The organism is Streptomyces sp. NPDC003379 (genome assembly GCF_053589195.1).
Genome location: NZ_JBSFRK010000030.1, coordinates 56,366 through 99,619, shown reverse-complemented (window position 1 = coordinate 99,619; position 43,254 = coordinate 56,366). Strand labels below are relative to the sequence as shown.

At 72.1% G+C, this 43,254-nt stretch carries 33 protein-coding genes and 2 pseudogenes (1 of these 35 running past the window's edge); 15 read left to right on the top strand and 20 right to left on the bottom strand.

What is annotated here, in order from left to right:
• Window positions 1-115 precede the first annotated feature (115 nt).
• The 3 genes from ACWDVB_RS26970 to ACWDVB_RS26960 all read right to left on the bottom strand — a co-directional run bounded on the left by ACWDVB_RS26970 (window position 116) and on the right by ACWDVB_RS26960 (window position 3,873).
• Window positions 116-994 carry a phospholipid scramblase-related protein gene (locus ACWDVB_RS26970; RefSeq protein ID WP_451517203.1) on the bottom strand — a complete coding sequence of 293 codons (879 nt, stop codon included), beginning with the start codon at window positions 992-994 and terminating at the stop codon, window positions 116-118.
• Window positions 995-1,004: 10 nt separating this feature from the next.
• Window positions 1,005-1,718 (bottom strand): class I tRNA ligase family protein, encoded by a 714-nt coding sequence (locus ACWDVB_RS26965; protein WP_451517204.1) that lies wholly within the window; start codon window positions 1,716-1,718, stop codon window positions 1,005-1,007.
• Between the two features lie 97 nt (window positions 1,719-1,815).
• A complete protein-coding gene (locus ACWDVB_RS26960; protein WP_451517205.1) occupies window positions 1,816-3,873 on the bottom strand; it encodes a phosphocholine-specific phospholipase C in 2,058 nt (685 codons plus the stop codon).
• Window positions 3,874-4,120: 247 nt separating this feature from the next.
• On the opposite strand from ACWDVB_RS26960, the gene ACWDVB_RS26955 reads away from it, so the two are divergent.
• The 3 genes from ACWDVB_RS26955 (at window position 4,121) to ACWDVB_RS26945 (ending at window position 7,092) form a co-directional block, all read left to right on the top strand.
• Complete coding sequence (locus tag ACWDVB_RS26955; protein ID WP_451517206.1) at window positions 4,121-5,326, top strand: serine hydrolase domain-containing protein; 1,206 nt, start codon at window positions 4,121-4,123, stop codon at window positions 5,324-5,326.
• 161 nt (window positions 5,327-5,487) lie between these two features.
• A complete protein-coding gene (locus ACWDVB_RS26950; RefSeq protein WP_451517207.1) occupies window positions 5,488-6,411 on the top strand; it encodes an NADP-dependent oxidoreductase in 924 nt (307 codons plus the stop codon).
• Window positions 6,412-6,591: 180 nt separating this feature from the next.
• Window positions 6,592-7,092: an FBP domain-containing protein gene (locus ACWDVB_RS26945; RefSeq protein ID WP_451517208.1), complete on the top strand. Its 501-nt coding sequence runs from the start codon at window positions 6,592-6,594 to the stop codon at window positions 7,090-7,092.
• Window positions 7,093-7,186: 94 nt separating this feature from the next.
• Here ACWDVB_RS26945 and ACWDVB_RS26940 read toward each other — a convergent pair whose 3' ends face one another.
• Both ACWDVB_RS26940 and ACWDVB_RS26935 read right to left on the bottom strand, forming a co-directional pair.
• Window positions 7,187-7,576 (bottom strand): (2Fe-2S) ferredoxin domain-containing protein, encoded by a 390-nt coding sequence (locus ACWDVB_RS26940; protein WP_451517209.1) that lies wholly within the window; start codon window positions 7,574-7,576, stop codon window positions 7,187-7,189.
• Between the two features lie 7 nt (window positions 7,577-7,583).
• Complete coding sequence (locus tag ACWDVB_RS26935; protein WP_451517210.1) at window positions 7,584-8,954, bottom strand: 6-phospho-beta-glucosidase; 1,371 nt, start codon at window positions 8,952-8,954, stop codon at window positions 7,584-7,586.
• Window positions 8,955-9,050: 96 nt separating this feature from the next.
• Between ACWDVB_RS26935 and ACWDVB_RS26930 the strand changes: the two genes are divergently transcribed.
• The gene (locus ACWDVB_RS26930) at window positions 9,051-9,947 is read left to right on the top strand and encodes a hypothetical protein (RefSeq protein WP_451517211.1); all 897 of its coding nucleotides are present in this window, start codon (window positions 9,051-9,053) and stop codon (window positions 9,945-9,947) included.
• A 71-nt stretch (window positions 9,948-10,018) separates the two neighbouring features.
• A complete protein-coding gene (locus ACWDVB_RS26925; RefSeq protein ID WP_451517212.1) occupies window positions 10,019-11,317 on the top strand; it encodes an MFS transporter in 1,299 nt (432 codons plus the stop codon).
• Window positions 11,318-11,339: 22 nt separating this feature from the next.
• Here the strand turns inward: ACWDVB_RS26925 and ACWDVB_RS26920 are convergent, their stop codons facing one another.
• From ACWDVB_RS26920 to ACWDVB_RS26890, 7 genes are all read right to left on the bottom strand, one after another.
• Window positions 11,340-11,852, bottom strand: coding sequence for a thioesterase family protein (locus ACWDVB_RS26920; protein WP_451517213.1), 513 nt, complete (start codon window positions 11,850-11,852; stop codon window positions 11,340-11,342).
• Complete coding sequence (locus tag ACWDVB_RS26915) at window positions 11,849-12,805, bottom strand: 3-hydroxyacyl-CoA dehydrogenase NAD-binding domain-containing protein (protein WP_451517214.1); 957 nt, start codon at window positions 12,803-12,805, stop codon at window positions 11,849-11,851. The genes ACWDVB_RS26920 and ACWDVB_RS26915 overlap by 4 nt, the downstream gene beginning before the upstream one ends.
• Window positions 12,806-12,864: 59 nt before the next feature.
• Complete coding sequence (locus tag ACWDVB_RS26910) at window positions 12,865-13,758, bottom strand: 3-keto-5-aminohexanoate cleavage protein (protein WP_451517215.1); 894 nt, start codon at window positions 13,756-13,758, stop codon at window positions 12,865-12,867.
• Between the two features lie 42 nt (window positions 13,759-13,800).
• Complete coding sequence (locus tag ACWDVB_RS26905; protein WP_451517216.1) at window positions 13,801-14,661, bottom strand: TetR family transcriptional regulator C-terminal domain-containing protein; 861 nt, start codon at window positions 14,659-14,661, stop codon at window positions 13,801-13,803.
• A gap of 106 nt (window positions 14,662-14,767) precedes the next feature.
• Window positions 14,768-15,619: a metallophosphoesterase family protein gene (locus ACWDVB_RS26900; protein WP_451517217.1), complete on the bottom strand. Its 852-nt coding sequence runs from the start codon at window positions 15,617-15,619 to the stop codon at window positions 14,768-14,770.
• A gap of 39 nt (window positions 15,620-15,658) precedes the next feature.
• The gene (qcrB, locus tag ACWDVB_RS26895; RefSeq protein WP_451517218.1) at window positions 15,659-17,305 is read right to left on the bottom strand and encodes a cytochrome bc1 complex cytochrome b subunit; all 1,647 of its coding nucleotides are present in this window, start codon (window positions 17,303-17,305) and stop codon (window positions 15,659-15,661) included.
• 93 nt (window positions 17,306-17,398) lie between these two features.
• A complete protein-coding gene (locus ACWDVB_RS26890; protein ID WP_451517219.1) occupies window positions 17,399-18,076 on the bottom strand; it encodes a maleylpyruvate isomerase family mycothiol-dependent enzyme in 678 nt (225 codons plus the stop codon).
• 70 nt (window positions 18,077-18,146) lie between these two features.
• Between ACWDVB_RS26890 and ACWDVB_RS26885 the strand changes: the two genes are divergently transcribed.
• Window positions 18,147-19,055 carry a LysR family transcriptional regulator gene (locus ACWDVB_RS26885; RefSeq protein ID WP_451517220.1) on the top strand — a complete coding sequence of 303 codons (909 nt, stop codon included), beginning with the start codon at window positions 18,147-18,149 and terminating at the stop codon, window positions 19,053-19,055.
• Window positions 19,056-19,063: 8 nt separating this feature from the next.
• Here the strand turns inward: ACWDVB_RS26885 and ACWDVB_RS26880 are convergent, their stop codons facing one another.
• Complete coding sequence (locus ACWDVB_RS26880; protein WP_451517221.1) at window positions 19,064-20,968, bottom strand: helix-turn-helix domain-containing protein; 1,905 nt, start codon at window positions 20,966-20,968, stop codon at window positions 19,064-19,066.
• A gap of 296 nt (window positions 20,969-21,264) precedes the next feature.
• Window positions 21,265-22,668 carry an MFS transporter gene (locus ACWDVB_RS26875; protein ID WP_451517222.1) on the bottom strand — a complete coding sequence of 468 codons (1,404 nt, stop codon included), beginning with the start codon at window positions 22,666-22,668 and terminating at the stop codon, window positions 21,265-21,267.
• Between the two features lie 240 nt (window positions 22,669-22,908).
• On the opposite strand from ACWDVB_RS26875, the gene ACWDVB_RS26870 reads away from it, so the two are divergent.
• Window positions 22,909-24,549: a GMC oxidoreductase gene (locus ACWDVB_RS26870; protein WP_451517223.1), complete on the top strand. Its 1,641-nt coding sequence runs from the start codon at window positions 22,909-22,911 to the stop codon at window positions 24,547-24,549.
• Window positions 24,550-24,552: 3 nt separating this feature from the next.
• Here ACWDVB_RS26870 and ACWDVB_RS26865 read toward each other — a convergent pair.
• Together ACWDVB_RS26865 and ACWDVB_RS26860 are read right to left on the bottom strand one after the other, a co-directional pair.
• A pseudogene (locus ACWDVB_RS26865) lies at window positions 24,553-24,795 on the bottom strand (carboxymuconolactone decarboxylase family protein); the annotation flags it as partial.
• A gap of 4 nt (window positions 24,796-24,799) precedes the next feature.
• Window positions 24,800-25,186 (bottom strand): annotated as a pseudogene (locus ACWDVB_RS26860) (dihydrodipicolinate reductase); the annotation flags it as partial.
• Between the two features lie 115 nt (window positions 25,187-25,301).
• Here ACWDVB_RS26860 and ACWDVB_RS26855 point away from each other — a divergent pair.
• A complete protein-coding gene (locus ACWDVB_RS26855) occupies window positions 25,302-28,076 on the top strand; it encodes a helix-turn-helix transcriptional regulator (protein WP_451517224.1) in 2,775 nt (924 codons plus the stop codon).
• Window positions 28,077-28,502: 426 nt separating this feature from the next.
• On the opposite strand, the gene ACWDVB_RS26850 is transcribed toward ACWDVB_RS26855, so the two are convergent.
• Window positions 28,503-29,246, bottom strand: coding sequence for a 3-hydroxybutyrate dehydrogenase (locus ACWDVB_RS26850; protein ID WP_451517276.1), 744 nt, complete (start codon window positions 29,244-29,246; stop codon window positions 28,503-28,505).
• A 292-nt stretch (window positions 29,247-29,538) separates the two neighbouring features.
• Between ACWDVB_RS26850 and ACWDVB_RS26845 the strand changes: the two genes are divergently transcribed.
• The 6 genes from ACWDVB_RS26845 (at window position 29,539) to ACWDVB_RS26820 (ending at window position 37,095) form a co-directional block, all read left to right on the top strand.
• The gene (locus ACWDVB_RS26845) at window positions 29,539-30,282 is read left to right on the top strand and encodes a Clp protease N-terminal domain-containing protein (RefSeq protein ID WP_451517225.1); all 744 of its coding nucleotides are present in this window, start codon (window positions 29,539-29,541) and stop codon (window positions 30,280-30,282) included.
• Between the two features lie 128 nt (window positions 30,283-30,410).
• Complete coding sequence (locus ACWDVB_RS26840; RefSeq protein ID WP_451517226.1) at window positions 30,411-31,616, top strand: radical SAM protein; 1,206 nt, start codon at window positions 30,411-30,413, stop codon at window positions 31,614-31,616.
• A gap of 6 nt (window positions 31,617-31,622) precedes the next feature.
• Window positions 31,623-33,782, top strand: a complete 2,160-nt coding sequence (locus ACWDVB_RS26835) for a DegT/DnrJ/EryC1/StrS family aminotransferase (RefSeq protein WP_451517227.1) — start codon at window positions 31,623-31,625, stop codon at window positions 33,780-33,782.
• Window positions 33,779-34,975 (top strand): hypothetical protein, encoded by a 1,197-nt coding sequence (locus tag ACWDVB_RS26830; protein WP_451517228.1) that lies wholly within the window; start codon window positions 33,779-33,781, stop codon window positions 34,973-34,975. Before ACWDVB_RS26835 ends, ACWDVB_RS26830 begins: the two co-directional genes overlap by 4 nt.
• 8 nt (window positions 34,976-34,983) lie before the next feature.
• The gene (locus tag ACWDVB_RS26825) at window positions 34,984-36,138 is read left to right on the top strand and encodes a hypothetical protein (RefSeq protein ID WP_451517229.1); all 1,155 of its coding nucleotides are present in this window, start codon (window positions 34,984-34,986) and stop codon (window positions 36,136-36,138) included.
• A gap of 21 nt (window positions 36,139-36,159) precedes the next feature.
• The gene (locus ACWDVB_RS26820; RefSeq protein ID WP_451517230.1) at window positions 36,160-37,095 is read left to right on the top strand and encodes a phytanoyl-CoA dioxygenase family protein; all 936 of its coding nucleotides are present in this window, start codon (window positions 36,160-36,162) and stop codon (window positions 37,093-37,095) included.
• A gap of 20 nt (window positions 37,096-37,115) precedes the next feature.
• Here the strand turns inward: ACWDVB_RS26820 and ACWDVB_RS26815 are convergent, their stop codons facing one another.
• Window positions 37,116-38,069, bottom strand: a complete 954-nt coding sequence (locus ACWDVB_RS26815) for a Gfo/Idh/MocA family protein (RefSeq protein WP_451517231.1) — start codon at window positions 38,067-38,069, stop codon at window positions 37,116-37,118.
• A 34-nt stretch (window positions 38,070-38,103) separates the two neighbouring features.
• Entirely contained in the window at window positions 38,104-39,105 is a 1,002-nt protein-coding gene (locus ACWDVB_RS26810; RefSeq protein WP_451517232.1) for a zinc-dependent alcohol dehydrogenase, read from the bottom strand.
• A gap of 284 nt (window positions 39,106-39,389) precedes the next feature.
• Here ACWDVB_RS26810 and ACWDVB_RS26805 point away from each other — a divergent pair, with 284 nt between their 5' ends.
• Complete coding sequence (locus ACWDVB_RS26805) at window positions 39,390-40,901, top strand: glycoside hydrolase family 3 protein (protein ID WP_451517233.1); 1,512 nt, start codon at window positions 39,390-39,392, stop codon at window positions 40,899-40,901.
• Window positions 40,902-40,932: 31 nt separating this feature from the next.
• Here the strand turns inward: ACWDVB_RS26805 and ACWDVB_RS26800 are convergent, their stop codons facing one another.
• On the bottom strand, window positions 40,933-43,254 hold the 3' portion of the coding sequence (locus tag ACWDVB_RS26800; RefSeq protein WP_451517234.1) for a collagenase. It continues 36 nt past the right edge of the window; the window shows 2,322 of its 2,358 coding nt (coding positions 37-2,358); its start codon lies off the right edge, out of view; its stop codon occupies window positions 40,933-40,935.

Sequence of the window (43,254 nt, the reverse complement as noted above, 5' to 3'; positions counted from 1 at the left end):
CAAGTGCGTTTGTGTGTGAAATGTCCGAATTCGGGGGGATGTTCGGGTACCCCGAAGCCCGTGGAGGGCGTAATGTTCAGGGGCGTCATGCCGTTGTCGTACGGAACGGGCCCGGTCACCCGAAGCCGCGGGAGTCCTGCTTGAGGGCCGTGTCGACCGTCAGGGCCGTCGCCACGACGAGGCTCAGGAGCGGCTCGGGCAGCTGGTAGTGGATCTGGAGGACGTAGTTGTCCGCGGTGGTGAACATGGTCTTGGCGAGACCTTCCCAGGTCTTCGTGATCCGGGCGACCTCGTTGTCCGCGTGGTCGACGATCGAGAAGTTCCAGGCGCGCCAGTTCTCCGCCTTGATCGCGCCGACCTGCTGGCCGTTCACCACCATCGCGAAATTGATCTTGCCGATCATGTTCTGCTGGACGATCTCACCGACCGGCGAGCCGTCCGCGCGCTCGACGATCACCCGCGACTTCATGAACTTCCGCGGGCGGGTCAGCATCATCTGCGGCTGGCCGTACGCGTCGCGGATCTCCAGCTTGTGCGTCATGAACTGGTCGATGCTGGCGACGAAGCGCGCGACCTTCTTCAGGGCGGTCTGGCCGACCTGCACGACCGTGCCGAGCGTGTTGCCCGCCTGGTCCATGACGCTGTACTCGTTCGTCAGCTCGATGAGCTTGGCCTTCTGGTTCACCACCAGGACCGGCTCGGTGAACAGCGTGCCGCCGCCCTGAGCGGACGGCGTGACGCCGGCCTGCTGCTGGACCTGGCGCTGCACCTTGGCCGGGTCGGCCATCGGGGGCGCCACCGGCGCGGCCTGCGGGTACGCCTGCGGCTGGCCGAACTGACCCTGCGGGGCCTGCGGGGCCTGCGGCTGCTGCGGGACCTGCTGGGCCGGGCCGGTCTGCTGGGTCCACTGGGAGCCGTCCCACCAGCGGAGCTGCTGGGGGTCGCCCTGGGGGTCCGGATACCAGCCTGCAGGAGTGTTCGAATGCGTTGTCACCGGGGTGACCCTACCTTCCGGGCGGGGCGCGAAGAACCCCCCTCGGAACGCCACGTCCATCCGGCCAGGCGGCGCTGTGCACCGAGCCGCTCCGCCACCACGACCAGAGCTCCTCCGTGACGAACAGCAGGACCGCGCACGGTATGGGCGGTGGCGCCCGCCGGCTTCGCGTACGCGGCGCCGACCGCGTGTCGAGCCGCAGTTCACGCCACCACATGACGTCGGGCGTGGCGAGGCGGTGCGCTAGGACGGGGACCTCGACGCCGATGAGCGGGGTGCGGACCGTCTCGATCAGGACGGCGCGGTCGTCGGTCCCATGGAAGGAGAGCCGGTGGTACGCGGCGGGCCGCTCCCGGTCCTCCGCTCGGCCTGGGCGACCGCCGTGCGGAACGTGACGTCCCACAGCCGGGATATGGGCAGTTGGCGCTTTTCCGGCTTCTCCGGCGGTGTGAAGGCGGGGTCGTACGGCAGGGCGGGGTCGCAGCGGACACCGAAGTGGTTCTGGACGCGCGTCGGTGTGCGTGTACGAGGAGACGTGGCCGACGTGGAGCGACCCGCTGACCATGGGCGGCGGGGTGTCGATGGAGAAGACCTCGTCCCGCGTCTTCGAGCGGTCGAACGCGAATACGCCCGACTCGTCCCAGCGCCGCGACTTTTTCTCTTCGAGCCCGTCGAGGGCGGGCTTGGCGGGGGCCCCGGAGGGGCGCGGGGAGGAGTTCGTCATGCTCCTGGATGCCATCCGCGGCGGTGCACGACGGCCTCTTCTTATTGGCGCCTCTCCCCAGTGCTGCTCCGGAGTGGCCCCGGGGCCCCGCCGACCCTCAGCCGGTGATGATCGCCGGGTCGCTGACACCCGCCGCGCCGGTCTCCACGTGGCCCGCGAGCCGCCGCAGGAAGCCCGCGTCCGCGTCGGACCTCACGGTGAGGTCGTACCAGCGCCTGGTCGCCCGCAGATCGACGGTGTGCCGCACACTGGCGCCCGCCTTGATCTTGAAGGTCTGGGGCGTGCCGCCGTAGGCGTTGGTCAGCGTGAGGTTCACGTCCGCGCTGCCCGCGTTCTTCAGCGTCAGTTCGAGGTTGCCCGTCGTCCGGTCATGGCGGGCGGTGACCTCGGGGCCCGCCTTCTTGCCGGGGCCCTTGAAGGTGCGCAGGAAGCCGTTGGGGCCGAACACGGAGAGGTCGTACGCGCCCCCGGAGTACGCCGAGTTCCAGGTGTCGGAGACGGTCTTGCCGGCCTCCGTGGTGTACGTCCAGGGGCCGTCGGTGCGGTTGGCGGAGCGGACGTGGAAGCAGACGCCCGCCTTGTCGCCGCCGCCGAAGGTCAGCGTGAACTTCCCGGCGGCCGGGTCCGCGCCGCCGTCGACCAGCGGGGCGTACGGCAGGGCGCGGGCGGGCCGGGAGCCCGGCTCCTGCCGGGGCAGCTTCGGGTTCGAGGGCGCCTTCGGCACGTAGTCGGGGTGGCGCTTGTCGTCCGGCGGCTCGTAGGCGGCGGTGTCGGGCAGCCGCGCCGGGTCGGTGTCCTTGCCGCTGAAGTCGAACGCGGAGGTCAGGTCGCCGCAGATCGCACGGCGCCACGGCGAGATGTTGGGCTCGCGCACGCCGAAGCGCCGCTCCATGAACCGGATGATCGACGTGTGGTCGAAGACCTCGGAGTTCACGAAGCCTCCGGTGCTCCACGGCGAGACGACGATCATCGGGACGCGCTGGCCGAGGCCGTAGTGCCCGGCCGCGTAGGAGGCGTTGCCCGGGAAGTAGTCGAGCGCCGTGTCGACGGTGGACTTGCCCTGGGCCGCGTCCTTCGGCACGTACGGCGGGACGATGTGGTCGAAGTAGCCGTCGTTCTCGTCGTAGGTGACGAACAGCGCCGTCTTGGCCCACACCTCGGGGTTGGAGGTGAGCGCGTCGAGGGCCTGGGCGATGTACCAGGCGCCGAAGTTCACCGGCCAGTTCGGGTGCTCGGTGAAGGCCTCGGGGCAGGCGATGTAGGAGACCTGCGGGAGCTTGTCCGCCTTGACGTCGGCCTTGAGGATGTCGAAGTAGCCGTCGCCCGCCTTGGCGTTGGTGCCGGTGCGGGCCTTGTCGTAGAGCGGGTCGCCGGGCTTGGCGTTGCGGAACTTGTTGAAGTAGAGGAGGGAGTTGTCGCCGTAGTTGCCTCGGTAGGCGTCGTCGATCCACCCCCAGTGCCCCGCCGCGTCCAGGCCGTCGCCGATGTCCTGGTACACCTTCCAGGAGACGCCCGCCTGCTCCAGGCGCTCGGCGTACGTCGTCCAGTCGTACCCCGCCTCCTGGTTGCCGAGGACCGGCCCGCCGCCCTTGCCGTCGTTGCCGACGTGACCGGTGAGCATGTAGTAGCGGTTGGGGTCGGTGGCCCCGATGAACGAGCAGTGGTAATCGTCACAGATGGTGAACGCGTCGGCGAGCGCGTAGTGGAACGGGATGTCGTCCCGCTTGAGGTACGCCATCGTCCGCTCGGACTTCGCGGGGATCCACTGGTCGTACTTGCCGTTGTTGAATGCCTTGTGGCCGCCGGCCCAGTCGTGGTCGAGGCCCGCGATGAACTGCATGCCGAGGTCCTCGGCGGCGGGGTGGAAGGGCAGGACCTCCTTGCCGCCGCTGGGCTGGTTCCAGACGGGCTTGCCGTTCGGCAGCGTCACCGGGCGCGGGTCACCGAAGCCGCGTACGCCCTTCATCGTCCCGAAATAGTGGTCGAAGGAACGGTTCTCCTGCATCAAGACCACGACGTGCTCGACGTCCTGAATGGTGCCGGTGCTGCGCCTCGCGGGCAGGGAGGCGGCGCGGGCGATGCTCTGGTTGAGCATCGCGTAGGCCACGGTGCCGCCGGCGGCCTGTAGGAAACGGCGCCGATTGAGTTCAGGCATGAATATTTCGACCTCGTGTTGTGTGGGGGACGCGAGCGGGTGAAGTGTGCCAAGGGGAGCAAGCGATACGGAAGGGCCCGTGTCCGGTGGATGAAGAGAAGTCCAACCTCTGGCGAGCGGGACACAAGGCGCTGTGATTGACGGTCCTGTCTTGGGGTAGGCGGTCTCGTCACGGGGGTAGGTGCCGTGGGCAACCATGCGGCACGATGGGGCGCCGCCGATCCGTCTCACCTCCCAGGGAGAGTCCATGACTGTGCGCGTCCACGGCACCTGTGCGCCCGGATTCGAGGGTGTACGCGAGGAGTTCGAGCGGAATTTCACCGAGCGCGGCGACCTGGGGGCGGCCGTCGCGGCCACGGTCGACGGTACGTTCGTCGTGGATCTGTGGGCCGGTGACGCCGACCGGAGCGGCACGCGTCCCTGGGAGCGGGACACGCTGGTGAACGTGTACTCCACGACCAAGGGGATGACGGCGCTCTGCGCCCATCTGCTGGTGGACCGCGGCGAACTGGACCTGGACGCGCCGGTCGCGCGGTACTGGCCCGGGTTCGCCCGGGCGGGCAAGGCGGACATCCCGGTGCGCTGGCTGCTGAGCCACCGCAGCGGGCTGATCGCGCCCGGCGAACCCATGGGGCCGGGCGCGGTGTACGACTGGGAGAAGGTCACCGAGGCGCTGGCGGCCACCGCGCCGTGGTGGCGGCCGGGCTCCGCGCAGGGTTATCACGCGGTGACGTTCGGCTTCCTGGTCGGTGAGGTGGTGCGGCGGGTCACCGGCGTCTCGCTCGGCACCTTCCTGCGCTCGGAGGTGACCGGGCCGCTGGGCGCCGACGTCTTCATCGGTACGCCGGAGAGCGAGCACGGGCGGTGCGCGGACATGGCACCGCCCGTGAGCGCGGCCGACGGGACGTCCTCGGGCCGCGGCGTGTTCGCCGAGGCTCCCGAGCCCCCGGTCGGCGGGCTCGACGACCATCCGATGGCGCCGGTCACGCTGGCCTTCTCCTACCTGCCGCTGCGCGACGTGAACGGTGCGGCCTACCGCGGCGCGGAGATCCCCGCGGCCAACGGCCACGCCACCGCGCGCGGACTCGCCACGGTGTACGGCGAGTTGGCGGGCGGCAGGCTGCTCGCCGCCGACACGGTGGAGCGGCTGCGCACGCCGCAGGGCGGCGCCGACGAGCCGGACCTGGTGCTGCGGGTGGGCACGCCGCTCGCCGAGAGGTGGTCGTGGGGCCTCGGCTACATGCCCAACCGGTACGGGCAGGCGGGGCCCAACCCGCGGGCGTTCGGGCACGGGGGCATGGGCGGGTCGTACGCCTTCGCCGATCCGGAGAACCGTGTCTCGTACGCGTACACGATGAACCGCATGGGCGCCGGCACGTCCGGCGAGGATCTGCGCAGCGTCCACCTGGTCGGTGCGCTCTACGCGGCACTGGGGTCGCGCGGGCGCGGGTGATGCCGGGTCCGATGGGGGCCGGCGCGGGAATTGGACCACCCTGGCAGCCTCTTTTCCTCGTCCCCTCGCTCAGGGAATAGCCGAGTGATCTTGGTGGTCGTCCTCTACGGAAACCGAGACCGGAACCGAGCGGTACGGACCTGAGCGAGGGAGCGAGCCGGATGCCCATGGCGTACGTATTCACCGAACACGGCGGTCCCGAGGTGGAGGCCTTCGTCGACCTGCCGATACCGGAGCCCGGCCCGGGGCAACTCCTCGTCGCGGTGCGCGCGGCGGGCGTGAACCCGGTCGACTGGAAGCTGCGGGCGGGCAAGCGCAGGCCCGGGCAGGGGCCGCTGGTGGGGCCGGAGGTCCTGGGCAGCGAGGTCGCCGGGGTCGTGGAGCGCGTCGGGCCCGGGGTGGAGGGGTTCGCGGTCGGGGACGCGGTGTTCGGCAATCCGGTCACCGGCGGGTACGCGCGGTTCACGCTGGCCCCGGCCGACATCGCCGCGCACAAGCCGGACGCCCTCTCCTTCACGGACGCCGCCGCGCTGCCGGTCGCGGCCGCCACCGCGTACGACGGGCTGCGGCAGCTGGATCTGCCCGCCGGGGCGACTCTGCTGATCACCGGCGCCGGGGGCGGTGTCGGGGTGGCCGCGGCGCAGATCGCGCGCCACTTCGGGCTGCGCGTGGTGGGCACGGCAGGCGCGGGCAAGAAGGAGTTCGTCGAGTCGCTCGGCGCGGTGCATGTGGCGCGAGGTCCACGGCTGGCCGAGCGCGTGCGGGAGGCGGCGCCGGGCGGTCGTATCGACGCGGTCTTCGACCTGGTCGGCGGCGCGGACCTGGCGGAGGTCGCGGGGCTCCTGACCGACCGCGGCGGACTCATCACGGCAGCCGCCAAGGAGACCGTCGCGGAACTGGGCGGCGCCGCGGTCGCGCGCGCCCGGACGGCGGCGGTCCTGAACGAGGTGGCCCTGCTGGCCGTGTCCGGCGTCCTGCGCCCACACGTGACGGCCACCTACCCTCTGGCCCGCGCCGACGAGGCGCTGCGCGCGGTGGAGGACGGCCATGCGCGGGGCAAGATCGTGATCGAGGTGGAGGCGTGAGGGGCGGTAGCGGGCGTGTGCGGCTGAGCCGGCGGGCGGGGCGGCGTCGGGCATCCGGCCGCTGCGGCGCACGACCGGGTTCCGTGCCGCGCGAGTGCCTGTCCGCCCACCCGGCCGCCTCAGAGGCACCGGGGAAAAAAGAGAGGACGATTCCGTTTGCCCGTTGGTACCTTCCGGATCATGGAATCCGTCAGTGAGAAACAGATCCGCGCCTCCTTCGTGAACTGCTCGAAGGGTGAGGCGACCCGGCTCACGCTGCCGGCGGGCTTCGCGGAGACCGTCTGGTCGGACCTGGACTTCCTGGGCTGGCGCGACCCCAAGGCCCCCGAGCGCGGCTACGTGGTGACGTGGCGGGACGGCAAGCCCGTCGGTATCGCGCTGCGCGCCTCGACCGGGCCGCGCAAGAGCCTGCTCAAGTCCAGCATCTGCTCGGTCTGCGTGACCCCGCAGTCCGGCTCCGGCATCACGCTGCTCGTGGCGCCCAAGGCGGGAGCGGCGGGCCGCCAGGGCAACACGGTCGGCCTGTACATCTGCGCGGACCTGGCGTGCTCCCTCTATGTGCGCGGGAAGAAGACGACGGTGTTCGCCCGCCGCCTGGAGGAGAGCCTCGCGCCGGAGGAGCAGAACGCCAGGACCCTGCGGAATCTGCACGGCTTCCTGGACCAGGTCCTCGCCGGTTAGGGGGTGTCTCTTCGATCTTCGAGGATCAGCCCGCCGCGGGCCCTCGAAGACCGAAGAGACACCCCCTAGGTCAGGGCTCCCGCACAGACAGGTCCTACAGGGCGCGGGGGTCCACCAGTTGCAGCGCCAGCGTCGGTGACGGCTCGGCCAGGCCGGGGCCGCCCGCCTGCGCCCAGGCGAGTATCCCCTCCAGCGACTCGTCGTCCGTGACGAAGCCGACCCAGGCCGCCCGGCCGCCCCGCCTGCGCCCCTCGTTCGAGGGCTGGACGACGACGATGTTGGCCTGGCCGCACGGCCCGAGGCAGTCGCTCGTGCGCACCGCGAACCGGCCCCGCGACGCCGCCGCCGCGGACCGCAGCCGCTCCAGCTGCCAGTCGTGGTCGATGCCGGGGTTCTTGCGGGCGTCGCCGCAGCAGCAGCCCCGGCACACGACGAGCGTGCAGGGGCGGCGGGCTGCGGCACCGATGGAGACGACGGGACTCATCCCGTGATCATGTCAGCTCGGTCCCGCCCGGCTCCCCGCGGCCCAGGTACGCGAGCCCGGGGTGCGCCCGGCGGTAGCCGTCCACCAGGCGCCGCGCGACCGTCACCGAGTCGACCAGCGGATGCAGCGCGAACGCCTTGACCGCGGTGGCGAGCGACCCGCTCTCCGCCGCGGCGAGCACCTCGCGCTCGACCGCCTTGACGGAGCACACCAGGCCGGTGGCGTGGCCCGGCAGCGGGTCCACCGTCATGGGATGGGCGCCGTTGGCGTCGACGGAGCACGGCACCTCGATGACGGCGTCCGCGTCCAGGGCGGCCAGGGTCGTGCCGTTGCGCACATTGAGGATCAGCGTCGCCCGTTCGTCCCGCGCGATGGCCCGCATCAGCGCGAGGGCGACCTTCTCGTACCCGCCGGACTCCAGGTCCTCCTCGGCCCGCTCCCCCACGCCCGCCGCTTCCCGGTTCTCCGCCATGTACGCCGCCTCGCGCTCGGCGAGGGTGTCGTCCCACGCCTTGAGGGCGGGGGTGCCTGGGTGCTGCACTTCGGCGTAGAAGCGGGCCTGTTGGTCGTGGAGGAAGGCGCCGCGGGTCCGCTCGGCCTGCTGGTAGGCGCGTACGGTGTCGCGGTTGAAGTAGTAGTAGTGCAGGTATTCGTTGGGGATCGCGCCGAGCGACTGGAGCCAGTCGGCGCCGAAGAGCCTGCCCTGTTCGAAGGAGACGAGGAGTCCGGGGTCGGCGAGCAGGCGCGGCAGTTCGTCGCGGCCCGCGATGCGCAGGCCGCGCAGCCAGCCGAGGTGGTTGAGGCCCACGTAGTCGATGAAAGCCTCGTCGGGGTCGGCGCCGAGCACGTGCGCGACCCTGCGGCCAAGGCCGACGGGCGAGTCGCAGATGCCGATGACGCGGTCGCCGAGGTGGCGCGACATCGCCTCGGTGACCAGGCCCGCGGGGTTGGTGAAGTTGATGACCCAGGCGTCCGGGGCGAGCCGGGCGACGCGCCGTGCGATGTCCACGGCGACGGGCACGGTGCGCAGTCCGTACGCGATGCCGCCCGCGCCCACCGTCTCCTGCCCGAGGACGCCCTCGGCCAGCGCGACGCGCTCGTCGGCGGCTCGCCCCTCGAGGCCGCCGACGCGGATCGCGGAGAACACGAAGTCGGCGCCGCGCAGAGCCTCGTCGAGGTCGGTGGTGGTGGTCACGGCGGGCGCGTCGGCGACGCCCGTGGCCTGCTCCGCGAGGACGCGCGCGATGGCGCCGAGCCGTGCCGCGTCCAGGTCGTGCAGGACGACGTCGGTGACGCGGCCCTCGGCGCGGTCGCCGAGGAGGGCCCGGTACACGAGCGGAACGCGGAACCCGCCCCCGCCGAGAATTGCCAGCTTCACGTCTACAACCGCCTTCTGTCGGAGCGTTACCACTGGGGCTCACGTTACGTACGATGACGCGGCAGCGTTCCGACCCCCCACGGAGGTAGCCCCCCAATGACCCTTTGGACCGCACCGGCGACGACCCTTCGGCGGGCGTCGACCGCCCTGTTCGGCGCCGTCACCCTGGCGGTGGCGACGACGGGCGGCGCCGCATCGGCCGCGCCCGCCTCGCCCGCCTCGCCCGGCGGCTGGCAGGAGTCAGACACCTCGTACGTCAACTCCCTCACCGGCAGCCAGGGTCTCGCGAGCCGCGCGGACGGCAGCCTCCTCCACCGGGGGCTCGGCTCGATACCGCTGGGCCTGCGTGTCAAGGGCTGGGGGCACGTGGGCGACCCCGACATCGCGGACGGGCACACCTTCGACGCCTACCAGGGCGGTGACAGCGCCAAGTCGAAGATGTTCGCGGTGACCACGCCCGGCGGGCAGCGCCACCTCTACGAGCATCGGCTCGACGCGGGCGAGAAGCTCAACAACTCCTTCGCCGCCGTCTCGCCCGACACGCGCTGGCTCGTCTCCGGCGAGTGGGGCGACCAGAAGCGCCTCCAGGTCTTCCCCGCACCGCTGCTCAACCCCTCGACGCCATCGACCGGTGGGGCGCTCCCCCAGGCCGGGCAGATCACGCTCGACAAGCCCGTACGCGACATCCAGGGCTGTGACTTCGTCTCCGCCACACGGCTGGTGTGCGCCTCCAACGACGCGTCCAAGGAGCTGTTCCCCGAGGACCGGCCCGTCCTCCAGGTCGACCTGGACCGCGCGCTCGACGGGCGGCCCGTGACCGGCCGCGTCTCCTCCCTCTTCGCCTCGCCGCGGCGCAGCGTCTGCTCCGGCTCGTTCGAGACGGAGGGCGTGGACTACGACGCGGCGCGCCGGACGCTGCGCGTCGAGGTGGTGCCGCCCGCGCCGTGCCTGGTGACGACGGCGGTGTACGCGTACAAGCCGACGACGGGCTGAGAGCCGGGGCGCGCTGTCCGTCTGACGGACGGCACGTGTGGGGCGCCGCTCCACAGGGGAAGGCCGTGATCATGACACAGCACGTCCAGCAGGTGACCGACGACTCCCCCGCCCACGAGCGGCGCCCGATACGGCAGTTGCTCGCCGCGTCGGTCGGCAACGCCGTGGAGTGGTACGACTGGTACGCGTACACCTTCCTCGCCACGTACATCGCCGGCCAGGTCTTCCCCAAGGGCTCGGGGAACTCCCTGGTGCCGCTGCTCTCCACGTTCGCCGTCTTCGCCGTCGGCTTCTTCATGCGGCCCGTGGGCGGCCTGCTGATGGGCGCCGTCGCCGACCGGCGCGGCAGGCGCGCCGCGCTGACCGTCACGATTCTGTTGATGGGCGGCAGCAGTCTGCTGGTCGGCCTGACCCCGACGTACGCGTCCGTGGGCGTGCTCGCGCCGGTGGTGCTCGTCGCGGCGCGGCTGCTGCAAGGTCTGTCGGTGGGCGGCGAGTTCGCCGCGTCGACGACGTTCCTCGTGGAGTCGGCGGGTCCGGGGCGGCGCGGCCTGTTCTCCAGCTTCCAGTACGTCTCCACGAGCGCGGGCCAGCTGGCCGCGTCGGGCATCGCGGCCCTGCTGGTCGCCACGCTCTCCGACGGGCAGATGGACGGCTGGGGCTGGCGGCTGCCCTTCCTGCTCGGGGCGGTGCTCAGCCTGGTCGGCTTCTGGATCAGGCAGGGCGCGTACGAGACACACCGGGCGCCCGTCGAGCAGGGCGAGCGGCCCGGACTCTTCGACGCGCTGCGCCACCACCCGCGCCAGTCGCTGCTGATCTGCGGCATCACGGCGGGCGGCACCATCGCCTACTACACGTGGACGTCGTACCTGCCGACGTACGCCGAGCTGAACACCGACATCGGCAAGAGCCAGGCGCTGCTCGCGGGCACGCTCTCGCTCGCGTTCTTCGCCCTGCTCCAGCCGGTGGGCGGGCTGCTCTCCGACCGCGTCGGGCGCAGGCCGCTGCTGCTCTTCTTCGGCATCGGGTTCGCCGTCCTGAGCGTGCCGCTGCTGAAGTCGCTCTCCGGGTCGTTCGTCTCGCTGCTGCTCGTGAGTTGCGCGGGGATGGTGCTGCTCACCGGGTTCACGTCGATCTCGGCGGCCGTGAATGCGGAGGTGTTCCCGGCTCGGGTGCGGGCCGCCGGGATCGGCTTCCCGTACTCGCTGACCGTGGCGGTGTTCGGCGGCACGGCCCCGTACGTGGGAACCCTGTTCAAGGAGATCGGCTCTCCGGGGCTGTTTCCCTGGTACGTGGCCGTGCTGTGCCTTTTGTCGTCGGTGGTCTATTTGCGGTTGCCGGAGACGGCGCACAAAGGGCTTGAGCGGTAGGTGTACTGCCTGGTGCGGGCCGTCAGTGGCTGGTCGCGCGGTTCCCCGCGTCCCTGTCGGGGCGCACCTCGGCGATCGAACGGCCGGCCCACTGTGGTGCCTGTTCCGTCAGGGCCGTCAGGTGCTCCCGGATGTCGTCCGGGAAGGGCGCCGCGCGGCCCGCGTTCTGGTCCACGTGGATCGCGAGCAGCTCCGTGGTGGCCACCGGGGCCGCGTCCGGGGCAGGTTCGGCCCCGGCGTCCCCGACGACGTACATCTCGTGCGTGAAGCGCGCCTTCTTGGCGTCGGCGCCCAGCAGGCGGGTGCGGACGGCGAGATGGGCGCCTTCGGGGACGTCGTTCAGGTACCGGATGTGCGCCTCGACCGTGTAGAGGGAGCAGCCGGTGGACTCGCGGTACCCCGCGTGCAGGCCCGTCTCGATCATCATGGCGTCGGTGGCGTAGCCGAAGACGAGGACGTAGAAGGCCTCGCTCATATGGCCGTTGTAGTCGATCCACTCGGGGCGGACGGTCCGGTACAGGAGGGGCAGGGTCACTTGTCGTCCTTCCGCTGCCGGGGCAGACGGCCCGTTGCCCGCAGTACGTCGATGACGCCCTGGTCACGCTCGGCGACGAGGTCCGCGATGGTGCGCCCGGCCGCCTCCTCGTCGCATCCGGCGACCACGGCGTCGTACAGCCTCTTGTCGAGTTCTGGGGCTTCCAGGCGCGTCCACGGGGACTTCAGGGACGGGCCGAAGTGGTCGAGCATGTGCGCCATGCCGCCCTCGCCGCCCGCGAGCGCGAAGGTGAGCATGGGGCCCATGAACGCCCAGCGCAGGCCCGGTCCTTCGGTGATGGAGTCGTCGATCTCCTGGACGGTGGCCTCGCCGTTGGCGACCATGTGCAGGGCCTCGCGCCACAGGGCTTCCTGGAGGCGGTTGGCGATGAAGCCGGGGATCGTGATCACGGACTTGCCCGCGGTCTCGTAGAAGCGGGACGCCCAGGCGACGGCCTCGGGGTCGGTCCGCTCGCCGCCGACGACCTCGACGAGCGGGATGAGGTACGGCGGGTTGAAGGGGTGCCCGACGACGAGGCGGCCGGGGGTCGTGGCCTCGGTCTGCATGTCGGTCATCGGGTAGCCGGAGGTGGAGGAGGCGATGACGACCCCGGCGGGCGCCGCGGCGTCCAGCCGGGCGAGCAGGTCGCGCTTGAGCTCCAGCTTCTCGGGGGCGCTCTCCTGCACGAACTGGGCGTCGGCGACGGCCTCTTCGAGGGTCGCGGTGACGGTCAGGCGGTCCTGGGACGCGCCCTCGGCGAGCCCCAGCTGGGCGAGCGCGGGCCAGGCGGCCCCCACGAGACGGCGCAGCCGCTGATCGGCGTCGGGGGCGGGGTCCCAGGCGGTGACGTCATAGCCACGGGCCAGAAAATGGGCGACCCAGCCGCCACCGATCACTCCGGCGCCGACACAGGCGACGTGGCGCACTTCTTCAGGGGTGGTGGTCGTGGTCATGCGGGGGGTTCCTTTCTCACTGCGGCGGGGCGGCGCCCTGCGCACAGTCCGGTGAAGCGCTAGACGCGGGCCTTGAGACCGAGCTTCTGCCGGGCCTCGTCCGGCGTGGCGACGCGCGACCCGAGCGACTCGGTGATCTGCACAGCACGCTCCACAAGCTGCGCGTTCGTCGCCTTGTCGCCCTTGCCGAGATAGAGGTTGTCCTCCAGACCGACGCGGACCTGACCGCCGAGCAGGATGGACTGGGCGACCCACGGCATCTGCATGCGGCCGAGCGCGAAGCTGGCCCACTGGGCGCCTTCGGGAAGCATGTTGACCATGGACTGCAGGACGCCCGGGTCGGCGGGGGCGCCCCACGGGACGCCCATGCAGAGCTGGAAGACGGTGGGGTTGTCGAGCAGCCCCTCGGCTAGGAGCTGCTTGGCGAACCACAGCTGGCCGGTGTCGAAGATCTCCAGCTCGGGGCGGACCCCCAGCTCCTGGATGCGCTTGGCGCCCTGACGGAGCATGTCGGGGGTGGAGATGTAGAGGTTGCTGCCGTCGCCGAAGTTGAGCGAGCCGCAGTCGAGCGTGCAGATGTCGGGGAGCAGGTCCTCGACGTGCGGGAGGCGGTCGAGGCCGCTGACGAGGTCGGTGCCCGGCAGGTGCTTGAGCGGCTCGTCCGGGTCGATGACGAGGTCGCCGCCCATGCCCGCGGTGAGGTTGATGACGACGTCGGTACCGGTCTCCTTGATGCGCTCGACGACCTCGCGGTACAGGCGCGGGTCGCGGGAGGGGTCGCCGCTCTCCGGGTCGCGGACGTGGATGTGCACGACGGCGGCGCCCGCCTCGGCGGCCTCCACGGCGGACGTGGCTATCTGCTCGGGCGTGACGGGCACGTGCGGGCTCTTGCGGACGGTGTCGCCGGCGCCGGTCAGGGCGCAGGTGATGATGACGTTGTCGTTCACGGGCATGCGGAACTCTCCCTCGGGGGGGTCGTCAGGGGATACGAGAAGTCAGTGCGCGGTCAGCGTGGCGTCGACGTGGGCGGTGAGGGCCTCGTGCATGTCGTCGGGGCTCGTGCCGGGGCCGTCGGGTGGGGAGGCGAGGACCTGTGTGGCGAGGCCGTCGATCAGGGCGGTCAGGCGCAGCGCCGCCGCCTCGGGGTCGGCGGGGCGGAAGACGCCGTCGGCGACGCCGCGCCGGATGACGTCGGCGACGGTGGTGCGCCACTGCCGGTAGTAGTCGGTGTGCAGGCGGCCCACGGCGGTGGAGCGGGCGGCCTCCGCCCACAGGTCGAGCCAGACGCCCCACTGCCGGCGCTGCCCCGCGGTGCGCGGGATCTGGAGCTCGATGAGCTGGCGCAGCTCGTCGGCGGTGTCGGCCGCGTCCGCGACGCGCGCGGCCCGGCGGGCGGTGTCCTCGTCCATGCACCAGCGCACGGCGGCTTCGAGGAGGTCGTCGCGGCCCGGGAAGTGGTAGTGGATGGCGGCGGTGCTGGTGTCGCAGGCCGCGGCGATGTCCTGGACGCGGACGGCGTGGAAGCCGTGCTCGGCGATGAGGCGCACGGTCTCGCGCACGATCTGCAGGGGCCTGCCGCCCTCCGTGAGCGTCCCCCCGGCGCGCCGGCGCCGGGCCGGGGGCGTGGCGTCCGGCGTGGCGTCCGGCGTGCCGAGGAGCCAGCCCGCGTCGACCCCGCCGGTGGCGGCGACGCGGGCCAGCTCGGCCGCGGTGAACCGGCGCGTGCCGCCGAGGGAGCGGGACAGCTTGGAAGGGTCCATGACGATCCGGCGCGCGAACTCCCGCTGGGTCACGCCCGCGTCGGCGATGACCTTGCGTACGCGCCCGGACACGTCGTCCCGCTGCTCTGACTGCATGGTGGGCCACCGTACATACGCGTTGCGATGAGCACAACATGTGTACGGCAGACCCGCTGCTGCCAGCGGGATTGCGATGCCGACTGACGCATCAGTCAGTCTCGCATCAGTCAGCCTCCGGCACCGGCAGGATCTGCCGCAGGTGCGGGTCGGGGTGGAAGCCCCTGCGCCACTCGCGGGGGTAGCCGACGGAGGCCTCCACGTGGCGCACTCCGTCGTGCCAGGTGGTGCGGGGGATGTGCAGATGGCCGTAGACGACGGCCGCCGCGTCGTACTTCACGTGCCAGTCCGCGGACAGTTCCGTGCCGCACCACAGGGCGAACTCGGGGTAGCGCAGGACCCGGGTGGGCTCGCGGAGCAGTGGCCAGTGGTTGATGAGGACGGTGGGCAGGCCGGGGGGCCGCTCGGCGAGGCGCTCCTCGGTGAGCTTGACGCGGGCGCGGGACCAGTCGTCGCGCGTCGCGTACGGGTCGGGGTGCAGGAAGTACTCGTCGGTGCAGACGACGCCCGCCTCATGGGCGACCGCGAGGGCCTCCTCCTTGGTGTGCGTCCCCTCGGGGCGGAAGCTGTAGTCGTAGAGGAGGAACAGCGGGGCGACGGTGACGGGGCCGCCCGCGCCGCGCCACACCGGGTAGGGGTCCTCGGGCGTGGACACGCCGAGTCCGCGGCAGAGCGCGACGAGATGCTGGTAGCGCTCCTCGCCCCGCAGCTGGACCGGATCGTCCTTGGGCGTCCACAGTTCGTGGTTGCCGGGCGACCACACCACCTTGGCGAACCGCCCGGCGAGCGTGCGCAGCGCCCACTCGATGTCGGCCATGCGCTCGGCGACGTCCCCGGCGACGATCAGCCAGTCCCCGTCGGTCTCCGGCCGGATGGTCTCGACGTACTTCCTGTTCTCCGCGTACGCGACGTGCAGGTCGCTGATCGCCCACAGCTTCGGAGTCTTCTCTGATGCCATCACCGTGTGAGGCTAACCGAGTTGATCCGTCGGTGTCCGTCAGTGGTGTTCGCCCTCCCCGCGCTGGATCGCCAGGTACTCCTCCGCGGTCGCCTTCGGCACCTGCGCCTTGGGGCCGTACATGGCGCGGGAGAGGCGGGAGCGCAGACGGTCGGAGCGGCGGACCTTGCGGGCCACGCCGTTGGCGTCGACCAGGGGACCGATCTCGTAGGGCCGGTGCTGTTCATGGGCGGTCAGGCGGTACAGCTCCGCCTGTGGCAGGGGCTCGTGGATCTCGACGTACTCGCCGTGCGGCAGGCGTTTGACGGTGCCGGTCTCGCGCCCGTGCAGCACCTTCTCGCGGTCCCTGTGCTGGAGTCCCAGGCAGATGCGGTGGGTGATGACGTACGCGAGGACGGGCGCCACGAAGAAGGAGATGCGTACGAACCACGTGATGGCGTTGATCGAGAGGTGGAAGTGGGTGGCGACGATGTCGTTGCCGCCGCCGATGAGCAGCACGAAGTACAGCGTGAGCCAGGCGACGCCGAAGCCGGTGCGCACCGGGGTGTTGCGGGGCCGGTCCGCGATGTGGTGTTCCCGCCTGTCGCCCGTGACCCAGGCCTCGACGAAGGGGTAGACCGCGATCGCCATCATGATGAGCGGGAAGAGCGAGAAGGGGATGAGGACGCCGAGGGCGAGCGTGTGCCCCCAGATGTTGATCTCCCAGGCGGGCATCACCCGGATCAGCCCCTCGGAGAAGCCGAGGTACCAGTCGGGTTGGGCCCCGGTGGAGACCATGTCGGGGCGGTACGGGCCGATCGCCCAGACGGGGTTGATGGAGGCGACCGCGCCCATGATCGCGAGCACGCCGAAGACCAGGAAGAAGAAGCCGCCCGCCTTGGCGATGTAGATGGGCAGGAACGGCGCCCCCACCACGTTCTTCTCGGTCTTTCCCGGACCGGCGAACTGGGTGTGCTTGTGGTAGAAGACCAGGATCAGGTGGGCGACGACCAGCCCGAGCATGATGCCCGGCAGCAGCAGGATGTGGATCGGATAGAACCGCGCCACGATGTCCTCGCCCGGGAACTCCCCGCCGAACAGGAACATGGCGAGATACGTCCCGACCACGGGGATCGAGAGGATCGCGCCGTGCGCGAAGCGCACGCCGGTGCCGGAGAGCATGTCGTCGGGGAGCGAGTAACCGGTCAGGCCCGTGATGATGGCGAGCATCAACAGGGTCCAGCCGAAGAGCCAGTTGACCTCGCGCGGTTTGCGGAACGCGCCGGTGAAGAACACCCGCATCATGTGGACGAACATGCCGGCGATGAAGACGACCGCCGCCCAGTGGTGGATCTGCCGGATCAGCAGACCGCCGCGCACCTCCAGGCTGATCTCCAGCGTGGACTCGAACGCCCTGGACACCTGGAGGCCCTTGAGCGGCACGTAGGGGCCGTCGTAGGTGACCTCGGCCATGCTCGGCTCGAAGAAGAGGGTCAGATAGGTGCCGGTGAGGATCAGGATCAGGAAGCTGTAGAGGCAGATCTCGCCGAACATGAACGACCAGTGGTCGGGAAAGATCTTGCGCATCTGGCTCTTGGCGAGGGTATGGACGCCGAGGCGTCCGTCCGCCCAGTCCGCGACCCGCTCGCCTCTGCCGGGCCGCGCGGGCCGCCCGCTTGCCCCGGTGCGCTCGATGCTTCCGCTCATGCGACTCCCCTTCAGGCGGCTACCAGAGTAGGTCGCACCTATGACGGATCCAACAGGTCCGAATGTGACAACTGGCCATCAGCAGCTCCTCGTTCACCTCAGGACATAACGCTCGCACCGCTCGCCGCGGAGCTTCCCCCGCGGGACCTTGCGGCCGTACGCGACGAGCAGCAGGTCCTGCGCGGCGCCGCGCACGGGGGCGCCGCTGCCGTACGACCAGTCGAGGTCGTCGGCGTGCAGCGCGACGCCCGCGAGGTCGGCCCCGAAGAACTTGACGCTCTTGGCGTCGACGGCGCCCAGCAGGATGCGTACGCGCTCCAGTGGGACCCGGCGGTCGAGACCGAGGGGGACGGTGACGTCGAGGCCGTGCACCACGTCGTGGCCCAGCGCGGAGGTGTAGCCGCCGACCGGGGGCGTCCAGGGGTGGTGGGCGTTCTCCCTGAGCAGGGCGGCCAGTTCGGCGGTCGACGACGCGGCGGCGTCCGCGCGGGCGCAGCGGTCCGTCATGCGGTGCAGGCTGCCGCGCGCCTTGACGAGTTCGAGGAGCGTCCTGGGCAGCGAGTGGCGGAAACCGAGGGACATATGGGCGACGACCTCGCGTACGCGCCAGCCCGCGCAGAGCGAGGGGGTGTCCCACTGGTCGCTGCTCAATGTGTCGAAGAGGTCGGCCAGTTCACATCGTTCGGCGGCGATCTCGGCGCGGACGCGGCTCTCGTTCTCTGTCGCCTTGTCTGCCGTCCTACCTGTCGTCTTACCGGTCGTCTTCCTCATGACTCCAGAGTGATCAAGGCCCGGCCATAAGTCCAAGAGCCTCCTCTTCTCGCCACTAGCATCGCCGGTTATGGAACTCCGGCAGCTGAAGTACTTCGTCGCCGTGGCCGAGGAGGCCAACTTCACCCGCGCCGCGGCCCGGCTGCACCTGGCGCAGCCCGGCGTGAGCGCGCAGATCCGGCAGCTCGAACGCGAGCTGGGCCACCGGCTCCTCGACCGCTCCGGCCGTACGGTGACACCGACCGAGGTGGGCCGGGCCGTACTGCCCTACGCGCGGGCCGCGCTCGCCGCCGCCGAGGGGGCGCGGCGGACCGCGGACGAGTTCACGGGGCTGCTGCGCGGGCAGGTCACGCTCGGTCTCGTGTCGGGGGCGGCCACCCACGAGTTCGACGTCGTCTCCGTGCTCGCCGACTTCCATGACGCGCACCCCCAGGTCGAGATCGCCCTCACCGAGGACGCCTCCGACCGGATGCTCGCCGCGCTGCGCCGGGGCGAGCTGGACATCGCGCTGCTCGGCCTCACTGCGGAGGAGCCGCCCCCGGGCGTGGGTCTGGACATCGTGGTCGACGAGCCGCTGGTCGCCGCCGTGGCGCCGGGCGATCCGCTGCTGTGCCCCGAGGGCCGAGCCGACGTGCCGCTGGCCGAGCTCGCCGGGCGCCCGCTGATCAGCCTGCCGCGCGGCACCGGTCTGCGCGGGGTCCTCGACGGGGCCTGCGCCCAGGCCGGCTTCCGGCCGCGCATCGCCTTCGAGGCGGCCTCCCCCGACGTCCTGACGCGCCTCGCCGCGCGCGGCCTGGGCGTGGCGGTGCTGCCGGCGCTGCCCGCGGGGATGGCCGCCGAACTGGGCCTGCGGACCCTGACGATCACTGACCCGGGGCCGCGCGGCCGCATAGCACTGACCTGGCGAAAGGACGGCCCGGCGAGCCCGGCGGCCCGCGCGCTCCTGACTCGCCTACGGACGGAGCTGGGCGCCCCGTGATCCCGCGCTCACCGCGGCGGCGTCAACCGGTGCAGCCGGAGCGCGAGTTGGATCTCCAGGGTGCGCGCGGGACTGTTCCAGTCGTCGCCGAGGAGCCGAGCGACCCGCTCCAGCCGCTGCACGACCGTATTGACGTGAACGTGCAGCACGGCCTTCGCCTTGGTGAGGCTACGGTCCGCACCGAAGTACGCCTCCAGCGTCCGCACCAGCTCCGTGCCGCGCTCGGCGTCGTAGTCGAGGAGGGGGCCGAGCGTGGCCCTGACGTAGCCGCCCAGGTCGGCCTGTTCGCCGATGAGCAGCCCGACGAAGCCGAGGTCGGCGAGAGCGGCGCCGTGGCCGATGTGGCCGAGGGCACGCAGGGCGGAGAGGCAGCGCAGCGCCTCGGCGTGCGCGGCGGGCAGCCCGGCCGGTTCCCGCGCGGGACCGGCGGCGCCGACGGTGACCGGGGCGCCCATGCCTTGGCCCAGCTCGGTGGCGAACGTACGGGCGTCGCCGCCGGGTGTGTCGGTCGGGATCACGAGCACCACGTCGTCGTGGTGGAGCCCGGCCAGGCCGCTGTGGGCGCGGGCGACGCGGTGGGCGGCGGCGAGCAGCCGCGGCCGGGGCGCGCTGTCACTGTGGGTGACGAACACCGCGTGCGGGCGGCCGAGTCGGACGCCGAGGCGGCGGGCGCGGCTCGCCAGGCTGACCGGGTCGCCGGTGGTGGCGAGCAGGTCGTTCAGGAGCTCGCCGCGCACCCGGTCCTCGGTCTCGGCGACGGACCGGCGCAGCAGGAGGAGCAGCGCGGTGACGACGCTCGCGCGCTCGAACAGCCGCCGGTCGGCGTCGGCGAGTTCGGCGCGTCCGGTAAGGGCGATGCTGCCGAGGAGTTCGGGCCCGGCCAGGACCGCGCAGACCCAGGTGCCGTCCTGCGGGACCGCGCGTCCGCTGGCGCGTGAGGCGGCGACGGCCGGGGCGGGCGGGGGGAGCGGTCCGGCTCCGGTGCGGGCCAGTTCGACGCCGTCCGCGTCGTGGATGAGGACGCCGCCGTCGAGTAGGGCGGCGATGCCGTCGGCCACGTCGCCCGCGTCGCCGCCGCGCAGCACGAGGTCGGTGAGCTGGTCGTGGGCCTGTTCGGCGCGGCGCATGGCCTGGCTGTGCGCGCGGATGGTCTCGGTGGCGGCGTTGAGGTCGACGAGCGCGGCTCGCGTCTCTTCGAGGAGGCGTGCTCCGTCGATGGCGATGGCCGCGTGGTCGGCGAGGGAGGAGAGCAGCACGATCTCCTCCGTCGCGAAGACGCGGGCGGAGCGGTCGGCGGCGTACAGCACCCCGATGACCCGGGGGCCGAGCCGCAGCGGCACGCCGAGGATGGCGCGCAGCCCCTCCTGGAGGACGGCGCTGTCGATGGCGTCGGTGTGGTGGAAGCGGGGGTCCTGCTGGTAGTCGCCGGTGACGTAGGGGCGGGCGGTCTGGGCGACGAGGCCGCCGAGGCCCTCGCCCATGCCGAGCCGCAGCTGCTGGAAGGCGGCGGCAACGCTGCCGTCGGTCACCCGCATATAGGTGTCGCCGGCCGCCTCGTCATTGAGGGAGAGGTACGTGACGTCCGTGCCCAGGAGCAGTTTGGCGCGGCGCACGATGGCGCGGAGCACGGCGTCGGGGTCGCGCAGCGCGGCGAGGTCGCTGGCGGTGTCGAAGAGCGCGGTGAGTTCCGCCTCGCGGCGGCGGTGCGCGCCCAGCGTGCGGTGGACGCGCAGCGCCACGTCGGTGGCCTCGTCGAGCGCCGCGAGATCACCGGCCGCGGCACCGGCCTCGCGGGCCAGGGCCGCGGGACGAGCGAAGTCCTCGGCGGGCGCACCCCGCTCCAGCAGATCGAGCAGGCCGCGCAGACCCGCCTGAGGTTCGGCGCGGCCCGCGCCCTTGATGGTGGGGAGCATGGGGCGATGGTCTCCCGACGGGGTGGGTGCGGTCGATGGCCTGCCCTGGATCGGCGGACGCGGTTGATGTCCCGCCCCCGCGCCGACGGAGACAGGCGGCGGGCGATCAGCCGCCGAGGAGCACGGGACGCCGCGGCAACGGCCCGCCCCGGACCAGCGGGGCAGGACCCCACCAGGGCGGTCAGCGGCGCCGACCGGCACGCAGCCGTGCCGTCGATGACCCGCCGCAGGGTCCACGGGCGGACGCGGTTGATGTCCCGCCCCCGCGCCGACAGAGGCGGGCCGCAGCAAGGCTCTCAGCCACCCAGCCGTACCGCGCCCCGGTGTTCCGTCGCCGGGTCCGGGTCCGGGGCGGGGGCGGCTTCGGGGTCCGCCGCCTCGTCCTCGGAGAGGTCCCGTCCCCGCGTCTCCCTGGCGAACCATACGGTCACGGCGGTGATGAGGGCCGCGCAGGACATGTAGAGGGCGACGGGGAGCGCCGAGTCGTAGTCCCTGAGGAGTTCCACGGCGATGATCGGCGCGAGCGCCCCGCCGATGATCGAGGCGAGCTGGGAGCCCATCGAGGCGCCCGAGTAGCGGACCTTGGTGTCGAACATCTCGGAGATGAACGCGGCCTGCGGGCCGTACATCGCGCCGTGGAAGAGCAGCCCGACGGTGACCGCGAGCGCGATGACGGGGAAGGACCGCGAGTCGAGCAGCGCGAAGAACGCGAAGGCCCAGCCGGCCATCCCGAGCGCGCCGATCAGGGTGACCGGACGGCGCCCGACACGGTCGGACAGCGCGCCCCACAGGGGGATGGTGACGAAGTGAACGGCGGACCCGATGAGCACCGCGTTGAGCGCGTCGCTCTTGGGGAGTTCCAGGTGCACGGTGACGTAGACGAGGACGAACGCCGTGATGACGTAGTACGAGATGTTCTCGCCGAACCGGGTGCCGATGGCGGTGAGCACCTCCCGCCAGCTCCTGCGGAACACCTCGACCACGGGCGGCTTCTCCTGGACGCCCGCCGCGGCGGCGGCCCGCGCCTTCTTCTGCGCCGCCAGGAAGACGGGCGACTCGGTGACCGAGATGCGGATCCACAGGCCGATCATCACGAGGACCCCGGAGAGCAGGAAGGGCACGCGCCAGCCCCAGGCGAGGAAGGCCTCCTCGGACTGGACGGCCGCCAGCAGCGCGAGCACCCCGGTGGCGAGGAGGTTTCCGCCGGGGGCGCCGGCCTGCGGCCAGGAGGCCCAGAAGCCGCGCCGCTTGTCGCCGCCGTGCTCGGAGACGAGCAGCACGGCGCCGCCCCACTCGCCGCCGAGCGCGAAGCCCTGCACGAGCCGCAGCACGGTCAGCAGGATCGGCGCGCCGACGCCGATGCTCGCGTGGGTGGGGAGCAGTCCCATCGCGAACGTGGCGCCGCCCATCAGCAGCAGGCTGATGACGAGCAGCTTCTTGCGGCCCATCCGGTCCCCGTAGTGCCCGAAGACGAGGCCGCCGAGGGGCCGGGCGGCGAAGCCCACCGCGTAGGTGAGGAAGGAGAGCAGCGTGCCGACCAGGGGGTCGCTGGACGGGAAGAAGAGGGTGTTGAAGACCAGCGCGGCGGCGGAGCCGTAGAGGAAGAAGTCGTACCACTCGATGGTGGTGCCGACGAGGCTGGCCGCCACGATGCGGCTGATGCCGGCGCGGGTCGGCGGAGCGGTTCCTTGCGAGGCCATGTGCACCACTTCCAGTCATTCCGTCGGGGACGCCGCGGGGACGCTTCCGTACCGGCACAAGGTAGGAAACCGCAGTTCAGTGGCGTATATGGCGGACCACCATGGTTCTGCGGCCCGTGGTGTGACCGGACACCATGAGAGGTGCGGGACCGGACAGAAGTTACTTTTAGGTATGGCGTGACTTCCCATGCGGGCGGCAGTAGAACTCGTTTCCATTCCGTCGAGAGTGAGGAAGGTCACATGGGGCGCGTACCCTTACGCAGCACCGGGATCGGCGGTCTGTCACGTCGAAGATTCATCACTGGAACAGGTTCCGTTCTCGGGGCCGCCGCGCTCGCGGGCCAGGCAGGTCCGGCCAGGGCGAGAGCCACCGCGGCCGCCCCGCTCGCGGACGGCGCACGCGTCCCCGCCCTGGTGATCGGCACCGGCTACGGCGGCTCCGTCGCCGCCCTGCGGCTCGCCGAGGCGGGCGTCGACGTGCACATGGCCGAGATGGGCATGGCCTGGGACACCCCGGGCTCCGACGGCAAGATCTTCGCCAACACCACGAGCCCGGACATCCGTTCCTACTGGCTGCGCACCAGGACCAAGCAGCCCCTGAGCAACTTCCTCGGCTTCCCGCTCGACAAGGACGTGCCGCGCCACACGGGGATCCTGGACGCCGAGGAGTTCGGCGGCATCACCGTCTACCAGGGCCGGGGCGTCGGTGGCGGCTCCCTGGTCAACGGCGGCATGGCGGTCACGCCGAGGCGCGAGAACTTCGCGGCCGTACTTCCCACGGTCGACGCGGCCGAGATGTACGGCACTTACTACCCGCGCGCCAACGCGGGGCTCGGCGTGAGCACCATCGACCCGGCCTGGTTCGAGACGGCCGACTGCTACCAGTACGCCCGCGTCGGCCGCAAGCACGCGCAGCGCTCCGGCTTCCCGTTCGTCTTCGTGCCCGACGTGTACGACTGGGACTACATGAAGCGGGAGCAGGCGGGCACCGCCACCAGATCGGCGCTGGCCGGGGAGATCCTCTACGGCAACAACCACGGCAAGAAGTCGCTCCAGCAGACCTATCTCGCCCGCGCGAAGGCGACCGGGCGCGTCACCGTCTCGCCGCTGCACAAGGTCACTTCGGTCACCCCGGCGGCCGGCGGAGGCTACACGGTCACCATCGACCGGATCGACACCGGCGGAGACACCGTCGCCACCAAGGAGGTGACGGCCGACAAGGTGTTCTTCGCCGCGGGCAGCGTCGGCACCAGCAAGCTCCTGGTCGAGCTGAGGGCGACGGGCGCGCTGCCCCGCCTCAACGCCGAGGTCGGCAAGGGCTGGGGCGACAACGGCAACGTCATGTGCGGGCGCGCCAACCACATGTGGGACGCGACCGGCAGGCTCCAGTCGTCCATCCCCACGGCCGGCATCGACAACTGGGCGGCGGGCGGCGCGTTCGCCGAGGTGGCACCGCTGCCGACCGGGATCGAGACATACGCCTCGTTCTATCTGTCGATCACCAGGACCCCGCACCGCGCCGAGTTCTCCTGGAACGCGGCGGCCGGCCGGGCGGAGCTGAACTGGCAGACCGCCTGGAAGCAGACCTCCATCGACGCCGCCAGGACGATCTTCGACAAGATCAACGCCAAGGAGGGCACGATCTACCGCACCGACCTCTTCGGCACGTACAAGATCTGGGGCGACCACCTCACGTACCACCCGCTCGGCGGCGCGGTCCTCGGCAAGGCCACCGACAACTACGGCCGTCTGCACGGCCATCCGGGGCTCTATGTCATCGACGGCGCGCTGATTCCCGGCAACACCAGCGTCAATCCGTTCGTGACCATCACGGCGCTCGCCGAGCGGAACATCGAGCGGATCGCCGCCGCCGACCTCTGAGCGTCATGGCTTGGGCAGTACGCAGACCGTGTCGAGGCCGAGCACATGATTGAGCCGGCCGAACGCCAGCCACGACCCGATGCTCATGCTCAGCTCCACGATCTCGGCCTGGCCGTAGTGCGCGGTCATCCGCGTCCAGAACGCGTCGTCGAGGTGGTGGCGGTCCAGGGCGTACCGCTCGGCGTACTCCGCGGCCAGCCTCGTGCGGTCGTCGAAGGCGTCGGTGGTGCGCCACCGGCTCACCGCGTACGGGGACCGACGGCGCCAGCATCGGCGGCTCGTACTCCATCGGGTGCCCCATGCCGACCAGATGACGGACCGAGTCCTCCTGGTCGTACGTGGAGTAGCCGAAGATCTCCTGGCAGCGGATCGCGTCGATGGTGGTGCCGAGTCCGCTGATCAGCAGAGGCAGTACGTCGTTGCCCCAGCCCGGGTCCACGCCGGCCTCGACGACGTCGTGGAGGGCGTCGTCGGGGCGCAGGTCGCCGGAGGCCGCGTACACCACGGCCCGTGGCCCGGCGGCGAGGACCGTGTCGACGTCGTCCGTCGCCGCGAGGCCCAACGGCCGCCCCAAGCCTCCGAGTTCCCCCGCGTCACGGTCGGCCTTCTCCGGACATGCGCGGAGGGTAGCGGCAGGACCTGACGGATGACAGAGGCAAGTCGCCGCGGTGTCAGGCCAGTTGCGCCCCTTGCGCGAGATACGTCCCGTTCGGCGCCTCCGCGAAGCCATGTACCGCCGGTACGCTGAACGCATGCTCCTGGGGCGTTCCTTGGAATGCGCACGTCTTCTCGCTCTCATCGACAAGGCACGCGGGGGCGAGAGCGGCGCCCTGCTCATCCGCGGGGAGGCCGGGATCGGCAAGACCAGCCTCGTCACCTACGTGGTCGAGCAGGCCGACGACCTGCTGCGGCTCGGCACGCGCGGCGTCGAGGTCGAGTCGGACCTGCCCTATGTGGGCCTCGCCGATCTGCTGCGGCCCGTGCTGCACTTCCTCGACCGCATCCCGGAGCGCCAGGCCGCCGCCCTCACCGGGGCCCTGGCGCTCGGGCCCGCCGTCGCCCAGGACCGCTTCGCGGTGGCCGCGGGCACGCTCAGCCTGCTCGGCGCGCTCGCCGAGGAGGGCCCGGTCCTCGTCACCGTCGACGACACGCAGTGGCTCGACCCGTACTCCCTGGACGCGCTCGCCTTCGCCACCCGCAGGCTCGGCCGTGAGGGCGTCGTCGTGCTGTTCACCTCGCGCGACGAGCTGGAGGAAGCGGCGTCCCGGCTCGCCTCCGTAGAGACCATGACCCTCGGCGGGCTCGACGCCGAGTCCGCGCACCGCCTGATCGCCGAGGAGGGCACCGCCCAGCTGACCGAGCGGGAGGCGGCCCGGCTGCTCGCGGAGGCGCGCGGCAACCCCCTCGCGCTCATCGAACTGCCCGCCCTGCTCGCCGGGAGCGGCGCGGGCGGCGACGACGCCGACGCCGGAGCGCCTCTGCCCATCGGGGAGCTGCTCGCGCACACCTTCGGCAGCGCCGTGGCCCGGCTGCCGCAGGAGGCACAGGACGCGATGCTGCTCCTCGCGGTCCTCGGCACCCGGCCGCTCGCGGGCACCGAGGCGGCGCTGCGGGCCCACGGACTCAGCTACGAATCGCTTGAGGCGGCCGAGGCGGCGGGCCTGGTCGTCGAGGAGCAGGACGGGTACGCCTTCCGGCACCCGCTGGTCCGCTCGGCGGTCTACCACGGCGCGACGCCCGTGCGCAGACGGCGGGCCCACCACGCCATCGCCCGCTCCCTCCAAGGCGCCACCGCGCCCGCCCTTGAGCAGTACGCGTGGCATCTGGCCGCCTCCGGCGCGGAGCCGGACGAGCACGTGGCCTCGCTCCTGGAGAACGCCGCGTCCGGCGCGCCCGACACCCTCGCGTACCCCCTGGCCTCCCGGCTGTACGAGCGTGCCGCGCGGTTCACGCCGGCCGGGCAGCGCAAGGCGGAGCGGCTGCTGTGCGCGGCCCGCGCCTCGCAGGCCGCGGGCTCCCTCGACGAGGCCGCCGCGATCCTGGACCGCGCCCTGGAACACGCCGAACAGCTCGGCACGCGGCTCGACATCCGCCAGCTGCGCTGCTACCTCGACGTGCAGCGCGGGCAGCCGACCCGGTCGCGGGAGCTGCTGCGGGCGGCGGTCGACGAGGCGGAGAAGGTCGACCCGGCGCTCGCCGCGGTGATGCACGGAGGCATCGCGCTCACCGAACTGGCGGTCGGCGACCTCACCGCGGCCCGGGGCAGCTCGGCGGCGGCGATGGAACTGGCCGACTCCGCCCATCAGACGCTGCTGCCGGTGCGGCTCCTGCGCACCCTGGTGCTGCTGCTCGGCGGCGACGCGGACGCGGGCCGCTCGCTCCTGCGCGAACTGGCGGGGCCCTTGGCCTCACCCGACCCGGCCTTCCCCTACCCGCTCTCGGGCGTCGGCGGCCTCTGCCATCTCGCGGCGGAGGAACTCGACGAGGCGCACGGGCTGCTCGACCGCGCCGCGTACACCGCGCGCGGCTCCAGCGCGGTGGGGCTCCTCTCCCATCTGCTGTGCACGCTGTCCGTGGTGGAGTTCTGGCGGGGCCGCTGGAGCCCCTCGCTCGCGCACGCCGACGAGGCGGTGCGGCTCGCCGAGGCCACCGGGCGGCTGATCGAGGTGCCGCGCGGCCTGGCCTCCCTGGCCAGGACCGAGGCCGCGCTCAACCGCGAGGCGGACTGCCGACGGCACGCGGCGCAGGCCATGGAGTGGGCCGCCTCCACCGAGCTGCCGATGGACGCGGCGCGGGCGCGCGGCGCGCTCGGCCTCCTTGAGCTGGGCCTCGGCCGCTTCGAGGAGGCAGTGCACCGCCTGGAGGAGGTACGGGCCTTCTCCCGGACGCACGGCAGGGGCGACGGCCTGTATCTGACGTGGGCCGCGGACCTGGCGGACGCGTACGTCCATCTGCACATGACCCCCGAGGCGCGTGAGGTGCTCGACGTCCTGGAGTACGAGGCGGGGCGCGGGCACCGTCCGGTCACCGCGGGGGCCGCGGCGCGCTGCCGGGGTCTGCTCGAACCGGACGACGCCGAGCAGCACATGCGGCGCTCCCTCGCGCTGCTCGCCGAGCGTCCGGTGCCCTTCGAGCGGGGGCGCACCGAGTTCGCGTGGGGCGAGCAGCTGCGCAGGCAGGGCAGGCGCAGCGAGGCCCGCCGTCTTCTGGAGCGCGCCCTCGCCACGTTCGAGCGGCTCGGCGCGACGGGGTGGGCGGCGCGGGTGGCCGCCGAGCTGCACGCGGCGGGCGGCACGGAAGTGCGCCCGGAGCGGGCTCCGTTGGAGCGGCTGACGCCGCAGGAGATGCAGGTCGCGCTGGTGGTGGGGCGGGGTCTGACCAACCACGAGGTGGCGGAGCGGCTCTTCCTCAGCGTCAAGACGGTCGAGTTCCATCTGAGCAACATCTACCGCAAGCTCGACGGGGTGCACCGCAGGGCGCAGCTCGTGCGGCTGCTGGCGCAGGCGTCGGAGGTGTCGACGGTCTGACGGATCGGGCTGAGCCGGGCCGGGTTCCGCCGGGTCGGCCCTGCCGCGCGCCCCGAGCGGGGGTGCCTTGCCCGGCACCCCCTCCCCCGCCTCGCGGCGGTCGCCCCCCGTCGCCGGGCGGCCCGTCCAGACGTACACCCCCGTAGTACGTCCGACCACCGGTCCTGCTTCCCCGTAACCGGTGTTCCGGGCCCGCCGCGGCTCCGCGACCGTGGATCCACCATGGCCCCGTACGGGCCGGGGTGCGACCGTGAAAACCCTGGGGTACCGGGGCGGGGTCCGCGGTGGGCGTCGTGGGCCGGCGGGCCGGGCGGGGCGGACGGGGCGTGGGTTCACGGACAGGGGCGCGGTGAGGCGGTGGTTCCGCCGTTCAACCAACGAGGGCGGGGTCCGGACCCAGGGTTTTCCTCGGGCGGCCCGCGGTGGTCAACTCGCTCCCCAGCCGCCGTCGACGGGAAGCGAGGCACCGGTGAGGTAGCCGGTGTGCGGTCCGCAGAGCCAGACGGTGACGGCGGCGACCTCGGCGGGTTCGATGAGCCGTTTGATCGCGGAACGGCCGAGCAGGACGTCCGTGACGACGTCCTCGGGCGCGATGCCGTGCAGGGCCGCCTGGTCGGCGATCTGCCCCTCGACCAACGGCGTACGCACATAACCGGGGTTGACGCAGTTGCAGGTCACGCCGTGCGCGGCGCCTTCCAGGGCGGCGACCTTGCTCAGCCCCTCCAGGCCGTGCTTGGCGGCGACGTACGCGGACTTGAAGGGGCTGGCCCGCAGCCCGTGCACGCTGGAGATGTTCACCACGCGGCCCCAGCCCTGCCGGTACATGTGCGGCAGGCAGTGCCTGAGGAGCAGGAAGGGCGCGGTGACCATCAGCCGCTGGATCAGTTCGAAGCGGGCGGGCGGGAAGTCCTCGATGGGCGCGACGTGCTGGGTCCCCGCGCTGTTGACCAGGACGTCGACGGCGGCGGGCAGCGCGCGGAGGGCGTCGGCGTCGGTGAGGTCCATGGCGTGCGCCACCCCGCCGACGGCATCCGCGACGGCCTTGGCCGACTCCGCGTCGACGTCGGCGACATGGACCAGCCCACCGGCGGCGGCGAACGCCTCGGCACAGGCCCGGCCGATACCGCTGCCGCCGCCGGTCACCAGGACGGTGCGTCCGCCGAGGTCCACGGCGTCGGTACGCGGGTGCGGGTGCGCGGCGGGTGCGGCCGGGGAGCCGTCGGGGCCGGGGGGTTCGCTCGTCATGCCGGGAACGCTAGAGAGGCGGAGCGGGGTCCTCCCATGGTCGCGGGCACCACAGTACGGGGTGTTCGAGTGTGGGTGGCGGCTGTACGGGGCACGGGGCGCCCGAGGCAGGACCGAGAGCCCCGGCGGCGGCCTTCGTACCGTTCACCTCGACTCACCTCGACCACGATGTCAACCAAGGGTTGACGGCCCCCAACTGTCAACCTACGGTTGTCACATGACGAACACAGACGGCAGCACCACACCCCCGCCCACCGTCCGACTCGACGACCTCATCGAAGCCATCAAGAAGGTCCACACGGACGCCCTCGACCAGCTCTCCGACGCGGTCATCGCCGCCGACCACCTCGGCGACGTCGCCGACCACCTCATCGGCCACTTCGTGGACCAGGCACGCCGCTCCGGCGCCTCCTGGACCGACATCGGCAAGAGCATGGGCGTCACCCGGCAGGCCGCCCAGAAGCGGTTCGTGCCCAAGAAGCCGGGCGAGTCGGGCGACCTCGACCCCAGCCAGGGCTTCAGCCGCTTCACGCCGCGCGCCAGGAACGTCGCGATGGCCGCGCACAACGAGGCCAAGGCGGCCCACCACGACGAGATCCGCACCGAGCACCTGATCCTGGGCCTGCTGAGCGAGCCGGACGGCCTCGCCGCCAAGGCGATCACCGCGCAGGGCGTCTCCCTGGAGGATGTCCGCCGGGTGGCCCTGGACGCGCTGCCGGAGACGGCCGGCGCGGTGCCCGAGCTCGTGCCGTACGACGCGGGGGCCCGCAAGGTGCTCGAATTGACGTTCCGCGAGGCGCTGCGCCTCGGCCACAACTACGTCGGGACCGAGCACATCCTGCTGGCGCTGATCGAATTCGAGGACGGCCAGGGCCCGCTCACCGGCCTCGGCCTCGACAGGGAAGCCCTTTCGGCCTCCATCGCCGAGTTCCTGATGAATCTGGACACGGCCTCCGCCTAGCTACTGCGTCGTCCAGAGCCGTTGTCTAGAGCCGTTGTCTAGACCCATTGACAGTCCCGGTGGCGCTCCCTAATGTCGCAAGGAGTCTCGAACAGCGTAAACGCACACCAATCATGCGTGGGGGGTTCGTGAACAGCACACCCGGTGCCGGCGACATCAAAATGGCAGCCCCCCAAAACCGCGAAGGACTGCCGATCGTCAGTCTCGATCAGGCGCACTCACCACAGAAGGTCCTCGCCCACGGCGACTTGCTGCGGCGGTTCGTGGCGGGCCAGGAGATCAAGCCCGTCCATATGCGGATCGGCATCATGGGCGCCTGCAATATGCGGTGCAATTTCTGCAACTTCCACTCGCCCAACGAAGAGCAGTTCTACGACCTGTTCTCGTTCAAGGACTCGATCGCCACCGACAAGGCGGTCATCCTGCTGCGCGAGTTCGCCGAGAACGACGGCCGTGCCGTGACCTTCTGCGGCAGCGGCGAGTGCACCATCCACCCCGGATACAGCGACATCTGCCGGGCCGGACACGCGGCGGGGCTGCGGATCGGGCTGATCACCAACGGTTCGCGGCTCGGCCGCCCGAAGGTCGCCGCCTGCGTCGCCGAGACCCACACCTGGGTCCGCATCGGCCTGAACGCGGGCACGGAGGCGACGTTCGACGACATCACCCGCGACCGCGAGCAGACGTTCTCGCAGTTCATCGGTTCGGTCGGCAGGCTCAGGGAGAACGCCGTCGACCGCGACTTCCGCATCGGCTTCAACTACGTGATCACCCTGCAGAATTACCGGGAGATCATGGAAGCGGCCCATATCGCCCGGGAATCCGGCGCCCATTACGTGCGTTTCGAACCGGAGTTCTACAGCGCACTCGGTCACGAGACCATCGAATCGGTGATGCCGGAGATCTCCGACTCCCTCACCAGGGCCGCCGCACTCTCCACCGACGCCTTCGAAGTGTCGGTGCCCAAGCTGGACCGCGGCCCGATGGACCAGGTGGAGGACGTTGAGGGCGACTTCGAGCGCTGCCACTACAGCCGTTTCGTCACGGCGGTCGGCGCCGACGGAAATCTCTATCCGTGCCCCCAGGTGCATCTCAACAGCCGCTATCTCATCGGCAATGTCATCGAACAGGGATACGCCGAGGTGCTCGAAGGCGGCCCGCGCGCCGAATGGGAGGCGTCCAACCCGCGCAGGACCGACCTGTGCAAATCATGCTTCTACCGCCCCCAGAACGAACTCCTGGAACTCCTCAAACGCGGCCAGATCAAACTGGACGAGGCCCTGGACGCGTACGCGCTCGAAGTGCCGAGCACCCTGCACGGCGATTTCGTCTGAGCGCGCATGCAGCTCCGTCACGTCCGCCGGCTCCTCGCCGCCGAGCCGGCCCTGCGACGCACGACCTTCGACGGCACAGACGCCCACTTGGCCCATTCACGGCACCTACGCTCCCTCGTCGAGCGGTTGGCCCGTGTCGAGCGAGCGCCTCTCGTCGTCACCGACGCCAGAAAGACGGTGCGGGACGGGCTGCACCGCGAGCAGCTGGTGCTCGACTCGCCCGTACGCGGCTCCTTCCACGGCACCCTGCTCGCACCGCCCGGCGCCGCACGCGGCCCGGCCGTCCTGGTCCTCGGCGGCAAGAACGCGCGCCTCGATCAGCTCACCGGCGCCGAACCCCCGGACCACCCCGACCGCAATGTCGCCGAGCAGCTGGCGCGGGCGGGCTTCGTCACGCTCTCCTTCGACCACGGCATCGGCGGCGGCCTCGACAAGGACCGCAGGGCCGGCCGTGACGAAGGGACGCTGCTGGCCCACGCGTTCGCGCTCACCGGCCGCTCCCTGCTCGGCGCGCTCGTCGGCGACGCCCTGGGCGCGCTCGACGTCCTCGCGGCGCATCCGCTCGTCGACCCGGGCCGCGTCGGCCTGTTCGGGCACAGCCTCGGCGCGGCGGTCGCCCTGCACACCGCGCTACTCGCTCCCCGCACGGGCCTCCCGCTGTGCGCGGCGAGCCACCTCGGCAGCTATCCGGCCCTGTACGAGCGGCTGTTGACGGGCCACGAGGGCGCGGTGCTCCCCGGCATCCTGGAGTACGCCGACCTGGCCGACCTGTACGGGGCGCTCGCCCCTGCCCCCCTCCAGCTCCAGTACGGCACGGCCGACTCCTACCTGGAACCGGCCGACGCCCGAGCGGCGGCGGACACGGTCCGTACAGCGTACGGAACGGTCGAGCCCCCTCCCGAGCCCTCTTCCGCGCCCCCTCCCGATCCCTCTCTGGAGATCCACGAGCTGCCCATGGGACACGGCACGCACGTCGGCCACGCGGCGGACTTCTTCACCCGCGCCCTGTCCGGCGAGCACCCCGATCCCGGCGAAGTCCCGGCCCAGCGCATCCGCTTCGGGGTCGCCGACCGGCGCACCGTGCTCGACCGCGTCGATGCCGCGCTCGCCTCGGGCGTCCTCACACAAGGCCCGCAGGTGGCCCGCTTCGAGGAGCTCTCCCGCGCCTGGACCGGCACGGAGACGGCCGCCGTCGCGTCCGGTTCGGCGGCCCTGGAGATCGCGCTGCGGATCATCGGCGTGGCGGGCCGCACCGTGCTCGCGCCCGTCAACACGTTCTTCGCCACGGCCGCGGCCGCGGTGCGCGCCCAGGCGACCGTGCGCTTCGTCGACATCGAACTCGACGGGCTCGGCATGGACCCGGACGCCCTGCGCGCGGCCCTGGACCGGTGTCCCGACACGGCCGCCGTGCTGCCGGTGCACATCGGCGGCATCGTGTCGCCCGCGCTGGGTGAGGTCCTCGCGCACTGCCGGGAGCGCGGCATCCCCGTGGTGGAGGACGCCGCGCATGCCTTCGGCGCCGCGCTCGACGGCCGTCCGGCGGGCGGCTTCGGCCGGTTCGGCGCCTTCTCGTTCTTCCCCACGAAGGTCGCGGTCAGCGCCGAGGGCGGGCTGCTGTCCGCCGCGCTGCCGGACGACCTGGAGCAGGTGCGGCGCTGGCGCGACCACGGCAAGAGCGCCCAGGGTTCCACGCTGCACGACCGCCCCGGCGGCAACTGGCGGATGAGCGAACTCCACGCGGCCGTGGGCACGGTGGACCTGGAGCGCTTCGCGCACACCCTGTCCGTACGCCGTGAACTCGCCGCCCGCTACGACGCGTTGCTCGCCGACCTCTCCGGCATACGGCCGCACGCCGTGCCCGCCGGGTCGGACAGCAACTTCTACAAGTACCTCGCCTACCCCGACCCCGAAGGGCCGCTCGACCGCCCGCTCCTGAAGAAGCGGCTGCGGGAACGGCACGGGGTGGCCCTGGCCGGTGAGGTCTACGACCATCTGCTGTGCGACCACCCGTACTTCACCACCAGTCGCCAACAGGCTTACGGCGATGGCCCGTTCGAGCGGGGCCGCTGGTTCGCCCGTCACCATGTCGCCCTGCCGCTGTACCCGTCGCTCACGGAGGCCGAGCAGGAGCGGGTGGTCGCCGCCCTCCGCAGCGAGCTGTCGTGACGGCGGTGGTCGCCTCGTTCCGCAGGGGCGAGTGGCGGACGTCGCTGGACACCGCCGCGCTGCCCGGCGCGAAGTCCGGCGCGGAGTCCACGTACGGCCTGGCACTGGTCCCGGAGATCGTCGTCCACGCCGACCGCGGGTGGTGGGAAACCACGCGTCCCGGCCTGCCCCCGCTCACCGGACGCCGTGAACTTCTGCTCGCAGCCGTCGAGTTGTTCGGACGGGGCAGCGTCACGGTCGGTGGCCTCGGCGAGCAGGACGCCGACGGCTTCCGCGCGGCACTGTGGGACACGGCCGGACTGCCCGGACCGCTGGTGGACCGATGGTGCGCGATGCTCGGCGAAGGCCTGCGGAAGAGCGCGAGCCCGCTGAAGAGGGGCGGGGCGCCGTCACCCGACGACGACTTGACCCTCGTAGCGCTGCCCGGCAACACCTTCACCTGCCTGGACTCCGTCCTCGCGGAGGCCGAGCGCTCGGGGGCCGTGTGGGTGCGCCCGAGCCGACGCGAGCCGCTCTCCGCGGCGCGGCTCGTCGCCGCGCTGCTCGCCGTCGGCTGGCCCGCCGCCCGCATCGGCCTCTACCCGACCGGCCGGCGCGGGCTGCACGGCCTGTTGAAGCGCGCCGACCGTCGGGTCGTCCACGGCGGCACCGACCTCACCGTGTCCGTCCGCGAGGCGCCGGCGCTCACCCTGCACGGCCCCGGCCGCGGCTGCGCCCTGGTGCCCGCCGGGATGCCGGCCGACGAGGCCGTGGCGTGGCTGCTGCCCCTGGTCGCGGCCGACTCCGGGCGCTTCTGCAGCAACGTACGCACCATCGTCTGCACGGACCGCGCACAGAGCACGGCGCTGGCGTCCTCACTCGCCGCCGCGCTCGACGCCATCCCTCCGGATCCCACCGACACGGATTGGCCGCTCACGGTCTTCCGCGAGCCGGAAGCGGCCCACCGTGCGCTGCGCTCCGTCCACGACCGCATGCGTCCGGACGACCGCATGCTCACCCGCCGGGACCCGGTCGCCGTCGTCGACGCAGCCCCCTGCGTGCTGCCCCGCCTGGTGCTGCTCCAGGCGTACGAGGGTCATCCCCTGGTCGGTCACGAGGTGCCCTTCCCGTTCGCCGCCGTCCTCCACGCTGCTCCCGACGCCGTGCGGGCCATCACCGCCGATTCCCTGTTCGTGTACCGCCCAGCGAAGTGAGGCCCCGCATGGCGACAGCCTTCGGCACGCTGACCGACACGCTGCGCGAGCGCGTCCCCGAGCTGGGCGTCGACCTCGACACCTGGACGCGCCGGATGATGCGCTGGCACTTCGACCCGCGGACGGCGAGCCCCTTCTGGGCCTCCCGGCGCGAGGGCCTCGGCTTTGACCCCGTCAAGGACGTGGACGGCTTCGCCGCGCTGGAACTCTTCGGCCTCTTCGACAAGGCGGAACTGCGCGCCACGCACGCCCGCGACCTGCTCCCGCGCGGCTACCGCGACCGGCCCTTCCGTGTCTTCGAGACCGGCGGCACCACCGGCACGCCCTGCCGGATCGTCAACGTCACGCGTCTCGCGTACGACGTGGAGATCTACCGCACCGTGCTGGAGGCGCGCGGCGTGGCCGGTGGCGACGTGCTCGCCATGACGCCGAGCGGCCCGCACGCGTACGGGCACTTCGTGGAGGGCCTCGCGGACAGCTGGCGCGGCGCCGTGCACGCCATCGACTTCGACCCGCGCTGGGTGAAGGCCGCGCTGCGCTCGGGCGGCGAGGCGGACGCGTACACGGCGCATCTGATCGACCAGACCCTGACCCTGCTGGCCGTCGAGCGCCCCTCGCTGCTCTTCACCACCTCGCGGCTGCTCCTGGAGCTGGCGATGCGGCTGCCGCGCCCCCTGCACGCGTACGGCATCCGCGCGGTGTGCACGGGCGGGACCTCCTGCACCGCCGCCGAGGCACAGTTCCTGCGCGAGGAGCACCTGGCGGGCGTGCAGTGGATCGACACCTACGGCAACACGCTGATCGGGCACGCCCTACAGGCCGACGCGGTGGCGGGCGCGGCGGTGAACACGGCGGGGGAGGCGGCGCCCGGCGTGCCGGACGGCGCCGGGCATTCGTACCATCTCCCGCCGCCCTTCGCGGTGTTGAAGGTCGTCGACCCGGCCGACCCGTGGCGCGAGGTCGCCGTCGGGCGGCGCGGCCGCGTACGGGCCACGACCCTCCTCGAAGACCTCTTCCTGCCGAACCTCCTGGAGCGGGACAGCGCGGTGAGGACCGGGCCGCACCCGTGGTTCCCCTGGGACGGGGTGGCCGCCGTGCGGCCCTTCCGGGACCTCCTGGAGGACGGCGAGGGCTCCGCCGAGGCGGTGGAAGGCGTCTACTGACCGACCCGGAGGACACCCACCGTGAACTCGTACAACACGCACCCCTACAACGCGAACTCGTACGACGGGGACTCGTACAGCGGGAACTCGTACAGCGTGAAGTTGTCGTCGAACGGCGTGCCCGTCCCCTTCACCCCGGAGCTCTTCTGCCCGCTGCGCCCCAGCGCGGACCTGCTGTCGCCGAGGGACCCGGTCGCGCTGCGCGCACGGCTGCACGCCGACGGCTATCTGTATCTGCCGGGGCTGCTCGACCGGGCGGAGGTGATGCGGCTGCGCGGCCGGTACTTCTCGCTCTTCCCGCCGGGCCTGCTCGTAGCGGGCAGCGATCCCGAGGAGGGAGTCTTCTCCGGTGAGGTGCCCGCCGAGGTCCCGGAGTACGGGGTCGCCGGGCATCCCGCGTACGCGTTCGTGCGCTCCGCGCCCTTCGACCGGTTCGTGAGCGACCCGGCTCTGGCCTCGCTCGCCTCCCAACTCCTCGACTCCCCGGTGCGGATGCTGCCGCGCCGCATCCTGCGCCACTTCCACCGGGGCACGCGCCGGGCCTCGCGCGCCCATGTCGACTTCGACTACATGGACCAGGGCTCGCCGAGCGTCGTCACCTTGTGGATACCCGTGGGCGACTGCCCGCCGCCGACCGGCGCGCTCGTGTACCTGGAGGGCTCCCACCGGCTGGCGCCCGAGGAGTACACGCCGCTGCGCGACGTCACCGACCGGCCCGGCGAGCGCCGCCAGATCTGTCACGACTTGGCGCTGACCGCCCGTACGCTCGGCCGCCGCTGGCTGTGGGCGGAGTTCGCGGCGGGCGATGTGATGGTGCACCTGCCGCACATCATCCACGCGTCCCTGGACACCACGACGGACGCGATGCGGCTCTCCGTCGACGCCCGCTTCGTACGCTCCGACGACACGCCCGATCCGCGCTGGGTGCTGCCTTGGTCGGCGGACGACGGGGCGTGAGGTCCCGTGTGCCTCGGGGTTCAGTCCTGGAGCGGGACCGGCTTGCCGCCCGCCGCGTCCGAGCGTTCCGCGGCCACGATCACGTCGTCGACGAGGCGGGCCTCGGCCACCGGGCACACCGGCGTCCCGCCGCTCCTGACGGCCACCGCGAAGTCGGCGAACAGGGGCTGGTGCGGGTTGGCCGCCGGGGGCAGGAGAAGCGACGGCGCCCCGGTCGGCCCGGCGATCCTTCCCGCGTCGAGCGGGTCGAGCGTCACGGCGCGGCCGCCTCCGGTCAGCTCGATGCGGTCCACCGGCGGGCCTTCGCCCCACTCCATGAGGCAGTGCGCCAGGAGCCCGGAGCGCCAGCGCAGGGTGAGTTCGGCCCGCCGTTCCGCCCCTTCGGGGAAGCGGCTCCCGAGCCGGGCCGTCATCTCGTACGGGCGTCCGAAGAGGTGGAGCAGCAGATCGATCCGGTGGCTGCCTGCGTCGGCGAGCACTCCGCCGCCCGACACGGCGGGGTCGGTGCGCCAGCGCATCGGATCGTCGGGGCCCGGCTCGAAGGCGCACCGGAACCGCACCTCCACCCGCTCGGGCGTCCACCCGGCGAGCCGCGTGCGCAGCTGTCGTACGGCTGGCGCGAGCCTGCGGTAGTACGCGACGCCCGCGCACCGCCCGGCGGTGTCCAGTGTGCCGCCCGTGCCGAGGCCCCCGGCGAGCGGCTTCTCGACGAGGGCCGGGATTCCGGCGTCCAGGACGGCCCGCGCGAGCGGCACATGGCCCGCTACGGGGGTGGCGACGTACACGGCGTCGACCCCCGCGAGCAGCACTCCCGGGTCGACGCCGGACCGGGCGACGGCGTACTGCCGGGCGACGCGGGCCGCGCGGGCCGGGTCGCGGCCCCAGAGCGCGACCGGTTCCTCGCCGAGCGCGCGCAGGGCGGGCAGCGCGCGGCGCGTCACGATGTCGCCGTATCCGGCGATGCCCCATCTCACGCGGCGCCCGCCCGGCTCGGGCGCACGGACGGGCTCAGGGGACGATCGCCACCTTCAGCGTCTCGTGCGGCGGCCCGTCGTAGGGGGCGTGCTCGGTGTCCGGGTACAGGGCGCGGCTCGCGGAGAGCTGCTCCATGGCCTTCGGGAGCTCGTCGAGGGGGTAGGTGTGCGTGTGGAGGTCGGGCAGGCGCAGGGCGTCGGTGCGGCGGTGGGCGAGGCGTTCGGCGGTGGCCAGGGCCTCGGCGCGTGCGGTGTCCAGGGGCTCGGCGGAGCTGTGCACCCGCAGGCCCTTGCGCTCCCAGGTGACCAGGTCGACGGTGACGTGGGTGTCGACGTGGTGGGTGCCGAGGAGGACGACGAGGCCGTTCTGGCGTACGAGTCCGACGCAGGCGTTGAGGGTGGTGGGGGTGCCGACGGCGTCCACGGCCACGTCGAAGTCGGCGCCGGTGGACGCCAGTTGCTCCCGGCCACCGTCCACGCGGCGTACCGCGTCGGCGCCCGCGGCGGACGACCGCTCAAGGCGCCAGTCGTCGAGGTCGACGGCGACGACCTCGGCGGCGCCGCGCGCCACCGCCACGCGCAGCGCCATCTGCCCGACGGGTCCCTGGCCGACGATCGCGACGCGGTCGCCGAGCCGGACGCCGCGGGTGGCGTGCACGGCCAGCGGCAGCAGTTGCAGGATCGCGCCCTGCTCGAAGGGCACGGCGTCGGGCAGCACGCCGACCGCGATCTCGCGGGCCAGCGCGAAGTCGGCGTACCCGGTGGTGAGCGGTGTCCGCACGAAGACCCGCTGCCCGGGGACGACCCGGCTCACGCCGGCGCCGGTCGCCTCGACGACCCCGGCGATCTCGTGACCGAAACAGCCCTGGGAGCAGTGCTCGCGCAGTCCGTGGTAGTGGAAGTAGGCGAGGTCGCTGCGGTTGCAGACCGTACAGGCACGCACCCGGACGAGGACTTCCAGCGGTCCCGGTTCCGGCACCGCCACATCGGTGACCAGCCTGATGTCGCGCCTGCCGACGAGCTCGTACCTGCGCATGGCCCTCTTCCCTCACCGGTTGCGATCCAGCGGCCCAGCGATCAAGCGATCAAGCGATCAGCGGAAGTCACCAGGATTCCCCAACTCCGCGTAAAGCATGTGGGATTCGCCCGTCTCGGCCGGTTCCGACTCCTTGACAGTCCCGATCGATACGAGCCAATATCCACTATCCGATTGGCCTGGACCAATCAGCAGGAGTCTCGTTCACCACGCTCCGTCCCACGAGCCACGTCCCACGCCACACGCATCACGAGCCACGTACCCGCAACTTCGGAGGTCGCGCCATGGCACCGAGCAGTGACCCGACTCTGGAGCACCTGGCCAACTCCGTGCTGCAGCCCGGCTTCGAGGGCACCACGGCCCCCGACTGGGTGCGCCGAAGGATCTCCGAGGGCCTGGGCTCCGTCGTGCTGTTCGCGCGGAACATCGAGACCCCCGAACAAGTCGCGCGGCTCACCGCCTCCCTGCGCGCGGAGAACCCGGACCTGATCGTCGCCATCGACGAGGAGGCGGGCGACGTGACCCGCCTGGAGGCGTGGACCGGCTCGTCCCGCCCCGGCAACCTCGCCCTCGGCGCGGTCGACGACATCGACCTCACCGAACGCGTGGCCCACGACATCGGCCGCGACCTGCACGCCGCGGGCATCTCGCTGAACTTCGCGCCCAGCGCCGACGTGAACTCCAACCCGCTCAACCCGGTGATCGGCGTACGTTCCTTCGGCGCCCGCACCGACCTCGTCTCCCGCCACACGGCCGCGTGGATCCGCGGCCTCCAAGGGGCCGGCGTCGCCGCCTGCGCCAAGCACTTCCCCGGCCACGGCGACACGGTCGTCGACTCGCACTACGGCCTGCCGCAGGTGCGGGGCTCCGCGGAGGAGATCGCGCTCACCGCGCTGCCGCCGTTCATCGCGGCGATGGAGGCGGGCGCCCGCGCCGTGATGACCGCCCATCTGCTGGCCCCCGCGTACGACCCCGTTCTGCCCGCGACGCTCAGCCACCTCATCCTGGTGGGCCTGCTCCGCGGGGAACTGGGCTTCGACGGGCTGCTGGTCACCGACGGCATCGAGATGGGCGCCGTCACCGACCGCTACGGCATCGACGGCGCCACCGTCCGTGCGGTCGCGGGCGGTGTGGACGCGGTGTGCGTGGGCGGCGAGAGCGCCGGGGAGGCCACGGTCGACCTGCTCCGGACGGCCCTGGTGAAGGCCGTGCTCGACGGCACGCTCCCCGAGGAGCGCCTGACGGAGGCGAGCACCCGCGTACGTGACTTCGCGGCCTGGTCCGGCGAGCGGTCCCGGGCCGTGGCGCGGGCCGCGCGGGACTCCGACATCGGCCTGGTCGCGGCGCGCCGCGCGGTCCGTGTGCGGCACGGTTCCGGCGCGGCGCTGCCCCTCGCCGGGGCGCCGCACGTCGTGGAGCTCTCCCCCACGATGAACCTCGCCGTCGACGGCCACACACCCTGGGGCGTCGCCGACCCCCTGCGCGACCTGCGCCCCGGCACGACCTCGGTCCGCCTCACGGAGCCCGAACAGCCCTACTCCGGTGACCTCCTGGACCGCGAGGTCCTGGCCCCGGCGGCGGGCCGCGCCCTGGTGGTCGTGGTCCGCGACGCGGCCCGCCACCGCTGGATGAGGGACACGCTGACCCGCCTCCTGCGCAGCCGCCCCGACGCCCTGGTCGTCGAGATGGGCGTCCCCGCGGGCGACACGCTCGGCGCCGCCCATCTGATCACGCACGGCGCGACCCGCGTGTCGGGCATCGCGGCGGCGGAGCTGCTGGTGGGGGCCACCACCTGACCCTTGTACCACCTGATCCTTGTAGCGTGGCTCAGCCCCTCAGCGGGCCCTCGCAGTCGAAGTCCGCGCTGCCCGCGCGGCCGTTGGGCCAGATGTCCACCTCGCCGAACGAGCAGTTCATGTCGGCCAGGTTGTTGTGGCCCGCCTCGGACCGGTCGAGCAGGTAGTAGTCCACCGTCTCCGACATGTCCTTGAAGACGGCGTCGGGGTCTCCGGCCGCCCTCAGGTTGGCGGTGACGCGGCCCTCGCAGACGTAGCGCGGGCGCTCCGGGGCGCCGTTCGAGCGGCATTGGGGGGTGATGCCCGTCGTCGCCTTGAAGGAGTCCCGGACCTGGGTGGCCGAGGTGTCGCGCAACTGGCCGACCGGGACGTACGTCGTGTCGGGGACGAACAGGTCGTCGACGTGCGCGATCTGCTTGTCGAGGAAGGCGTCGTACGCGCTCTGCAGGCCGCCGTCCTTGCCGAGCCGGTCGCGCCAGGCGTCGAATCCCGCCGGGTCGTCGGCGCGCAGACGGCCGTACATCTCCTTGATCAGCGCCGGGCGTTCGGTCCACAGGAACTCGAAGAGCGTGCCCGCGTAGTCGTAGAAGCGGAAGCCGTCCCCGTCGTACGTGGCGTGCAGGATCTCATCGACGCTCATCCGGGGGCCGCCGTTCGCCGTGTCGTCGATGACGCCCTGGACCAGCGACTTGCGGACCTTGATGCCGTCGTCGCGGGTGGCGCCGTCGAAGAACTCGGCGGTGCCCTCGTCCATCGCCGTGGTCCGGTCGCCCTCGTACCACGGGCCCTCGCCGAAGAAGCCGGGCACCGCCCAGCGGCCGTTGAGGTAGTGCGTGTACTCGTGGCGGAAGAGCTCCTCCAGCGTCAGCGTCGAATCCTGCGGGACGCGCCGCTGGTACGTGTAGAAGGTCGCGCCGCGCTCGATGTAGACGCCGCCGTTGTTCGTGTCCATCCCGGTGAGCAGCGGGTGGTAGTTCTCGTAGTCGGCGCGTGAGGCGTAAAGGACCGTCGTCAGCCCGGTGTTGGGATCCCCGGCGAGCGGCTCCCGCGTGCCGAGGACGCGGTGGAACTGCGCCTTGACCTGCTTGCTCGCGTAGTAGAGCTGGTCGACCGTCTTCCGGTCGAGGGCGGTGCGGACCTTCATCCCGCCCTTGTCGTACGTGAAGGTGCCCGGGAAGAGGCGGCGCTCGATGTCCGCCTTGCAGACCTCGTACGGCGCACAGGCGTCGAACTCGTTCAGCCAGGTGGCTACCCTGGCCCAAGGGGCGCTGCCTTCACCGAAGTTGCGGACCGTGACGCCGACGAGGCCGCCGAGACCGGCGACGATCTCGCTTCGTAGCCCGTCGATCTGGCCGAACCTGCCGTACTCGCCGAGCGCGTCGCGCACCACCCAGGCATTGTCCGTGCCCTTGAGGTGGGTGTGGCCGGCGAAGGCCCTGAAGGCGGCGCGGTAGGAGGCGTCGGCCTTGACCGCCGCGTGGAAGGCGGCGTCCTGGTTGCCGGGGTACACGCCGAGATAGTTCAGGGAGAGCGCGGCGAGCGCTGACCCGGCCCAGGAGGCGTCCTTCGCCGTGTCGGGGTGCGCGGCGTCCATGGTGCTCAGCACACGCTTGACGAGGAGGGTTTGGTGCTGGCGCAGGCCGGGGGCGCCGGCCGCGTAGAGGGCTTCGCGCAGGGACTCGGCGTTGGTCCGGGTCACGTCGAAGGTACGAGGGGCCGTGCCGAAGGCGGCGACGGCGCGGCGCATGGCGTCGACCGTCGGGCCGTCGGTGACGTCGATCTCGTCGTGCGAGAAGTCCTGGTAGGCGACGGCGTGGAGATACGTGAGCATCTCCAGGAGGTTGCTGCCGTTCTTGCCGTCGTGGGCGGCGGCGAGCCGGGTGATCCGGCCGGAGACCGCCTGGACGTGGGCGTCCGACATGACAGGGGCGAGCCGTCGGTCCCAGGTCCAGATGAGCGTGCGCAGACAGCCGTCGGCGGTGACGGCCGGGTCGGCGAGGAAGTCGGCGAACCGCTCGGGGGCCAGGCCGGATATGCCGTCGAGGGTGCAGGGGGCGGCCTTCGGATTGGCCTTGGGATTGGCCTTGGGATTGGTCTCCGTCGGGGCGTTCGGCTTGGGGGTGCGGGCGCCCGGGGTGCCGCCTCCCTTGAGTCCACCGGGCGCCGGGACCGGGTAGGCGCTCGGCTTGGGGGCGTTCGCCCTGCGGTCGACCAGGTCGAAGGGGTTGGGCTCGGCGGGCGCCTTCGTCGCGGCGGTGCGGCGCTCCGCGATGGGGGCGGAGGCGGGTTCGGCTGCTTGGACGAGCGGGGCGGCCGTGAGGCAGAGGGTCGCCGCTACCGCGCCGGCGAGCAC

Bases quoted from the DNA above. Each gene is read 5' to 3' on its own strand.
- ACWDVB_RS26925 (WP_451517212.1), top strand. From the start codon at position 10,019: ATGACACAGCACGTCCAGCAGGTGACCGACGACTCCCCCGCCCACGAG.
- ACWDVB_RS26960 (WP_451517205.1), bottom strand. From the start codon at position 3,873: ATGCCTGAACTCAATCGGCGCCGTTTCCTACAGGCCGCCGGCGGCACC.
- ACWDVB_RS26855 (WP_451517224.1), top strand. From the start codon at position 25,302: ATGCTCCTGGGGCGTTCCTTGGAATGCGCACGTCTTCTCGCTCTCATC.
- ACWDVB_RS26835 (WP_451517227.1), top strand. From the start codon at position 31,623: ATGCAGCTCCGTCACGTCCGCCGGCTCCTCGCCGCCGAGCCGGCCCTG.
- ACWDVB_RS26890 (WP_451517219.1), bottom strand. From the start codon at position 18,076: ATGAGGAAGACGACCGGTAAGACGACAGGTAGGACGGCAGACAAGGCG.
- ACWDVB_RS26955 (WP_451517206.1), top strand. From the start codon at position 4,121: ATGACTGTGCGCGTCCACGGCACCTGTGCGCCCGGATTCGAGGGTGTA.
- ACWDVB_RS26825 (WP_451517229.1), top strand. From the start codon at position 34,984: ATGGCGACAGCCTTCGGCACGCTGACCGACACGCTGCGCGAGCGCGTC.
- ACWDVB_RS26905 (WP_451517216.1), bottom strand. From the start codon at position 14,661: ATGCAGTCAGAGCAGCGGGACGACGTGTCCGGGCGCGTACGCAAGGTC.
- qcrB (WP_451517218.1), bottom strand. From the start codon at position 17,305: ATGAGCGGAAGCATCGAGCGCACCGGGGCAAGCGGGCGGCCCGCGCGG.
- ACWDVB_RS26885 (WP_451517220.1), top strand. From the start codon at position 18,147: ATGGAACTCCGGCAGCTGAAGTACTTCGTCGCCGTGGCCGAGGAGGCC.
- ACWDVB_RS26965 (WP_451517204.1), bottom strand. From the start codon at position 1,718: ATGACGAACTCCTCCCCGCGCCCCTCCGGGGCCCCCGCCAAGCCCGCC.
- ACWDVB_RS26845 (WP_451517225.1), top strand. From the start codon at position 29,539: ATGACGAACACAGACGGCAGCACCACACCCCCGCCCACCGTCCGACTC.
- ACWDVB_RS26950 (WP_451517207.1), top strand. From the start codon at position 5,488: ATGCCCATGGCGTACGTATTCACCGAACACGGCGGTCCCGAGGTGGAG.
- ACWDVB_RS26910 (WP_451517215.1), bottom strand. From the start codon at position 13,758: ATGCCCGTGAACGACAACGTCATCATCACCTGCGCCCTGACCGGCGCC.
- ACWDVB_RS26900 (WP_451517217.1), bottom strand. From the start codon at position 15,619: ATGGCATCAGAGAAGACTCCGAAGCTGTGGGCGATCAGCGACCTGCAC.
- ACWDVB_RS26945 (WP_451517208.1), top strand. From the start codon at position 6,592: ATGGAATCCGTCAGTGAGAAACAGATCCGCGCCTCCTTCGTGAACTGC.
- ACWDVB_RS26810 (WP_451517232.1), bottom strand. From the start codon at position 39,105: ATGCGCAGGTACGAGCTCGTCGGCAGGCGCGACATCAGGCTGGTCACC.
- ACWDVB_RS26880 (WP_451517221.1), bottom strand. From the start codon at position 20,968: ATGCTCCCCACCATCAAGGGCGCGGGCCGCGCCGAACCTCAGGCGGGT.
- ACWDVB_RS26940 (WP_451517209.1), bottom strand. From the start codon at position 7,576: ATGAGTCCCGTCGTCTCCATCGGTGCCGCAGCCCGCCGCCCCTGCACG.
- ACWDVB_RS26870 (WP_451517223.1), top strand. From the start codon at position 22,909: ATGGGGCGCGTACCCTTACGCAGCACCGGGATCGGCGGTCTGTCACGT.
- ACWDVB_RS26875 (WP_451517222.1), bottom strand. From the start codon at position 22,668: ATGGCCTCGCAAGGAACCGCTCCGCCGACCCGCGCCGGCATCAGCCGC.
- ACWDVB_RS26930 (WP_451517211.1), top strand. From the start codon at position 9,051: ATGACCCTTTGGACCGCACCGGCGACGACCCTTCGGCGGGCGTCGACC.
- ACWDVB_RS26915 (WP_451517214.1), bottom strand. From the start codon at position 12,805: ATGACCACGACCACCACCCCTGAAGAAGTGCGCCACGTCGCCTGTGTC.
- ACWDVB_RS26805 (WP_451517233.1), top strand. From the start codon at position 39,390: ATGGCACCGAGCAGTGACCCGACTCTGGAGCACCTGGCCAACTCCGTG.